The sequence below is a fragment of the Pontibacter sp. GD7 genome (assembly GCF_058216375.1).
In genome coordinates this window covers 230,687-288,357 of sequence record NZ_JBYZMP010000002.1, presented here as the reverse complement: position 1 = coordinate 288,357, position 57,671 = coordinate 230,687, and the positions used below count along the sequence as shown (strand labels likewise).

Below are 57,671 nucleotides of genomic sequence, written 5' to 3'. Positions count from 1 at the left end.
GCGTTTGGGATGTGGCGCAGCAGTATAAAGAGAAGGGCTATGTAGTGGCACACATGTACACCATAAACCATATTGCCTTTAGCCCCGATGGCCGCCATTTTGCCACCTGCAGCATGGACAAGTCGATAAAAATATGGGACGCCGCGACTTTTAAGTTGCTGAAAGTGATAGACAAAGTGCGTAATGCTAGCCACGGCACATCGGTTAATAAATTATTTTGGTCGGCTCACAAGAATCAGTTAGTTTCGTGTAGCGATGACCGCACCATTTCGGTTTGGGATATTAATTTAGGAAGTTATGAAGATTACACCATTAGAGATCAGGCAAAAAACGTTTGAGAAGGCATTTAGAGGATTAGACAAGGATGATGTAAATGCGTTTTTGCTAACCCTGTCGCAGCAGTGGGAGAAGCTGATGGATGAGAACAAGGATCTGCGCATGAAACTGGACGCGTCGCACCGCGAAACCCAGAAACTGCGTGAGGTGGAGTCATCGCTGTACAAAACCCTGAAAACTGCAGAAGACACCGGTAATAACATTTTGGAGCAGGCTAATAAATCTGCCGAACTGAAAATGCGTGAGGCCGAGCTTAAGGCTAACGAATTGCTAAACCAGGCTCGTAACGAGGCACGCCAGATGCTGGAGAAAGCCAAGAGTGAGTCTGAGAAGCTGGTGGCGGAAATGCAACAGGAGGTAAAAGACCTGGAGCTGGACTACCTGCGCATGGAAGACCACCTGGATTCGATGGTGCGTGAGCTGCGAAACCTCGCAAACGAGGCACTTGAGAAAGCAGAACGCACTAAATCTAAACCTAAGACTGGTACAAACAGTATTCTTTCAAGAGCTACAGCAGTTCGCGTAGAAAACACCGAGCTGTTAAAAAAACTGAATGAAATGAATACTACAAACGAAACATATACTTTGCCTGAGACTACGGCCTCTAATGCGCCTGTAGCAGTAACCAACAGCAATGGCCAAGAGTACGAGCCATTCGGCGACCCGGCTCCGGATGTAACGCAGCCAAACGAGGTACCTACACCAACAACCCCTGTTCCTAATATCCCGGCACCGGAGGTTGAGCCGATCGAGCCTGACTATCCTGGCCGTGTGCCTGCGCCTGACATTGAGCAACCGGTTCCGGAAATTCAGCCGGTGCAGCCGGACAAGCCTGAAATTCAGCCACCAAACACAGAGCCTTCGCGCCAGGCATACACAGCAAACGGCGCAACGGTTAAGCCTGTTAGTGGCGGTTCTTTCTTCGATGAGATAGGCTAAGCTAAAAGCATGGGGCAGATTGCGCTGGAAGGCATGGAGTTCTTTGCCTTCCATGGGTTTTACGACGAGGAGCAGAAGATCGGTAATAAGTATGGCATCGACCTGATCATAAACACCGACCTTCGTCGCGCCGCAGAAAGCGATAACCTTGACGAGACAGTGAACTACGAAATACTGTACAAGCTGGTGCTGGAAGAGATGAAAATCCCCGCCCGCCTGTTAGAGCACCTTGGCCACCGCATCATCGATATAGTGTATGAGCAATTTCCGTTTGTACAGTCGGTAAAGGTGAACGTGTACAAGTTTAACCCGCCGCTTGGAGGCATTTGCAAATGGGCAAAGGTTAGTCTGGAAGAAGTGAGATAGTTTATACTTTAGATGATATCTGAAAGCAGCTGGTTTAGGCCAGCTGCTTTTGTTTTATAGCTGCCGTGCTCCACCACCCCTACAGGTTTACCTCACCCCAACCCTCTCCTAAGAACAGGAGAGGGAGCTAGTACTTACTGCCTCAACTGTCATCATAATAATTTTATCTATGTTCTCTTTTGTCATCCTGAAAGGATCTTATGAGATGGGAGGTTAAACAGCATCTACAACTTGTAAAGTTGGCATGAGTAACAACAGAACTCCCTCTCCTGTTCTTAGGAGAGGGTTGGGGTGAGGTAAATCTTAGATAATCTACACCAACCGCAACAACTCAGCGGCAGCGGCAAAGGCAGACTTTTGGCCGTTCTTAACCTGGTCTGCTATACTTTGCAATTGCTCTTTAACCTGCTGATGGCCGTAGAAATTATCTTCTAAACCCTGACGGATGGCTTCGTACATCCACTGCAGGTTCTGGTCGCGGCGCTTTTTTTCAAAGTAGCCATTAGCTTGTGTAAGATTCAGGTATTCAGAGATAGTTTGCCAGATGGTATCCAGGCCGGTGTTTTCTACTGCGGAGCAGGTGCTAACCTTAGGCAGCCAACCCGACGCCCCAATAGGGTAGAGGTGTAAGGCACTCTGGTACTCGGCTTGGGCTGAGGTGGCTTTACCCACATTGCCGCCATCGGCTTTGGTAATGGCAATGGCGTCGGCCATTTCCATAATGCCACGCTTAATCCCTTGCAACTCATCGCCGGCACCGGCCAGCATCAGCAGCAAAAAGAAATCGACCATGGCATGCACCGCCGTTTCAGATTGGCCAACACCTACAGTCTCCACAATAATGGTATCAAAGCCTGCAGCCTCGCAAAGTATAATGGTTTCGCGGGTATTTTTGGCTACCCCACCCAGCGACTTGCCAGCCGGTGAAGGCCGGATGTAAGCCTGTGGGTTCATGGACAGAGCCTCCATACGCGTTTTATCGCCAAGTATACTTCCGCCGGATCGCTGGCTTGTCGGGTCTATGGCAAGTACAGCCAGTTTCTTGTCCTGCTCCTTAATAAGGTAGCTTCCAAAAGCCTCAATAAAAGTACTTTTGCCCACCCCCGGTACCCCCGTAATGCCTATTCTTACAGAATTGCCCGCATGCGGCAGCACAGCATTGATAACCTGCTGAGCCAGTTCCTGGTCGCTAGCCAGTCTGCTCTCCACCAACGTAATGGCACGGCTAAGCATTACCCTATCCCCGGCAAGTATGCCATTTACATAAGTATCGGTGCTGAATCGTTTTGCCAATTGTGTTGAGGTTGTGATGCCGTGCTGGTTACAAATTTAAGATTTATAAGCGGAATCACTCATGCAGCAGTCAAGAATATAGATTTTGCTATATAACATAACAAATATTTTTGTGGATATATATGGATTTGCCATTTAAAAGCCTGAAATTGCACTCGAATTGACATTTGTGTAACGTGCTGATGCAGAAATTCTTTCACGTGTCTGCACAGGAGCAATGTCAGCTTAATCTAACCAAACAAAAGTATAAAGTACATCTACCAACCTTTATGAAAAAATTGTTGATGCTGGCAGCGGCCTTTGCGGGGGTACAAGCAAGTGCGCTGGCGCAAACAGAACTTAACAGCTTCTCGGTAGTAGGCCGTGGGGGCGTAATGAACACCTTTGTAACCGACTTTCAGGCCATAGGCGTAAACCCTGGCAACCTGGGCCGCAGCACTTCCATTGTTTCTTTTACCATCGGTGAGGGTGGGGTAGGAGCCAGTTCGCAGGCACTGACCAGAACAACAGTTAATCGCTTTATCGAGGCTGCGCAAAGCAACGAACTCACGCTGGCAGCACGCCGTGACCTGGCAAAAGCATTTACAAATGACAATGTGCTTAACGCTGGTGCCGACTTTAACACTTTTGCCCTTTCCATCAGTCTGCCAAAGTTCGGTGGCCTGGCGATCAGCAACCGTCAGCGTGCCCTTAGCCATGTGGCTTTCAACAAGAACTTTTCGGAGTTGGTATTTTTAGGACAGGATGCAGAGCTGTATCAGCAGTTTAGCCCGGGGCAGACGGTATATGTTTCGCAACTGTTTGAAGGCACAGAGCTAAAGGCATCGTGGGTAAATGAGTGGAATGTTGCCTATGGCCGCAAAATCATTGATCTACCTTTGCTAAATATTTATGCTGGTGCAGGATACCGCTATATCCAGGGCATGGCACTTTATGAGTTCAGCTCAAAAGGCGGAGAGGTGAAGGCGTATAGCGCTGCCTCGCCTATACTTGATATAGATTACGGCGATTACCTGAACGACCCGAAGTTTACTTACAACGATGCTGACAAATTGTTAAGCCCCGTTGGCCGTGGACATGGCGTAGACGTAGGTTTGTCAGCAGAGATCGTTAAGATCGTGAAAGTGAGCGCCTCGGTAACAGATATTGGCAAGATGACCTGGACAGAAAACCTGCTGCAGGCACAGGACAAGGGCTTTAAATTGCCAAAACACGATGGTTCTGAAGAGTATAGCTTTGAGAGTGCCGCCGAGATGGCTAAAACGATCATCGATAGCGCATTGGTATTTAATCCGGTAAGTGAGCTTAGTACCGATCTCCCAACCCGATTCAGAGCCGGTGTAGGCGTGAAACTGGGGCAGCGCGTAGAAGTTGGAGTTGATTATGTGCGTGCGCTTAATAATGCTCCGGGAAATATTTCTGAAGATTTTGTTGGTCTGGGTATCGATCTGAAGCCATTCTCGATGTTTCGTTTAAGCACAGGCGTTACTACAGGTGCCGGCGACAAGCTGAATGTTCCAGTGGGCTTTGCCATTGTTACGCCGGTGTATGAGTTCGGCATCAGTACCCGCGACATCACAGCGCCTTTCTCAGAAAATAACCCGGGTGGCTCTTTTGCCATGGGTTTCCTGAGGTTTAAGATCGGAAAGCCTAAAGTGCTTTAATCAAATAATTGTTTAATGGCTTAATTGCTAAATTGTCGATCAGGTCATTATATCTAAAAGCAGCAGCGGCAGCCTTTACTGAGGCTGCCGCTGCTGCTTTTTTATCTTAATACACTCTGGATCCTGATAAACCCTGAGGAAAGTTTGGTAAACCCAGGTCGCTTTTTTGCTTGCCCAGATGGAAGCCATTATCTACGTAATCGCTGGCTTTGCCTTTCGTATTCGGGTTATTGATCACGCCCAGGTAATAGTTGTCTTTTCGGGCTACATATACCTTGCCGTCGGGGCCCAACTGCAAAGCGCCTATACTTGGGCTGCCTGAGGTGCCGATCACCTCAGCGGATTTTGCAATGGCAGCCGCACTGCCTGCACTCAGGTCAAACTGCACGATCTGCGCCTTTTTCATCTGACCATTGTTTGTAGTACCGTATACTTTGGTGCCATCCGGGGAGAAAACCACCCCATAAGCCTCAGAGTATCCTTTCAAGTGGATCGGGTCTGATACTTTGCCGGTGCTGCGGTCAAAACGTAAGATCTCGAAGCTGCTGTCGTCGTTCCAGAGTGCTGCAGCCAGTCGGGTGCCGTCCGGTGATGGCACCAGGTAGCCGATTGCCTTACGGTTAGGTCCGCCGTGCACCATGCCCACCATGCTCATTACCGGTTTGGTAGTAACGCCCTCTTCGTTTATGAGGTAGGCCATGTAGCCATTGCTGTTCCAGCGGTGCGCCAAAACCCACCAGTCGCGTCCGTTGCTGTGGCGCACAGCGGTCAGCTTTTCGGTGGCTGGGGCAATTACAAAATTGTTGCGCGTTACAATATCGCCGTTGCCGTTGTCTTTGCTCATGTCCACGACGCTGTAGCGCAACCCATTAGACTGTGCCTGTATATCTGTGGTAAAGATGTAGTAGATGGTTTGGCTGCCTGGCTTAGGAAGTATAAGTGCCGACTGTGTAGAAGAACTTCCTCCCATCAGGCCATTGCCATTGGGCATAACCTTATGGTTTCGGTTCCAGACGGTAATGCCGTTGGTATACAGGAGCAGGTTCCCGTCATTATCAGATAAAGTTGCGCTTCCTTCTTCGGTAAACAACCTGCTGGAGGTGGCGGTAGGTGCACCGTCTTTAAAAATGATGCCTGCGCCTTTGCCAAAATACCAGTTGTTCTTCTCGCCCTGGGCCAATGCAGTCAAGCTGCTAAAAGTGAGGATGGCAGCAGCTACCACGTATTTTAATCTATTCATAGCAATTGTTTAACGTCTGATATTACCAGAAAGTACAAATGCAATGCCAAGTATAAATACCACATGTGTTTTTATACTTTGAATAGAAAGCATGAAGGGTGTGGCGTTTAGTTTTCGTGTAGCGCGGCTTCTTTTTCCGTTAGCTTGTACAGAGCAGGGTTCTGGGACAGCAGCTTGAGCAATACGCCATTTGTCCACCCAAAGCCGTCCTGGTTTGGGTACTCTCCACCGCCTGCCTCCAGGCCGATCTGCTCTACATTATACTTCTCCATCAGTTTTCCGGTAGCCAGGTATACTTTATTGTTCAGCTTTACCCAATTTCCAGCGATATTTTCGGCCAGCATGTCAAAGCCATAGTTCTGAAGGGCAGTTATGGTCATCCATTGCATCGGTGCCCAGCCATTAGGTGCGTCCCATTGCTGTCCGGTTTGGTTTAGGGTGGTTACCAGCCCACCTGGCTTTAAAAACGACCGCTGTATTTTCTGGGCTACAGCAGCGGCTTGCTTCCGTTTCACCATGTTAAAGTATAGCGGGTAAACAGCCGCCAGCGTGGGAATATCAGTGGTAGTGCCAGTTTTGAAGTTATAGTCGTAGAAGAAATCGTCTTTTTCGCTCCAGTTATACTTTTGGAGAGCGTCGCGGCGGGCCTTTGCCAGCTTTTCATACTTACGCGCTTCTTCGCGGTTGTTGGCCAATACAGCCATCTCCTGTAAGGTAAGCTCCATGTGGTAGAGCAATGCGTTCAGGTCAACGGGGATGATGCTGGTGGTCTGAATGGTGCTGATATCTTTGCCATCGGCGAACCAGCGGCTGCTAAAGTCCCAGCCGGATTCTGCGGCAGCCCTTATATCGCGGTAAATCTCTTCCGGTACTCTCCCTGACTGGTGAGCAAGTTCCACATCCTCAACGTAAGACTCTGGGCGTGGCGAAGGGTTGTCATCCCAGTATCGGTTCAGTATACTTCCATCGGGCATTTGCACCACGCGGCGGTAAGCAGGGTTGGCAGCAGAAAGTATTTCTTTGCCATCCATCCAGAAAGCGTATTCCTTTTTTAGGGCGGGCGCGTATTGTAGCAATACTTCGCGGCCTTTCTGTTGTGCCAGCACCCGTAGCATAAGTGCACAAAAGGGCGGCTGTGAGCGGCTCAGGTAATACGTGCGGTTGCCATTAGGTATGTGGCCCACCGTATTTATCAGGTGCGTAAAGTTATCTGCCATGCTCTGGATCAACGCTGTTTTGCCACTGACCTGCAAGCCCAGCATGGTAAAAAAGCTATCCCAGTAATAGATCTCCCTGAACCGTCCTCCCGGAACAACATAAGCATGCGGCAAAGGTATAAGAGAGCCGCCATCGGCCCCGGGCTGGCGTGTAAGCACGGGCCAGAGGCGCTCTATGTGCTGTGTTACAGAGTGGCTGGCATCGGTAGTGAAACCAGTGGCCGGTTGTGGCGGCAACTCGAAATGCTGCAGCACAAAGGCTTCCAGGTTAAAATCTGGCTGGTGCCTCTGTTGCTGGTAATCTTCTAAAATATATTCGGGTTTATTAAGCGGGATGCAGTCGGTAAATGTTTTGGAGTCCGGGAATACGCGTTGCATCTGAACCTGCTCAAATAGCTCGCCTAAGTCTTTGGCAGGGTGGTAATACTGCTGGGCCAGCGAAGGCTGCAAGGAAAGGGTAAAGGGCAAAACTAGCAGAATGTAAAGTCTCTGAGCGTTATAAATATACTTCATACTTCGCTTGGTTTGGCATAAGAGAAATCGTCAGCCTTCTATTACGCAAACCGGCAGCAAAGCGACAAGTATACTAACGGTAAGGGTATTGCACAAATGTTACCTGACCCATAGCGTCTTTTTCATATTTGCCTACAGTAAATTCTTTGAATCGTGCTTCAAAGTTCTCACTGCCAGGCTTTAACTCCTCAGGTACAGGGCTGTCGTTCAGAAAGAAGTATACTTTGGTAGTGCCATACTTGGTGTGGGGCATGTAGTCACCGTAAGCCTGCATTTGCTGCCAGAGTGTGTCGTTTACAGATACTGCGTAAATCCTTGTGATAGGGCCGGTGTTGTTCTCGTTTCGGTACATGGCAATCTCTTTAAAGTCTCCCTCCAGGTCATCGACACCAGGTATGGATAGGGTATCATAAATAAACCAGCCGATTAGAGCAAGCGATACAAGTATAAGGATGTGCTTTAGTTTCATGGAATGCTAATTAAGCCTTTGTTTTTTGTTTTTGAGAAAGCTTACAGCTGCAAAGTACGCCAAAGTCGGCAAACCCACCCATACCAGCTCACTTTTTACCACACGCCAACCCCATTCGCTAAAGAAGTTGCTTACCCCGATCGGGGAAACCTGTATCGGACGCCAGGGCAGAAAGTACCGGGTGTTATCGAAAGGGGCAAACACGGCGACACCCAAGCCACCGTTGGTTAAGGCATCCAGCAAGATGTGAGAAGCTGTGCAGAGGGTGAAGAAAAGTATGAGCACCAACCCCGGTTTACTTGTGAGCTTCGTGCTTCTGTAGAAAGCAGCCGTTACCGCTATCCCTAGTAGCAAGGCAAATACCAATGAGTGCGAAAATCCCCTGTGCCCGAACATGTGCTTATAAGGCACGCCAAACTTAAACATAACCACATCGGCATCCGGAATAATGGTGCAGAGGATGCCCAGTATCCAGAATTTAGCGGAAGTATACTTTCCGGGGAGGGTTTTGCCGAGTGCTACTGCCGCTAAGGCATGGGCGAATGCTGAGGCCATGGTTGAGTGGGTGGTTTGTTTGATTCAAGATAAGAATAAATATTGTCTTATGTGAATGGTCTAGCGCGGAGCTCAGCTCCGTGACAAGCTATAGATGCGAATCTCAGATTCGCTTTTATAACAAGGCACGGAAGTAACTTCCGCGCCAGCGGGATTGTAAGCGTGCAACCAAAGTTATTAGATCCACGTGCTGCTTTTCATGAGCGAAAAGTATAAGGCAAAAGATACGGAAGGTATATACTTTGTAACTATATCTGTTGTGCAATGGGCGGATGTGTTTACCCGCCGTGACTATTGTGAAGTTGTCTGTGAAAGCCTTGCTTATTGCCAAAAAGAAAAGAAACTGACACTCTATGCCTGGTGTATCATGACCAACCACGTACACCTTATTTGTTCATCTCCTACGTTGGCCAGCACTATTAGAGATTTCAAGAAGTATACCTCAAAAGAGCTGTATAGGTCGATTAAGCAAAATCCACAGGAGAGCAGAAAAGGGTGGTTATTATGGTTGATTAATTCAGTAGGAGAGTTTAGCATCAAACATGAAGAATATAAATTTTGGCAACCGGGTTACCACCCTGTTTTATTGAATAGTAATCAAATGCTGGATCAGCGACTTGAATACCTGCATCAGAATCCTGTAAAAGCTGGTTTTGTAGAGGAACCGGAACAATGGTATTACAGCAGCGCCAGAGATTATGCGGGGGAGAAGGGGCGGTTGGATGTAGTGTTGATTGAATAGCAAATAATGTCTGGCGCGGAAGTTACTTCCGTGCCTTGTAATAAAAGCGAATCTGAGATTCGCATCTATAGCTTGTCACGGAGCTGAGCTCCGCGCCAGAGAATAGCAAAAAAAACGCCGCAGCTGATGATTTCAACTACGGCGTTTCTTGAATTAAGACGCAAAATATTGCGTCTCTACTAACTCCCTAACTCTTTAACTCCCTTAATCAGCTTCTCCAGAATATTCTGCGCGGCCACAGAGATAATAGTACCCGGACCAAACACACCCTCAGCGCCGGCTTTGAACAGGAAGTCGTAATCCTGCGCCGGGATCACACCACCTACGATTACCATGATATCCTCGCGGTCTAGCTTGCGGAGTTCTTCAATCAACTGCGGAACCAGCGTTTTATGGCCGGCTGCCAAACTGCTCACGCCTACCACGTGCACGTCGTTTTCGGCGGCTTGCATAGCAACTTCGGCCGGGGTCTGAAACAGTGGGCCAATGTCCACGTCGAAGCCAAGGTCGGCGAAGGAGGTGGCGATTACTTTGGAGCCGCGGTCGTGGCCGTCCTGGCCCATTTTGGCAACCATGATTCTTGGCCTGCGGCCTTCCAGTTCTTCAAACTGATCGGCTAATACTTTAGCGCGGTCAAAGTTTTCGTCGTCGGTTAATTCTGCGGAATACACTCCTGAAATGGCTCTGATTACTGCTTTATGTCTGCCGTATACTTTTTCCAAAGCATCGGAAATTTCCCCCAACGTGGCCCTGCGTCTGGCTGCCTCAACAGCCAGGTCAAGCAGGTTGCCTTCTCCGGATTCAGCTGCATTGGTTAAAGCCTGCAAAGCGTTTAAAACGCTTGCCTCGTCACGGCTCTCTTTTATACTTGCCAGGCGGCGCAGCTGCGACTCACGCACAGCGGTATTGTCGATGTCGAGAATCTCGATTTCCTGCTCCTGCTCTGGTTTATACTTGTTAACGCCAACAATGATGTCCTTGCCGGAGTCGATGCGGGCCTGCTTGCGCGCTGCGGCCTCTTCGATTCGCATTTTCGGCAGACCGGTTTCAATGGCTTTTGCCATACCACCCAGTTCCTCTACCTCCTGCATCAGTGCCCAGGCTTTATGTGCGATCTCATGTGTAAGTGCTTCCACATAATATGATCCGCCCCAAGGGTCTACCACATTGGTGATGTGTGTTTCCTGTTGCAAGTAAATCTGTGTGTTACGGGCAATCCGTGCTGAGAAGTCAGTTGGCAGGGCTATGGCCTCGTCCAATGCGTTGGTGTGCAAGCTTTGCGTGCCACCTAGGGCAGCAGCAAGAGCTTCCACACAGGTACGGGTCACGTTGTTAAACGGATCCTGCTCGGTTAAGCTCCAGCCAGAGGTCTGGCAATGGGTGCGTAGTGCCAGCGATTTTGGGTTCTTTGGGTTGAACTGTTTCAGCAATTTAGCCCACAGCATACGTGCGGCGCGCATCTTGGCAATCTCCATAAAATGGTTCATACCAATAGCCCAGAAGAACGACAAACGTGGTGCGAAGTCATCAATGTCCATCCCTGCCTTCAAACCGGTGCGCACATACTCTAAACCATCCGCTAAAGTATAAGCCAGTTCTATGTCGGCGGTGGCTCCGGCTTCCTGCATGTGGTAACCCGAGATGGAGATGGAGTTAAAGCGCGGCATCTTCTTGGAAGTATACTCAAAGATGTCGGCGATGATCTTCATACTTGGCTCCGGCGGGTAGATGTAGGTGTTGCGCACCATGAATTCCTTCAGGATATCGTTTTGGATGGTACCGCTCAGTTGCTCCGGCTTCACGCCCTGCTCTTCGGCAGCTACAATGTAAAAGGCCATGATCGGCAGTACGGCACCGTTCATCGTCATGGAAACCGACATCTGGTCCAGCGGAATCTGGTCGAAGAGAATTTTCATATCCTCAACCGAGTCGATCGCCACACCGGCTTTGCCCACGTCGCCTACTACACGCGGGTGGTCGGAGTCATAGCCGCGGTGCGTGGCCAGGTCAAACGCTACCGAAAGGCCTTTCTGCCCCCCAGCCAAGTTGCGGCGGTAGAAGGCGTTGCTTTCCTCTGCTGTAGAGAAACCGGCGTACTGGCGGATGGTCCATGGCTTTTGCACATACATGGTGCTGTACGGCCCGCGCAGGTATGGCGGCAAACCGGCAGCAAAGTCCAGGTGCTCAAAGTGCGCGGCATCCTCCGAAGTATAAAAGCTTTTCACCTCTATCTGCTCCGGCGTTTTCCAGGGCTTTGGCGAAGTGTGGCTTTTTGAGCCCTGCTCAGCCGAGGCGATCTTATTTATGTCAACTTTAGAAAAGTCAGGTTTCATCTAACTAGAGGTTAAATTGCTTAATTGTTAAATTGTTGAGAGTTGATTGCGCGGTTTGGAGAACAACAATTTAGCCATCCAACCATTTAGCAATTCAATTCTAACTCGCATGCTCTGAGGTTATTACCCAGCGGCCGTCTTTCTTTTTCCAGAGCTGTGACGATACGCCACCCATCAGGCGCTTGCCATCCAACTCTATCTTCCAGCGGAAAACAAAGTATACAGCTTCTTTAGATACTTGCTCCAGGTGCAGCGGCTCGTAAGTATAAATGCCCATCTTGCTGCGGTCAGTAAAATCCTGCAAAAACATGTCGTATACTTCCTGATAGCCTTTTTCGGTACCGTTCTTACTGATCCAGAGCATTTCAGGAGAATTCCAGTAAAAGCGCATGGCAGTTTCCAGGTCGCCTTTGTTCCAGGCGGCTATCTGGCCTTCAAGCGCTTTTACTACCTCCTGTTCTGCCTTACTTTTAGGAGTCACAAACGATGAAAGTGCAGTTGCCAGAGCCATAGTTAGTATACTTATGATGATGTGCTTCATTACTCTTTATCGCCTTCGCCGTGCAGTTTCCTGTTTATCACATTCATGATAGCCGACATATCGCAGTCTTCGAAGATAAACTCATCGTAGCCATTATCGAGCATCTCATCTTTCATATGCTCCGGGTTATCGGCAAGTATAACAGTTGGCCTGGCATGGTGGTTACGGATTCTCGGACCAAACTCACGCACATAAGCCGTTTCCGAAGATGATACAACCAGCACTTCGATGTCTGTATTTGTCAGTTTATCTGATGCTTCCTCAACTGTTGCATACTGCTGTACTTCTGTATCGAAGCCGGCGCAGGTAAAGAATTCCTGGGCAAAGCTGGCGTTCACGTGGCGCTGTACTCTCCCCCCGATAACAGCGATTATCGCTCTCGGACGTCGCTGCATTTTACGCTTGTGCAGTTCGGTGGCCATGCGCATCACCTCGGTTGGGTATGCGGCGCGTGTCGTGTCAAAATCCGGGCTTTGTATCAGTTCCTCAGGGTCGAAGGTCAGCTGCTCTTTCGGGTTCGGATACTTGTTCGTGCCCACCAATACATCACGGCCAGTGGCCACATTGCGGAATTTCCGACGGCTTACCTCTGTAATGGTGCCAAGTATAAATCCTTCCTTATAAGCCTCTTCAAAGCCGCCGCGTTCTTCTACCTCCTTAAATAATTTCCAGGCCTTTTGGGCCAGTGCATTCGTCAGCGACTCCAGGTAGTAAGAGCCAGCCGCTGGGTCAATGGCCTTATCCAGGTAAGCTTCCTCTTTAAGTATAATGGATACGTTGCGGGCAATGCGCTCCGAAAACTCATCCGATGCCCTGAAAGTGCTGTCGAAAGGAGTAACCGTTAAGGAGTCGCAGCCAGAGATAACCGCAGCCATGGCCTCGGTGGTGGTGCGCAGCATGTTCACGTATGGGTCCAGGGTGGTTTGGTACCAGCTGGAAGTTGAACTATGGATACGCAGGCTGGCAGCCAGTTCCGGGTCAGCCCCATATGCCTCAACCACAGTTGCCCACAACAGGCGCAATGCACGCAGCTTGGCAATCTCGAAGAAATAGTTTGTACCCGAGGCTACATGGAACTGCATGTTGCGCAACACCGAATCCAGGGGTTCGCCGGCATCTGTCAGCCTGTCTATGTAAGCCACGGCAGCGCTCAGGGTGTAGGCAACCTCTTGCGTTATAGAGGCTCCGATATTACTGAAGCTGGTTCCGTTTACAGTAATGCCATACAAACCCATGCTGTTTTTGGTAAGCTCCAGCACCTGGATTATGGCTTTTTTCTCTTCATGGGTAATGGTGCTTTTTATCGTGATCGGGTCGAAGCTGACAAAGCCTTTCAGATCAGTATGTGCCAGGCCACAGTTTTTCAGCTCGTCGTACAGGTGCTGCAGAAACGTATCGGGCTGCTCTTGTAAAGTATAGGATACTGTCTGGCTGGTCAGGTCTATCTTCCGGACTAAATAAGCCAGGTCAAACAACTCCGGGTTGTGGACAACAAAATGTACACCATCCGCGCCTCGCTGCAACGCATCTGCGGCCTTCTCTATGTCATGTCTTCCGTTGCCCTTTGCCTCGATCTGCTGTATGTTCTGCCAGCTGTTGTCGCTGGTTTTATGGCCACGCAGGTACGGGAACTGGCCCGGCTCATGTTTTGTAAAGGGCAGGCCGGCAATTTCCTCCTTGGCGTAGTATGGCTTTACGTCGATATTCTCGTAGGTGTGCCAGGTCAGGCTTTCGAGGGGCGTTTCGCGAAGGTCTTTCTGTGCTTTATGCTCCCAGTCAGCCAGGCTGGCCGTATTAAATTCTGAAAATAGCTTCTGCTCTTCCGTCATCATGCTGTTTTTGTAATTTGATGTAAAGATAAACTTTTCTGCTTAAGGTTGTAGAGAGGCTGCAGCTGTATATCTGCAAAATGCTATGCTTTAACTGATCCGGGCCATGTATGCCTGGTAGAACCAATAGCCTATAAGCAACCAGATAATAACGATAACGCCAGCCATTATGTAATTTGGCTTTCGTTCCATCAGCTGCTCTTTTGCCCTTTGGCGATAGAGTGCAATGATCTCATCGGGCACAAGTTTGATGGAAAGCCAGATGCCAAGCGGAAGTATAAGAAGGTCGTCGAGGTAGCCGAGTATGGGTATAAAATCCGGGATCAGGTCGATGGGGCTGAAGGCATAGGCCACTGTTATTACCAGCACTACTTTTGCCATAAACGGGATGCGTGGGTCTCGGGAGGCCAGGTATAAAGTATAGATGTCCTCTTTCAGTTTTCGTACAGTTTCTTTCCATTTCCGAAGCATGGTTTTTTGTACGGAAGATTTTGGGTTTTGGAGAAGGTGATAGGGAATAGCGACTTTATACTTTCGCCTTTTGTTGTAGCTGTTACGCAGGCTTACGTTATTCTGCCTTTTTATCTAGCTAACTGTAATCCTCAGTCTTACTTGCATATCGTTTCACCTCTGGCCTTGGTTCCCTCAAGGCCGGGAGGCCTCGCCTTTGGGCATCGCGCTATCTATTGAAGCTGCTCCTCGCTCCGCTGCGGGCTGCTGAGCAAGCTCAGCACCGCAACAATAGAAGGCGCTCAACCCAAAGGCTGGGATGGACACTTCTTGGTAAACGGCTGATGTAATTTGCAAGCAATTATAAAATAAGTAGTTGCAGAAATTCCCCGCCTTAGATAAGGAGGGGATAAAGGGGTGGTTTGACCCGGTATTAATGAATTTCATACTTGCGGAACATATTTCACATATCTCCTACAAAGCAAAGTACCCTAACCATGTGCACCAATGACGATTTTTTGTTTGAGCGTTCACCGAGTGGGGGAAGGGGCCCTCGACAAACAAAATTGTCTTGATTCTTTTGCTTACTTTTCTCATCAAGGAGAAAAGTAAGGGCCAGCCGGCGAGGCGAAAAGCTGGCAACGAGCAAAAAGCTTCATCAAGTAATAGAATGAAATAAGAACAGCATTACCACAAATAATCCACGCTCACACTTCCATACTAAGCCCCAAGTCCTTATCTTCATACTTCCACCGTAAAACCAGACATGAAAAAGCATAATATCATACTTACAGCCTTGGGCTTGGGCTTGCTGGCAGCACCTGCCGTGGCGCAGGAAAGCAAGCTGCTTGCTAAAGCCAATGCCATGGCCGACAAAATAGAGCCTAAAGTTATTGAGTGCCGCCGCTACTACCACGAAAACCCCGAACTCAGCAACCGCGAAACAGAAACGGCAAAACGCATAGCCCAGGATCTGAAAAAGCTGGGCATAGAAGTCGAAACCGGAATCGCCAAAACCGGGGTGGTAGGTATACTTAAAGGAGGCAAGCCAGGGCCAGTGGTTGCCCTCAGGGCCGACATCGACGCGCTGCCGGTTACGGAACGCGCCGACGTGCCGTTTGCCTCTAAAGCAAAAGGTGAGTACAATAAGCAGGAGGTAGGCGTAATGCATGCCTGTGGCCACGACACGCACATTGCCATGCTACTGGGTGCTGCCGAAGTATTGGCAAGTATGAAAAATGAGATACCGGGCACTGTGAAATTTATCTTTCAGCCGGCAGAGGAAGGTGCACCGGCAGGAGAGGAGGGAGGCGCCTCGCTGATGGTAAAAGAAGGTGTGCTGGAGAAAGGGCCAAAGCCAGAAGTGATCTTCGGATTGCACATCAACTCACAGACAGAGGTAGGCACGCTGAAGTATAGACCGGGAGGTATCATGGCTGCTGCGGATGTGTTCAAGATAAAAGTGAAAGGCAAGCAGGTACACGGCGCAAGCCCCTGGAATGGTATAGACCCGATCGTGGTGTCGTCGCAGATCATTTACGGCTTGCAAACAATCATCAGCCGCCAGACAGAGCTTACCAAAGATGGGGCTGTGATTACAGTAGGCATGATACAAGGTGGCGTGCGCAACAACATTATTCCGGAGGAAGTGGAGATGGAAGGCACTATCCGTACGTTGGATAAGGATATGCAGAAAAAGATCCACGAAAAAATTAAGCTCACAGCAACCAAGATCGCCGAAAGCGCTGGTGCTACTGCTGAGGTAGAGATAAGAGAAGCTGCTGCTTTAACGTACAATGACCCAGCTTTAACTGCTAAAATGCTTCCTACGCTGCAAGCCGTAGCCGGCAAGGACAAGGTTGTATTGATGAACGCCATGACAGGCGCCGAAGATTTCTCATACTTTCAACAGAAGATCCCGGGTTTATACTTGTTTGTAGGCGGCATGCCCAAAGGCCAGGACCCGGCCACAGCTCCTGCCCATCATACTCCGGATTTCTTTATAGATGAAAGCGGCATGAAACTAGGCGTGAAAACCCTGACAAACCTTACACTGAACTACATGAGCAGTAAGGGCAAGAAATAAAAGCCATAAAAAAAGCGGAACCTCAACAGTTCCGCTTTTTTATTGCATTTAACTCGCTTTAAAGAGAGTTGTAGTATGCTATAATTTGAGGGAGATCTTTTCCGGGCTTGAATTTTAGCTTATTCTCCTTCATGTACGCTTTTACTTTGTCCTGGTGGTTGCCGAGTGCAGCAAGGTTTTTATTTTGGTTCTTGCTAACCTCTGTCAGTTCTTTGCTGTCGGCCTTTTTTATGTAGTATACTTCCTTCTTTACGATTTTGTCCTGCTTGCTGCCCACGTCCAGGGCAACGTTGTAGCCAGCCTTTATAACCTCAATTCTATACTTTTTCAGTAAGGCCAGTTTGCCATCTTTTATTACCTCAACAAAACCCAGTAAGGGTACTCCGTTTACCTTAAAACCGTGGTTCTGGCTGTTTAAAAACTCACGCTTGCCGCCCAATTTATTGTCCATCACAAAGGCCATCACGTTGACGCCATTCACTACACGGGCATCAGACAGTTCTTTCAGCTCTTCCTCGCCTTTCAGCAGGAACTGGTTCATTTCAATGTCAAACTGAAACTGCTGCTCTTCGAGCTTTCTGTTAAGTGTAAAGAAAAGCGTGCCTTTGTTCCAGTCGTCCGTCAGGAAGGTTGTACCTATTGGCGCATTGGCTGAGTAGTCAACATCGTCTGGTGAGATGGCCTTGTGCTGTCCGAATCCCTCTCCAACGTAAGTGGTCATTTGGCCAATGTGGGTGGGCATGGCCTTTGCCGTTTTGCCGCTTATCACCTGCTGGGCATTGGCGGCAGTTACGCTAAAAACCGTGAAAGCGGCAATGGTAAATAACTTTGTAGTTTTTTTCATGCTAGTGTTAGGTATTGTTGGTGTAACACTAATTTAGCTAATACAAGTATAATTTGCCAGCCTTTATTTTCTTGCCATTGCCTGTGATCTGATAAGTATATGTGCCTGCCGCCAGGTGCGATGGACGTTTAATCATATTTTTGCCGGGAGTAAGGGGTATTGTGGCTACTTGCTGCCCCATAACATTCCATAACTGCAGTTCGGCGTTTTTGTGCTCAATTCCCTCAATAAAAATTTTGTCGGATGCCGGGTTAGGGTAAACAGCTACATCATTTTCCTCTTTTTGTTTTGAAGTGGAAAGCAAGGGAGAACCAATTTGCACGTATGCAAAATCCCAGGCTGAGTGTTCAGACATATTCTCTGTTACAATTGATTTTGTGCCGATTATATAAGGCTGTTTTCGCGCATGGGCAGCTGTTGGAGTAATGACAACTTCTATAACTTTTCCCCTTAACGAGTCACGTAGTGAAATTATTTGGGAACCAAAATCACGGGTGTGCTCTAGTTGGAGCTCGCTATATAACTCAGGGGTTTTAGGGATCTGTCCACTTTTCTCAGAAACGTAGAATTCCAGTTTGAGTCGCTCATTGGGCTTTGCTATAATCATTCCATCAGTGGTAAATTGATAGCGTTCCTTATTAACAAGTATTGCTTTAGGTTCGATATAAATTTCCTGCACTTTGAGTTGGAAATCGAAAGTTGTTTGAGCTACTAACTTACTGTCCTTATACTCTTCTACTAAAACGGCGAAAACATATTCTCCTTTAACCTGAGGTGATACCCAATTTATCTCGCCAAACTTGTTAATTGATATCCCGTTCGGTAATGTATAGCCAGGTACATTTGCGACAATGCCACCATTTTTATGTAAAGGCGTGACAAACTTATAAACAAGTTCATCTCCGTCGGTTTCATAAGCTCTTAAGTTATGTTTGAAAGGTTTACCAACATAAGCAAAAGCTGCCGCAGGAGCATCAAACCGGACACCATTATTGGGGTTAGCTTCGGAAGAAATTTCCAAGGTTGACTTTACATGAAAAGTAAGTTGGTCTGATGGAGGAGCAAAATTTAAAAGACTGGGATTGCGGTTTATTAATGTACAGCTGATGTTAAAAGTACCCGAATTAGGAAAAGTATAATCCCATTTATAAATCTCCAAATCTATTTGATTTACCAAATTTACAACCGTAGATGAATATTTGGGAACGTCGATAGAGGTGTTCGGCGCAATATTAGTTCCGGAAAAATTGATTGTTACTGAAGGATCATCGGCATTTGAAGCTCTGTCTGTATTCACATGTAGTTCGAAGTGGTATCGTAGAGGATTATCCTTATCAGCTTTGTGTGTGATATATCCGCCTCTGATATGTGTTGCGGAAGCAGTTGAAAAAATGAAAAGGAAGAAAAAAACTGTCAGACAAAGTAAAGTTGTTTTCATATCTACTATTTAGAAATAAGTTCTGCCTTCATACTTTAATGGGTATGAGTGTCTAAAGCTAAATAAATAGATTGATATTTAGTTTATACTATGTTAAAATCGCCTGTTACTTCAGCACCAGTTTGCCAGTTTTTATAGCCTTACCATTGCTATAGACATAGTACACATACACGCCGGCAGGTATTTGCGAAGGACGTGCGATTATATTGTTGCCGGACTTTAAAGTATGGCTAAACACATGCTGACCATTGCTGTTGAATATTTTTAATTGTGCATTGTGCAGGTTATCGCCTTCCACCTTAAACTTATCTGCCGCCGGGTTAGGGTAAACATACAGCTTGATCTGTTCAGGTAAATCCCCTGAAGATGTAGGCTGCTGAGCTCCGATGTATAAGTTTACAAAGTCCCAGCCATACCTCCAGCCAACCTGGTTGTCCATGGATGCGCCTCTTAAACCAATAATGTAAGGCTGGTTGCGTGCTATACTTATTGCTGGGGTTAGCCTTAAGGTTACGGCCAGGCCGTTTGCTGAGTCTCTGGCTGCAAATTCGGGAGTAGCCAGGTCAAGTGTGTCCAGGTCGCTGAACTGCTTTGCATATACAGGATTTATACTATTAGGCGCTTTTGCTACAAAAAACTCAAGTTTCAGTTGCTGTTCAGGCTTTGCATATACAGAGCCGTCATAGTTAATTGTCAACCGATCTTTGTTTAGCAGTTTCACAACAGGCTGGTTTTCTCTGTCTTTCACGAGTAATTGCATATCTACAATTACAAAGCCGATCGGCTGATTTTCTTTATACTCTGTTATTTTCACAGCAATAGTGTATTCACCCTTAACTGAAGGATTTTGCCAATGCAATTCGCCAAATTTATTGATGTGCAACCCTACCGGGAATTGGTAGCCTGGAAGATTTTGGGGTATGAAGTTCTGATCGACATGCTGCGGTACCACCAACTCATAGGTAAGCTTGTCTCCGTCTGCATCGTAGGCAATCAGGTTCGTTTTAAAAGGCTCTCCAGTAAAAGCTTCTAAAGGCGCGGGTACAATTGTTTTAACACTATACCTGTTTAAGGGAATAAGTTTTGGTTGTACCTGAGTGTAAACAAAAAATGATAGTTGATCTGAGGGCTGGGATACATTTAAAATATTAGGATTTCTGTTAACGCCCTTCCAGGAAACAACATAATTGCCGGGCTGTTGGTAAGTATGCTCCCATTTAAACTTGATTATATGGTATAAGTGCGAGTAAACTATTCGTTCGGTTCTAGCTACAGTTACTTGATTTAAGTCCCCCATACTTATTTGCACCGAGATTTCTTCAGCGTTAGAAGGCGCATTCTGAAAAATTGTAAGCGTAAATTCATACTTCAGCGGGTTCTGGGCATCCACTTTGTAGCTTATATATCCACCACTGATATGTGTGGCGAATACATTGTTTGAAGCAAGCAGTATGGTAACCGCTAAGAGGAGTAAAAGTCTGGTTTTCATAGGTCAATAAGTTTATACACAATATACTATGTTAACTCTAAAAAGTAATAGGTTAGTGTATGAATTATGCAAATTTATTTACCTGATTTTGTGTGCATTTAATGTGTAAGAACTTACTTGGTTTGCTTGCTGTTGAGAAGGCTGGTAAATTAGAGCCATACTTTACACAAAAACATGAAACAAAGCACCCGTTCCTACATTGGTGGCTTGCTGTTGGTACTCAGTTTAGGAGCCTGCCAGCGTACCTTTGTAGCCTCTCCAGCGCTAAGCAACACTGACGTTCCGGTTGATAAAAGTATAACCGCCGACCCACAGATGGAAGCGAAGATTGCACCCTACAGGCAGGAAGTGGTTACGAAGATGTCGGAGGTGGTGGGCACTGCGCCAAAGGCCCTGACCAAAGGAAACTATGAAACTCCGCTGGGCAATTTTGTTACAGATTTACAGATTGCGCAAAGCCAGGCTCTGTACGGAAAACCCATTGATATGTCGTTGACTACCGATGGTGGCCTGCGCGTGCCATTGCCCGCTGGCGATATAACCACTGGAAACATATTTGAGCTGATGCCTTTCGAGAATGAACTGGTAGTGCTTACCCTATCCGGCGAAAAAGTTAAAGAGCTGTTCGATTATGCGGCACAGGCCAAGTTTGTGTTCATCAACAACTCCACTTACACTGTTGCAAACGGCAAAGCCACTGACATCAACATAAACGGGAAGCCACTGGATGCGAACCAAAATTATACTTTGGTAACCTCCGATTACCTGGCTGGTGGCGGTGATAAGCTTAACATGCTCAAAAACCCTGTAAAGTATGAGAAAGTGGGCATCCTGTTGCGTGATGCCATACTGCAGCAGATCAGGCAACTAACGGCGGCAGGCAAGCCTGTAACCGCTGAAGTAAAGAATCGTGTTACCACCCTCCCTTAAAGTATAAACCATCATGAAAAGAAGAGATTTTTTAAGAACAACAGCAGTAGGGGCGGCTGGTGTAAGCTTGCTGGGTGTGCCATTTTCGGCTGCCGCAGCGCAAAGTATAAACCTTACCATTTTGCACACCAACGACCAGCACTCCCGTATCGACCCGATTCCGGATGATGGACGTAAGCACGGTGGCATGGGCGGCATGGCCCGCCGCAAAACCCTGATAGAACAGATACGGAAGCAGGAACCCAATGTGCTGTTGCTCGATAGCGGCGACATCTGGCAGGGCACGCCATACTTTAACTTTTTTGGCGGTGAGCTGGAGTATAAACTGATGAGCGAGATGAAGTATGACGCAGCCACCTTAGGTAACCACGACTTCGACAACGGATTGGTGGGGTTGGAGAAGATGCTGCCGCATGCTGCTTTTCCGTTCGTTTCTGCCAATTACGATTTCTCTAAAACCATACTTAAAAACCGCTTCGAACCATACAAGATCTTCGAGAAGCAGGGTGTGCGCATTGGCGTGTTTGGCCTGGGTATAGAACTGGCTGGTTTGGTTAGCAAAAACAACTACGGCGAAACGGTTTACAACGATCCGGTGGCTGTGGCCAGGGAAATGGTGCAGGAGCTGCGTGATAAACAAAAATGTAACCTTGTGGTGTGCCTTTCACATTTAGGTTACAAGTATGATAACGCTATGATAGATGATATAAAGCTGGCAAACCAGGTCAGCGGCATCGACCTTATACTTGGTGGCCATACCCATACTTTCCTGGATGAGCCTACGCTGGTGCGCAACAGCAGTGGCCATGAAACACTTGTGAACCAGGTAGGTTGGTCTGGTATTTACCTGGGCCGGATAGACTTCACATTTAACAAAAATTCTAAGAAAAAGACAGATGTGAGAACGGCTGTGCTGCCGGTAAACATACCTGTAACAACTTCGTGAAAAAATAATTTTTTGTTTACATATATTTAAGCAAATTTGTAACCCCCTGCCGATAAAAGGAGAGGTTTGTTTCACCGAACGAATCTTAGCAAGTTTTGGAAAATTGGATGATTAAAGATTGTACGACTGTATGGAGTAACTGCCTGCAGGTGATTAAGGAAAACATTGGCGAACAGAGCTTTAAGACCTGGTTTGAGCCAATTAAACCATTATCGCTGCGCGACAGTGTACTTACTATACAAGTGCCTAGCCAGTTCTTTTACGAGTGGCTGGAGGAGCACTATGTGCAGTTACTTAAAAAAGTCATTTACCAGGAGCTGGGCAGTGAGGGCAGGTTGGAGTATTCGATTATTGTGGACCGCGGCAACGAGGTGAACAAGCCACAAACTGTTAATATCCCAACCAAAAAAATACCGCAGGCAGTTGTAAACTCTTATAAGCCGGAGCAAAGCTTTATCAAGAGCCCGTTCGAGTCGAAAACGATTGACCGTAACTTCCTGAACTCGCAGCTAAACCCTGCTTATACTTTCGAGAATTACATTGAGGGCGACTGTAACCGCCTGGCACGCTCTGCTGGTTATGCTGTAGCCAACAAGCCCGGTACTACTTCCTTTAACCCCCTGATGGTTTATGGTGGTGTGGGACTTGGCAAAACGCACCTGGTGCAGGCCATCGGTAACCAGATCAAGAATAGCAACCCAGAGAAGTTTGTGCTTTACGTTTCTTCCGAGAAATTCGTGAACCAGTTCATCGAGTCTCTTAAAACGAACAATGTACAGGACTTCGCCAACTTCTACCTGCTCGTGGATGTGCTGATCATCGACGACGTGCAGTTCTTGAGCGGCAAGGAGAAAACGCAGGAGATGTTCTTCCACATCTTTAACCACCTGCATCAGTCCGGCAAGCAGATCGTGATGACTTCTGACTGTCCGCCACGCGACCTGAAAGGCCTGGAAGAGCGTTTGTTGTCCCGCTTTAAGTGGGGCTTGACCGCCGACCTGCAAAGCCCGGATTTCGAAACGCGTATGGCCATCATCCAGAAAAAGATGCAGGGCGACGGCATTTACATTCCGGATAACGTGGTAGAGTACCTTGCCTACAGCGTGGATACCAACGTGCGTGAACTGGAAGGCGTACTGATTTCGCTTATCGCGCAGTCGTCGCTTAACCGCAAAGAAATTGACCTGGAGCTTGCAAAGCAGGCCCTGAAGCATATCATCGAGGATGTGGAGACAGAGGTTAACCTCGACTTCATCCAGAAAACCGTAGCCGAGTACTTCCAGGTAAGCCTGGATTCTCTGAAAGCCAAAACACGCAAAAAGGAGATCGTGACGGCACGCCAGGTGGCCATGTACTTTGCCAAGGAGTTTACCAGTCACTCACTCAAGTCAATCGGTTACCATTTCGGTGGCCGCGACCACAGTACGGTAATCCACTCGGTGCAAACAGTATCCGATTTAATCGATACAGACAAGAAATTTAAAGCTAGCATTCAGGAGCTTCAGAAGAAGTTCAAGTCTAAAGCTGGTTAAGAAGTATAAAGTATAAAAACAGAAGGGCCATACTTGCTGAAAGTATGGCCCTTCTGTTTTATCGGTTGGTGGATATCTGTCAAAATCAGATTAATCTTCTGCTGCATTGGCCTTATACTACATCGCTGTCCGGAACTGTACCTGCTGTGGACTTCTTAGTCCACGCAGTTGGGGCCGATCTATGGGGACTAGGAAGTCCCCGGCAGAATGCTTTCGGACCTGGAAGTCCGAAAGAGCATTAAGCACAGGTAAGAGAAAATAAGATTCATGTATAAAGAGGAAGCATCAGCAATGGCACAATACCTAAATCAGCCGAAGTATAAAAAAGAGCGGGGCTATACTTTGCAAAGTATAGCCCCGCTCTTTTTTCATGCTGGAGTTAGCTTATGGCCGGTTTGCCGTAGACTCTGATAATGCAAAGCCGCTTTCAGCTGCTATTTCCTTTATTTTATTCTTGATCTTTTCGAGGTCGCGTTTCTTTCGCACCTGCTTCAGGTCCATGTATACTTTGGAGTTGTCTTTTAAGGTTATGCGCAAAGCATACGGCGACATGTGCACGGCTGCAATATCCGGTATAGCAATTATATGCTTGGTGCGGAACACGCCATACTTCTGCACAATATACTGCTGTGTAACCTCTATGTAAGACTGCACCCCGAAGATAGAGGTATTTTGCAGCACCACATAAACAAAAAAGCTTAGGGCAAGACCAAAGAAAACATAGTACAGGTAGTTGGCGCCATCTGCAGCCTCATCGGTTACAATCATCATAACGGACCAGGCCAGCCAGAAAATTGTAAGTATGATTTGTACAGTAAAAGAGAGTTTAGCACTTTTTGTTGGGCTTAGCTGCACAATCAATGATGATCGCGCATTACTACTACCGGATACGGCCATGTTCTGATTATTTGGTGAAACACTTGATGTTAACTTGTAACATACCTGATGCAATATAATAATTTATTCAATTAAAGTTACCTGTAAACTAAAGCATCACACTATAGTTAAGTTTACGGCACTGCCTTCGCCTACTAAAGGTTTAATTGCTTACGATGCGCTCCGGGAGCTGCTGTTCCGCCATAAATTAAAATCAGCTTCCGGAGCAGCTTAAAATAGTGTAAGTTATGGCAATGCTAGTTAATCTGGCTATATTTACCGGCAGACAAAAGCAGAATGTATGGGTGTAAAAGCATTGTTGAGTAAACTACTTGCTGCTTATGTGCACAAGAAGCACCAGCGCTGGATCGAGAATCCGGTGGAGGCACAGCAAGCCGTTTTTCAGAAGATCGTAAGCAAAGCACAGAACACCCAGTTTGGCCGCGACCATGGTTTCAGCAATATTAAAACGCACGCTGATTTTGTGAAGGCTGTTCCTGTTCGCGATTACGAAGGGCTGAGTTTATACTTTTATAAAATGAAGGATGGCGAAAGAGATGTGCTTTGGCCTGGCAAACCTATTTATCTTGCTAAAACATCCGGAACTACCTCTGGAACCAAGTATATCCCCATCACAAAAGACTCCATCTCAAACCATATTACCAGTGCGCGGGATGCCCTGTTGGCCTATATCCGGGAAACAGGCAATGCGTCTTTCCTGAACGGAAAGATGATCTTCCTGTCGGGTAGCCCAGAGCTGGATGAGGTTGCCGGAATAAAAACAGGCCGCTTGTCGGGTATTGTAAACCACCATGTGCCCGGTTACCTGCGCACCAACCAGTTGCCAAGCTACCAAACCAACTGCATCGAGGACTGGGAGACAAAGCTGGACGAGATCATTGAGGAAACCATTGACCAGGACATGACCCTGATCTCGGGTATTCCGCCATGGGTACAGATGTACTTCGATAAGCTTATCCGGCAGACGGGTAAGAAGGTAAAAGACATTTTCCCGAACTTCAGTCTGTTTGTATACGGTGGAGTAAACTTTAACCCGTACCGCAAAAAGCTGTTCGAGTCAATCGGCAAGGAGGTGGACTCGATCGAAACATTTCCGGCCTCGGAGGGTTTCTTCGCCTACCAGAATTCGCAAAAAGACAACAGCCTGCTACTGCTGCTGGATACGGGCATCTTCTATGAGTTTATACCTGTGTCGGAGTACTTCGACGATAACCCTACCCGCCTGACTATTGGCGAAGTGGAGGTTGGTGTAAATTACGCCCTGGTTATCAGCAGCAATGCCGGCCTTTGGGCATACTCTATCGGGGATACCGTGAAATTTACTTCTGTTAAGCCATACAAAATTATAGTAAGCGGCCGCATAAAGCATTTCATTTCTGCGTTTGGTGAGCATGTGATCGGTGAGGAAGTGGAGAAGGCCATGAACGCTACCGTAGGCATGTTTCCGGAGGTTGAGTTGACAGAGTTTACCGTAGCGCCATTCGTTAGCCAGGATCAGGGCAGCTCATACCACGAGTGGATGGTAGAATTTACAAGACCACCCCTGAACCCCGAAGCCTTTGCCGATGAACTGGACAACCAGCTTTGTAAGCTTAACTCATACTATAACGACTTGATAATCGGGAATATACTTCAGAAATTAAAACTGACACAGCTGCCAAGAGGTACTTTCAGGAACTACATGAAGTCGCAGGGTAAGCTTGGAGGCCAGAACAAAGTGCCGCGTTTGAGCAACGACCGTAAATTGGCCGAAGGACTGTTAACGATTACAAATTCATGATAACAAATCATGGATGAGAGAAAGTATGATGGTTCCTAAGTCACATTCCTTTGCGGTCAGTATAGAAAGACTTTATCAGTACTTAAAATCTGCGAAGTATTGCAAGAAAAGAAGCGCGCGAAAGTAGCTTTTGGCTAAGATTACTACATGATACAGGCTATTTAAAACCAGAGCAGTTTGAAAGTATACATTCGGATTGTTTAGAGTTGATAAAAATATTAAACAGCATCATCATTACGAACAAGAAGAAATTGGGAAGTAAGTCCAATTCGTAATTCGTAATCAGGAATTCGTAATTAAATGAAAAGAATTGCCATACTTGGCTCCACCGGTTCTATTGGTACACAAGCCCTTGATGTAATTAAGGCAAATCCGGAAAGTTTTGAACTGGAGGTGCTTACTGCCCACAACAACGCCGACCTGCTTATACAGCAGGCGCTGGAATTTAATCCGAATACTGTTGTGATCGCCAATGAAAGCCACTATGAAAAGGTACAGGATGCGCTGCAGCACACCGATATAAAAGTATACGCCGGCACGAACGCCCTGTGCTCGGTAGTGGAAATGGGTACGGTGGATATGGTGCTTACCGCCATGGTAGGCTACGCCGGTTTAAAGCCGACTATCCATGCCATTAAAGCCGGTAAGCAGATCGCACTGGCTAATAAAGAAACGCTGGTAGTGGCCGGCCAACTGATCACGGATCTGGCCAAAGAGCATGCCGTAAACATTTACCCCGTAGACTCGGAGCACAGCGCCATATTTCAGTGCCTGGCCGGTGAGTTCCATAACCCGATAGAGAAGATCATACTTACTGCCTCAGGTGGGCCATTCAGGGGCCGTACGGCAGCAGAGTTGGCCACTGTAACCAAGGAGCAGGCACTCAAGCACCCGAACTGGGACATGGGAGCCAAGATTACTATCGACTCTGCTTCGCTGATGAACAAAGGCCTGGAGGTAATTGAGGCAAAGTGGCTTTTCGGTTTGAAGAACGAGCAGATAGAGGTGGTGGTGCACCCGCAATCCATTATACACTCGTTGGTGCAGTTCGAAGACGGCTCTATAAAGGCGCAGCTTGGCTTGCCCGATATGAAGCTGCCCATACAGTATGCCATGGGTTACCCTAACCGCCTGAAATCAGATTTCCCGAGGTTTAATTTCATGGATTACCCGCAACTTACTTTTGAGCAGCCGGATACCGAAACATTCCGTAACCTGGCCCTGGCTTACACAGCAATGGAGCAGGGCGGAAATATGCCGTGTATATTAAACGCTGCCAATGAAGTTGCCGTAAGCGCTTTCCTGCGCGATGAGGTTGGTTTCCTGCAGATGTCGGATATCATCGAAAGTTGTATGGCAAAAGTTACGTATATTGCGAATCCTTCTTTCGATGACTATGTTAATACTGACAGAGAAGCACGCGAGAAAGCATCAGAACTGATAATTAACTAAAAACCGGTGCCTTAATGGTACCAATCTGGACAAGAATAAGCTTAGTTTAATGGATATTTTAATAATGGTTGGTCAGCTCATTCTGGGGCTGACAATTTTGGTAGGGTTGCACGAACTGGGCCATATGCTGGCAGCCAAGTGGTTTGGCATGCGCGTAGAGAAGTATGCGATTGGTTTTCCGCCAAAGGTTTTTGGTAAGAAGATAGGCGAGACAGAGTATATGCTGGGCCTGATACCGCTTGGTGGCTTTGTGAAGATCTCTGGTATGGTGGATGAGTCGATGGACACAGAGGCCCTGAAAGAAGAGCCAAAGCCATGGGAATTCCGTTCTAAGCCAGCCTGGCAGCGCCTGATCGTGATGATGGGCGGCATCATCGTGAACGTGATCACGGGTATTGTGATCTACATTGCCCTGACCTATCATTATGGCGAACAGTACATCCCGGCCAAGGAAGTAAAGTATGGCGTAGTGCCAAACGAGCTTGGTAAGGACATTGGTTTCCAGACCGGCGACAGAATTGTGGCGGTAAACGGCAAAGAGCTAGAGCGGTTCGAGGATGTATACTCGATGGAGGCGCTATTGGGCCGCAATGCCTACTATACAGTAGAGCGTAACGGCGAGCGTGTAGATATTAAAGTGCCTGTTAATTTGATGGATCGTGTGGCTGATGACAAGGACCGTATGTTCTTTGTGCAACCACGGCAGCCGTTTAAAGTTGGGCAGGTAATGGCAGGTAGTGCGGCTGCGAAAGCCGGTTTGCAAGAAGGCGACTATATCACGCAGATAAATGGCGAGAGCGTTAAGTTCTTCCACGAACTGCAGCAGACGCTGCATACCAATGCCGGTAAAACCATTACCATGATGGTAGAGCGTGAAGGGAAGCCGATAAAGCTGCAGGCAACCGTAAGCGAAGAAGGCACACTTGGGTTTATGCAGGTGCCGCTTCTGACTTATGCTACCAAAGATTATAGCCTTGGCGAGTCTATTCCGATGGGTACAAACCAGGCTTTTGGCGTAATTACGGCCAATTTGAAAGGCTTCGGCAAGATTTTCAGAGGCGAGGTGTCTGCTTCAAAATCGTTGAGTGGGCCTATTGGCATTGCCCAGATCTTTGGCGATACGTTTAGCTGGTATAAGTTCTGGAGCATTACGGCCATGTTGTCTATGGTGCTGGCTTTTATGAACTTCCTGCCGATTCCGGCGCTGGATGGCGGCCATGTGGTATTCCTTACCTATGAGATGATCAGCGGACGCAAGCCATCGGATAATTTTTTAGAGAATGCCCAGAAAGTGGGTATGGTTTTATTGTTAGGCTTAATGGCATTTGCTATATTTAATGATGTGTTCAAGATAATCTTCTAACCAAAGATCCTCTTATGAAGTCCATCATTACCTGTACCCTGACAAACTTATTTTTACTATTTGCACTGATCACAGCCAAGGCTGCCCCGGTTGCCGAATGGCCACTTGATATAAACCCGCACGCTGTCGCCGCACCAGGCGATAGCGTGTATGTGGTGCAAAAAGGCGATACCTACTACAGCCTTTCCCGCCGTTTCAGTATCCCACTGGATTCCCTACAAAAATGGAACGACAATAGACTACAGATCGGCCAGACGCTTTACCTGAGCCGCCAAGGGCAGGCAAGTATAACTACTCCCAAATCCAAGCCACAACCTGCCGGCAAAGCCGCAAAAACTGCCGCAGCCACCACAAGGCCAACTGGCAGTACTTCTGCCGCAATAGCGGCTGCACCAAGCACTGCAGCCCATAAAACCAAAAGCCGTGTGCTTGTCATTCCATTCGATCCGTACCTGTACTTTTCAGATGCTGATGAGGAGATTGCACAGAAATCCAACATACCCCGCCAGAATGTGCGACACGTTTTCCGGAATCGCCTGAATGCCATGCTGGCACCAGAGGGCTACGAAACCATACATTTGCTGGGGGGCGTGTACCGCGACAGTGTGAGTGAACTGAGTCGCCTGTATAAGTCGCTGAGCTATGGCTACCAGGACAACAAGCAGTCGAAGTATAACAGGCAGCCAGTTGAGAAAGAAGAGAGTGGAGGTGCCCTGGATTGGGTGCAGCGACAAAAGGAAAAACTGGGTTTAGAAAAAGAGGAACAACCCTTGCCCGTTTCGCAGGACCCCACCAAGCACTTTGGCGTTACAGTAAAAGACCCCGAGTTCTATAGTTACTTTAACAGGCAATACGGCATTGATTACTACGTCTTCATTAACCAGTTTGAAGTGAAGACGGTGTATGAGAATTGTCTGGACCGTGCCGCCCTGAACTATGAGCGCGATTTTCTGGTTCATTATTCCATCTACAACAACAAAGGAGAACTGGTGTCGGGCAACAAGGTTAAGATCGAGTACATGTCTAACATGAACGATGTGCAGCGCATTGTAAGCGATAACATGCCTACAATGGCCAAGCGTGTGCTCTCCGACCTGCCTCCATCCGGAAAATAAGTATGAAGTATAAATTCCTGTTTTTGATGTTTGCCTTTGTGGCGGCAACTGTCTCGCCTGCCTTTGCACATGATTTCCATACCAGCATCACCGACATCAAGTATAACCCACGCACGCAGGCGCTGGAAGTCTCGCTTAAAGTGTTTACCGACGACCTGGAGGATGCTGTATCGAAGTTTACCAAGAGCAAAGTGGTGTATAACAGCAAATCTGCAGCACAGCAGGAGCAACTCTTCGCTTACCTGCAAAGCCGCTTAAGCTTTTCAATTGCCAAAGGCAAGCCACTAAAGTATAAGTTAATCGGCTCAGAGACTGAAACAGATGCCGTTTGGATGTATGTGGAGGTACCGGTAAAAGCATCTGCTTTGGCAAACTTGTATGTTAAAAACGCAGTGCTGACAGAGCTTTTCAGCGATCAGATGAACATCGTAAACCTGAGCTATAAGGGAAAAACCGAAAGCGCCTTGCTGCAGCGCGGTGATGATGAGAAGAAGTTTTCCCTATAATTTTTTGTCCTGATAACTGGCTTGCTGCACTTCTCTTAAACGCAAGCAATCCAACCACCCCTGGCTCCTCCTTGTCTAAGGCGGGGCTAGGGGTGGTTGGACCCAGTATTACAGAAAGTTCCCCTTTGAAGTTGCAGATCCTGGACTTGATTCGGGATGGGCGAGGGGGATTTTTACACCTGCAGAAAATCCCCCTCTTGCAGACTAGCCAAAACGAGAACTTTGAGCTAGCGCGCGTAGCTCTAGGAGTGTAATTACACCTTCGTAGGGGCAGGTCGTGACCCAATGCCGTCAACTTAAGGAAAATGCTCTTTCGGACTTCTTAGTCCGAAAGTTTTCTGCCGGGGATTTCCTAATCCCCAAATTACTGTAATGTGCGGACTAGGAAGTCCGCAGCAGAAAAAGATCCGGACAAGGATGTCCGAATCAGCTGTACAAAATCCTTAAATTGATGGCATTGAGCCGTAACCTGTCCGAGGTACAGCCTTAGCAATAAAACTTAATTAGCAGTTGAGCAATGGCAGATACACCCCTCCTGTTTTTAGGAGGGGCCGGGGGAGGTAATTCCCCTCTCGAGAAGGGGCCGGGGGTGGTTGGAAAAGTATTGCTTCAAACCTACTCACCAACACGAAGCATCCTCTGCCGAAGCTTAAAAAATGCGGTAAGCAAAATCACTGCAATCAAACAGCCGCTTAAAAAACGCACTACCCATTGTTCTACCTGGGCCACACTGTGGATTTCCGGGGTCTTGAGCAAAAACAGGAGCAAGCCCGATGCTACTACAGTGGTCCAGAAAAACAGCCAGCTATACTTTCTGCCTGTCGCATAAGTATAAACCGGTAATTGGTACACGTAGATGCTGATCGCAGTTAAACCTGCCACCGTGCTAAAATGCTGCACCCAGCGGCAAAGCGGTAAGGCATATCCGAAGAAATCTACCGGCTTCCTAAGCAGTGCAATATGGCGTACAAAAAAGCCAGAATAATGTGTGAAGCTGTCCCAGAGCAAGTGCGAAAGTATACCAAGTATAGCAGAACCCAGGAAAATGAGCCAGTGTTTGCGCAGGTAGGCAAACCACCTGGCATGTGTGGCCACGGCTGCTCTGCAGGCCAAAGAAGGCGGTAGAAAGCGAATGATTTGCTCCCTTACAATGGCATGGAATACAATGGCAAGTATAAACGTGACAGGCAGGTTAAACAGCACAACGCCTTTCAAAGTATGGCTAACCCTGGTCGTGATGATGGGGCTCAGAAAGTATGCGAAGTCCGGGGCGATACTGCCAATCACCAGGCCAGTGGTTGAGAACAAGCGGCCAAATTTATACTTCAGCGGAAGTACAATAGCAGGATGGGCAGCAGTAAAAGGCATGTTTTCTAGTTAAAACCACGCTCGGGCTTCGAGGGCTTTATTAACCTGAATTCTACGCGGCGGTTGATCTTACGGTCTTCGGCTGTTTTTTCCTCTTTTATCGGTTTGGTGCTGCCATAGCCAATGGCATCAATACGGCCTTTCACCATGTTTACGCGTTGCTCAATGTAACTCCTGATGGCATCTGCCCTGTCCTGCGACAGCACCAGGTTAAACTCAGGGTCACCGGCACCGTCGGTGTGGCCGGCAATCTCCAGCCTGAAGGTAGGGTGATCGATCAGGAAAAGCGCTACTTCATCCAGGATAGGCTTCATGTTCTCCTTAATCTCCGACATGTTCGGGTCAAACTCAATGTTCTCAAACACCATCGGGATGCTGTAGTCTATAAGTGTGGTCATCAACTGGAAAGAGGTGTCCTGCTGCAAGGCAATCTCTCGCTCGATGGTAAAGAAGTCAGGCCCCTGTATCATCAGCATGTAGCGAGAATTATCTATCAGCTCAAACTCAAAAGAACCATCAGGGCGCAGGTACTTTGAGGATACCTCTATGCCATTGTCCAGGTCGATGATGGACACGATACCAGCCAGCGGTTTATTTGTCAGGGAGTCGGTTAGTGTGCCCTGTACTTTTGTTACAGCAAGGGGGTGGGCTTCCATGGGCAGCGGGAAAGAGAATAGGTCTAGGTTTTGGATATCCTTTGCCTCGGAGCGGGCATAGTACAGGTTCTTTGACTCAGCATCAATGGTAAAGTAATACTCGCTACCCTTGCCGTTTACCAGTGGCCCAATGTTACGCGGCTCCTGCCAATGGCCTTGCACTTTGTATGTTTTATAAATGTCAAAATCTCCGAAGTTGTAAAGCTGCCCCCTGGAGCTAAAGTATAGCACCTGGTACTTAGGGTGGAAGAAGGGGCTAACCTCGCTTTCACGGGTATTTATGGTAGGGCCAAGGTTTTTTGCAGGTGCCCAGCCGCCGTTTTTGGTCTTGTAAGTATAATAGATGTCCGACAGGCCAAAGCCGCCCAGGCGGTCAGAGGCAAAGTATAAGGTGTCTTCGTTGCGTGAGAGGGTAGGCTGTGAGTCCCAGGCATTTGAGTTTACGTTGGGCCCCAGGTTGGTGATTTCTCCCCAGGTGCCGTCGGGCTGCATTTTAGCGATGTACAGGTCGCAGTTGCCATAGCCGTCAGGGGCCTCGCATCGTGCAAAGTATAAAGTCTTGCCATCGCGGCTAAGGCGGCCGGAGCCCTCGTTGTAAATGCTGTTAATAGGCTTGCCAAAAGACTGTGCTTCCTGCCAGTAACCGTTTACCTGTTTCGAGAAGTATAGATCCTCGTTGGCACGTCCGTTCAGGCCTTGGTGGTTTCGCTTTGAGGTAAAGATAAAAACCTCATCCTCGGCATTCAATGTAGGGCCGTAATCCTCGTAAGGTGAGTTGATGGCGTTGCCCATGTTCAGGTAAACACCCTTTGGCGGCTTAAACGTGGCGATTGATTTTCTGTACTCTACCAGTTCGTAGTAATAATCCAGCGGCACGTAATAGTTTTTGGTATTTTGCTCCAGGGAGTCGTAGTAGGAGTAAACGCCGCGCGCATCGGTGCGGTGGTGCTTCAGAACCATCCTGTACAGCTCCTTGGCTTCTTCTTTTCTGCCGGTGCGCTCAAACAGTTGCCCCAGTCGCCACAAGAGGTAAGTGTCTTTGTAGAAGTTCTCTATACCAAAGTTCGTAACATATGCCTCCAGCAGCGGAAGCACTTGGGTATACTGCTTCTTTTTTTCGAGCCTTTGGATAGCGGAAAGCTTCTTTTCATCGCGATAGTACGCGATTTTGTTTATATTAGGGAAGTTAAGATGAACCTCGGGGCTTGGAGCTTGTTTTGTGATTTTAAGTCCCTGGGCACTATCCAGAGGGATATGATGTAACTGTGCCTGGCTTCGTTGCGGAAGTAGCAAGAGCATTACAGGAAGCAGTACAAGCAGGTGTTTTAGCTGCATAAATATGATATAGCTCGTGCCCAAAGATATTATTTTTGTGTTATATTTTTGTGATTATTGCACCTGCCGTTAGCTTTTTTAACCGTAGTTTTGCAGTTCAATCACACCTGTGCCAGACAAAACAGCAGTGTGCACCAGTATGGCACAGGTCTTGTCAACTATAGAACAACACTGAAATAGAGCTAAAAGTGCTTTGTTTCTGTCATTATGGCATTGATCACTATATGAATTATACGTTAAAGAACTTTTTACAGAACCTTTTGCTGAGCAATATATCCGACGAAGACGAAGTAGAGTTGATCCCGATTGTAACGGCCGAAGCAGAAGACGACCTTCCCACTGATACATTACCTGACGAGCTCCCTATCCTGGCGGTGCGTAACACTGTGCTTTTTCCTGGGGTGGTGCTGCCCATTACAGTTAGCCGCAAAAAATCGGTAAAGCTGGTGCGCAAAGCACATAAGGGCGACAAAGTGATCGGTGTTGTTGCCCAGAAGAACTCAAACAGCGATGACCCCACATCGGAAGACCTGTTTGAAGTTGGCACCATGGCCAAGATCCTGAAAATGCTTGTGTTGCCGGATGGTAATACCACCATAATCATACAAGGTCACAGCCGTTTTAAGGTGGATGAGATCACCTCCGAAGACCCTTACTTAACAGCGAAGGTATCGGCTTGTGAAGAAATACCGCTGGATAAGAAAGATAAGAATGTAAAGGCATTGGTGCACTCGCTGAAAGATGCGGCTGGCAAAATGCTGAAGCTGAACCCTGAGATACCGCAGGAGGCGCAGGTGGCACTGGATAACATCGATAACCCTGGCTTCCTGACACATTTCCTGTCGAGTAACCTGAACGTGGAGGTGGCTCAGAAACAAAAGCTGCTGGAGGTAAACGACGGCATGGAGCGTGGCACACAGTTGCTGGAGCTTATGCTGCGCGAAATTCAGTTGCTGGAGCTAAAGCAGGAGATCCACACCAAAGTGCACACAGACCTGGACCAGCAGCAGCGCGACTACTTCCTGCGTCAGCAGATAAAGGTGCTTCAGGACGAGCTGGGGCAGGAGGGGCCTGACCAGGAGATCGAGCGTTTCAGAGAGCGTGCCGCCAAGAAAAAGTGGCCGGAGCCTGTTGCGCAGCACTTCAAGAAAGAGATTGACAAATTGGCCCGTTTAAATCCGCAGGCTGCAGAGTATCCGGTGGCAGTTAACTACCTGGAGTTTTTGCTGGACCTGCCCTGGAACGAGTACACCAAGGATAACTTTAACCTGAAGCGCACCAAAAAAATACTTGACGCAGACCACTATGGCCTGGAAAAAGTAAAGGAGCGTATTCTGGAGTACCTGGCAGTGCTAAAGCTGAAGAACGACATGAAAGCGCCTATACTTTGCCTTTACGGGCCTCCGGGGGTTGGTAAAACATCCCTGGGCAGGTCTATTGCAGAGTCATTGGGCCGTAAGTATGTCAGGATGTCGTTGGGTGGCGTGCGCGACGAGGCTGAGATTCGTGGCCATCGCCGTACCTACGTTGGGGCAATGCCAGGCAAAATCATCAACCAGATCAAAAAAGTTGGCTCATCTAACCCGGTTATTATTCTGGATGAGGTAGATAAGATCGCTTCTGATTTCCGTGGCGACCCTTCTTCGGCCTTGCTGGAGGTGCTGGATCCGGAGCAGAACAGCACGTTCATGGACAACTATCTGGATGTGGAGTACGACCTGTCCAAGGTGCTGTTCATTGCCACTGCCAATTCACTGGATACCATTCAGCCTGCTCTACGTGACCGTATGGAGATCATTGAGCTGACCGGTTATACTTTAGAGGAGAAAACCGAGATTGCCAAACGCCATCTGTTGCCAAAGCAGGTTGCGGAGCACGGCCTTGCAGAGGAAGATGTAAAAGTAACCAAACCGGTTATCCAGAAGATCATTGAGGACTATACCCGTGAGTCGGGGGTGCGTAACCTGGAGCGTAAGATCGGGCAGCTGGTGCGGCATACAGCCAAGTTAAAGGCCATGGAAGAAGAGTATGCCAAGAGCCTGAAGCCAGAGGATGTGGTAAAACGCCTTGGACCGGAAATCTTCGACAAAGAGATTTACCAGGATATTGACACAGCTGGTGTTGTAACGGGTTTGGCCTGGACATCAGTAGGCGGTGATATCCTTTTCATAGAAAGTATACTTAGCAAAGGCAAAGGAAAACTTACCCTGTCCGGGCAGCTGGGAGATGTGATGAAAGAGTCGGCGATGACGGCCATATCCTACTTAAAAGCCCACGCTGAGTTGCTGGATATTGATTACCGCCTGTTCGACCAGTATGACCTGCACATTCACTTCCCGGAGGGAGCTGTGCCGAAAGATGGTCCTTCTGCCGGTATTGCCATCTTTACGTCTATTGCCTCTGTATTTACGCAGCGCAAAGTAAGGGCGCGCCTGGCCATGACCGGCGAGATCACGCTTCGTGGTAAAGTGTTGCCGGTAGGTGGCATTAAAGAAAAGATATTAGCGGCAAAACGTGCCGGCGTTACCGATATCATACTTTGCCAGAAAAATAAAAAGGACATCAACGAGATTCCGGAGCAGTATATCAAAGGCCTTCACATCCATTATGTTGATCGTGTGGACGAGGTGGTTAAAATTGCGCTTCTGAAGGAAAAAGTGAAAAACCCACTGAAACTGGTGGTTACGGAAGAGAAAGTTGTGAATGAGTAGTTATTGATTGTTAAATTGTTGAATGGCTTAAAGTTTTCGGGGATTGTAGAGACGCAATACTTTGCGTCTTTTACACTGAGTAATATCAATCCAACAATCAGCAATTAACAATCAACAATTATTGACTCATTCAAAATTAAGAGCCCATGCTTAAATCCCCTGCTCTTATACTTTGCATCTTGCTGGGCATTGCACTTTCGGTGCAGGCGCAGATAGGGGGGCAGCGTGGGTTTACGTTCCTGGAACTGCCAGCCAGTGCCAAGCAGGCTGCTTTAGGCGGGGTTAACGTGACTGCCGGCGGCCACGATGTGAACATGGTAGCGGCTAACCCGGGATTACTCAACCCTGAGATGGACAACCAGATTAGCCTGAGCTATGTCGGGTACCTGGCGGATATAAGGCAAAGCCACCTAGCCTATGCTTTTAATACAAGCAAGTATGGCCGTTGGGCGGCAACGCTTAACTATATCAATTACGGCAACTTTATACAGCGCGACCCAACAGGTTTGGAGGAAGGCACCTTTAACGTGAATGATTATACGTTAGGTATAACACATGCGCGGCAGGCAGATGCCTTTACGATTGGTGCAACAGCCAAAGTAGCTGTCTCAAGTATGGCCGGTAACAAAGCTGTGGGTTTGCTGGCCGATGCGGGGGTAGCATTCAAGCATCCTGAAAAAGATTTTACTGTCGGCCTGGCTTTTAAGAATGTTGGTTACCAGGTAAAACCCTACGATGACGGCGAACGCCAGCCCATGCCATGGGATGCACAGCTGGGGGTAAGCTACAAGCCAGAGCACATGCCCGTACGATTATCCATAACCGCACACCGCCTTTACCAGTTTGATATAGTATACCTTGACCCCAATGCACCCGGACAGTTGGATGAGAATGGGGATGAAGTGAAAGAAGAAAAAAAGCTTGGAGATAAGATTGCGCGGCACTTTGTGGCCGGGGCTGAGTTTGTCTTCAGCAAAAACTTTAACCTGAGGGCAGGCTATAACCACCTGCGTCGTAAAGAGCTTCGACTGGATAATGGTGGGGGCGGAGCAGGTTTCTCAATGGGAGCCATGCTGCGTGTCAAGCGTTTTGAACTGAACTACAGCAGCGCCTTTTTTCACCCTTCCGGTGCCACGCATTATGTAACGGTTAGCACCAACACCAGTACATTTCTTAAAAGTAAAAGCAATTTATAACGTATAAGCTACGGTATTGACAAAATGCCGCGGCGTACATTACAAAATAAGACTAGCATGTTAGAAAATATCGCTTCACTTACGCCAGCACAGATCGTTGAGGAGCTGGATAAATACATTATTGGCCAGAAGGATGCGAAGCGCAATGTGGCAATCGCCCTGCGTAACCGCTGGCGCCGCATGAACGCTGATAAAAGCATACAAAGCGACATTGTGCCGAACAACATCTTGATGATTGGTGCAACGGGTGTGGGTAAAACAGAAATTGCCCGCCGCCTGGCTAAAATTGCCGATGCGCCCTTTACCAAAGTAGAAGCCTCAAAGTTTACCGAGGTAGGTTACGTGGGCCGTGATGTGGAAAGTATGGTGCGCGACCTGGTAGAGCAGTCTGTGAACCTTGTAAAGCAGAAGAAAAAGGAGGAAGTAAAGCAAAAAGCAGCCGAACTGGTAGAAGACATCATTCTGGACGCACTTATCCCACCCATTCAGGGCAGGAATTCATCACCGGTGAACCTGAGCTCCGACCCGAATGTAATGCCTGAAACGGATTATGAACTGAACGAGCGTACCCGCGAGAAATTCCGTGAGAAGATCAGAAACGGGGAGTTGGAAGACCGCAAGATCGAGATTAGGGTGCAGCACAGCGCCATGCCAGGCGTAGGCGTATTAGGTCCGGGTATGGATGAGGCTTCCATGATGAACATACAGGAGATGATCAGCGGCATGATGCCCAAGAAAACCAAGAAGCGCAAAGTAACCATTGCCGAAGCCCGCAAGATCTTGCTGGAAGAAGAAGCCGCCAAATTGATCGACATGGATGAGGTGAAGGAAGAGGCGATCTTCAAGGCGGAGAACTCAGGCATCATCTTTATCGATGAGATTGACAAGGTAGCCAGTTCCAGTAAAAAAGCCGGTGGCCCTGACGTGAGCCGCGAAGGCGTGCAGCGCGACCTGCTGCCAATTGTGGAGGGCTCTACGGTAAACACAAAGTATGGCATCATCAACACCGACCATATCCTGTTTATTGCGGCTGGTGCATTCCACGTGGCCAAACCATCTGACCTAATTCCGGAGTTACAGGGCCGTTTCCCGATCCGTGTGGAGCTGGACAGCCTGACAAAAGACGACTTCTACCAGATCCTGAAGTTCCCTAAAAATGCACTCACCAAGCAGTATGAGGCACTGTTGGCCTCTGAGGGTGTGGAGCTCACGTTTAACGACGAAGCCCTGGATGAGCTTGCCTCTATCTCTTTTGAAGTAAACTCGGAGGTAGAGAACATCGGAGCAAGACGTCTGCAAACCGTTATGAGCCGCCTGCTAAACGATATACTTTATGATGTGCCGGACAAGATAGGCGCCAACGCGCACATCGTTGTAACCCGCGAAATGGTGCAGGAAAAACTATCCGGCATGGTGAAAAACCGTGACCTGAGCCAGTATATTCTGTAATTATGAATTATGAATTAGGAATTAAGAATTATGAATTACAGGTATAAATCTGGCGCGGAAGTTACTTCCGTGCCAAGGTATAAAAGCGAATCTGTGATTCGCATCACATGCACGCCTGGCACCGGTATCTAACCGGTGACTTAGGGTGTGTGCGAGTCTCCAGACTCGCCTGCTGGGTTTATACTTCAAATCATACTTTAAAGCTGGTGTTTCTGCCAAGGCAGGGGCACCAGCTTTTTCTTTTGGAGGATATTTTATACTTTGTTTAGAGCAGGTAAAGCAGTAACCTTTCTGTTAGCTACATCCGTAACTCATAATTCAGCATTCATAATTCTTCACCCATGAATTACTACATCATCACTGGAGCCAGTAAAGGCATAGGTAAGGCAATAGCCGAGGAACTCTTAAAAGACGATAACAACTATGTGGTAGGCGTATCGCGGACTAACAGCATCAAGCACCCAAACTACCGCTATCAGCCACTTGATTTTTCTGATATCGAAGCTGTAGAGCATAACCTGCAAAAAGTGTTTTTGCCATACAAGGATGCCGATAGATTAGTGCTGATAAACAACGCCGGGGTGCTGGGTGATATTGGTTATGTTGGGGAAGGCATGCCGAATGAGCGCTTTGAGTTTGTGTTTGATGTGAACGTGATCGTGCCGGCCATGCTGATGAATACCTTCCTGGAAACCTACCGCAATACTTCCTGCGAAAAAGTGATCGTGAACATTAGCTCTGGGGCAGGTAAGTATCCCATAGATGGCTGGGCTAGCTATTGTGCCTCTAAGGCAGCGTTGGATATGCTTTCTCAAACCATACAGCAGGAGCAGGATGTGCGTGGCTCAGGTGTAAAGGTGTTTGCGCTATCGCCTGGGGTAGTAGACACAGCCATGCAGGAACACATCCGGGAAAGTGATGCCACATGCTTTAGTAATGTAGAGCGTTTCCGGGAGTATAAAAACAAAGGCGAACTGGCCGCACCGGAAGAGGTCGGTAAAAAAATCGTTGATTTTTTGCACAACACCGACAAGTATAACGATGTGATGGTATCTGTGCGGGATATGTAGCCTATAGGTTTAAAACTTTAAGAGTATAAAAATGAGCCTGACTAAACCAATTAGGCTCATTTTTTTTTACGATAATACCACGTTGCTCCGACCAGGAATAATATGTAACTCAAGTTGCGATTAACCCACCCCTTGAGAGCTAGCGAGCGTAGCTCTCAAGGGTGTGTTTACACCTGCCTGGTTGATCATATAGCACAATTTGAGTTACATATTCTTTAAAAGTAATAGTTGCTTATTTGCCAGACATATGTTAATATAGATTGCACTAAGTGAGCGGATTGGCATTGTTGCAAAACAGTGAAACCACTTGTTAGTAGCGCCGCATAAGTGTAGTCCTCCATGAAAACAAACCATCAAAATTTAAGGGTGCTGCTGGTAGACGACGCCCCAAGTATACTGCTGCCACTTGAGCACCTAATGCATAAAAGCGGTTTTCTGGTAATGACTGCCCAAAGCGGTACGGAAGCCATCGAGACCATTAAAGAAGAGTTGCCCCATGTAGTGGTGCTGGATGTAATGCTTCCGGATATGGATGGCTTTGAAGTGTGCAGGTACATCCGGAGCAAAAGCGGATTAGAGGGCATAAAGGTAATATTCCTAAGTGCCAGGTCTAAAGAGGTGGATGTTGAGAAAGGATATGATGCAGGAGCAGATTTATATGTTGTAAAGCCCTTCTCTCCCGGTTACCTGATCGAAAAGATTATGGAGCTGACCGGTACTTAACATACAGGGTGCAGCAAATGCTTACCTTTTTGCCTTGCCTGCACGTTAGCACAGATGAAAAACTAAACTTCTAACATACCTTAACTTAAAACTATGACAAATTTCCAGGTAAAGACTTTCGAGGAGTACCAGCAGGCCTATAAGCGCAGTGTAGAAGATCCGGAAGGGTTCTGGAGCGATATAGCCGATACCTTTACGTGGCGCAAAAAGTGGGATACCACACTGGAGTGGAACTTCGAAGAGCCCGATATAAAGTGGTTTAAAGGCGGAAAGCTGAACATCACCGAGAATTGCCTGGACCGCCACCTGAAAACCCGTGGCAACAAACTGGCCCTGATCTGGGAGCCCAACGACCCCAAAGAACGCTATATCCGCTATACTTACCGCGAACTGCACGAGAAAGTATGCCAGTTTGCCAATGTGCTGAAAAAGAATGGTGTGCAAAAGGGGGACAGGGTATGCATTTACATGCCCATGATACCCGAACTGGCCTTTGCGGTGCTGGCCTGCGCGCGTGTTGGCGCTATCCACTCTGTTGTTTTTGCCGGTTTCTCGGCCGTAAGTATGGCTGATAGAATAAACGATGCCGGTGCTAAAATGGTGCTTACTTCCGATGGTCTTAACCGCGGTGCAAAGCAGATTCCGGTAAAGCGTGTTGTGGATGAGGCCCTGGAAAGCTGCCCTACCGTAGAAAAAGTAATTGTGGTGGAGCGTTTGGGCTGGGCCGTGAACATGGTGGAGGGACGCGACGTGTGGTACCACGACGAGGTAAAAGACGTGAGCAAAGAGTGCCCCGCCGAAGAAATGGACGCCGAAGACATGCTGTTCATACTTTATACTTCAGGCTCTACGGGCAAGCCCAAAGGGGTGGTGCATACCTGTGGCGGCTACATGGTTTATGCGCAGTACAGTTTCTGCAACGTGTTCCAGTACGAAGAAAGCGATGTATACTGGTGCACGGCTGATATTGGCTGGATAACAGGACATACTTACCTGCTCTATGGGCCACTACTGGCAGGTGCCACCACGCTTATGTTCGAGGGCGTGCCAACCTACCCCGACATGGGCCGCTTCTGGCAAGTATGCGATAAGTTTGGCGTTACCATTTTCTACACAGCCCCAACGGCTATCCGCTCCTTAATGGGCGGCGACATTGACGAGGTGCTCTCCTACAGCCTGGACTCACTGCGTGTGCTGGGTTCTGTTGGCGAACCAATAAACGAGGAGGCCTGGCATTGGTACCACATACACGTAGGCAAAGAACGCTGCCCAGTAGTAGATACCTGGTGGCAGACAGAAACCGGTGGCATCATGATCTCCACATTAGCAAACGTTACACCCATGAAGCCGAGCCATGCTGGCTTGCCGCTGCCAGGTGTACAACCCATACTTTTGGATAGCGAGGGCAATGAGATCAAAGAGAACGGGGTGGAGGGTTACCTGTGCATCAAGCACCCGTGGCCAAGTATGATCCGGACCACTTACGGCGACCACGAACGCTGCCGCCTGAGCTACTTCTCCACTTACAAGAACTTATACTTTACCGGTGATGGTGCAAAGCGTGATGAAAATGGCTTATACCGCATCATTGGCCGCGTTGACGATGTGATCAACGTATCGGGGCACCGCTTTGGCACTGCTGAGATCGAGGAAGCTATCAACCACAACAACCATGTCATTGAGTCGGCGGTGGTAGGTTACCCACATGATGTGAAGGGCCAAGGCATTTACGCTTTCGTAATCTGCAAAGACACGCCAGAAAACCAGGAGAGGCTACGTGCCGAGATCATCGAAACAGTAGTAGAGAAAATCGGTAAGATTGCCAAGCCAGACAAGATTCAGATTGTAAGCGGGCTGCCAAAGACACGCTCCGGCAAGATCATGCGCCGCATCCTGCGTAAAGTGGCCGAAGGCGACGTGACTAATCTAGGCGATACATCTACTTTGCTAGACCCTGCTGTAGTAGACGAGATTGTGGAAGGCTCTTTGAGTAAGGCGAAGGCATGAAAGAATAAAATTCCTGCCACATATAAAGCAGGGCCATTTCTTTTTAGCAAACTAAAAAGTCATGGCGCGAGCGTCCTCGCTCGTGATTGGCTATAGCTGGGCCTTCCCGTGACTGCGCCCGGGACAGGCTGGCCCAGTTGGATTGCAAATCCAACAGTATAAAAAGTCACGGATCACAGATCCGCGCCAGCAAAAGGATAGAGTAAATTAGAAGAAACAAGAGCCCTGCTACGCTTGTCGCAGGGCTTTTATTTTACCTAAACTCTAGCTATACTTTGTAGCCATTATTTAAAGCTGATTTCCTATTTTTGATACCACAATTTAAGCCTACTTGGCAGATTAAAAAGTATAAGTCATAACCCATGAACCCACAGGTAACCGAATACATCGAAAATGCTGGAAAGCAAAAAGAAATAATGGAGGCTATCCGGAAGCTGATACACGAGACAGTACCAGGTGTGGTAGAGGAGTATAAATGGAGCCGACCTATTTTTAAGGCTACAAAAGACTTTGCCTACTTGAAAACGGCTAAAGCCTACGTAACCCTGGGCTTCTTTAAATACGATAAGCTTAACGACCCAAACAACCTGCTGCAAGGCACCGGAAAAGACATGCGCCACATCAAGCTGAAGTCTACCGCAGACATAGACAGTAGCCTGCTAAAAGAATGGTTTGCTGCAGCTTATGTATAACAAATCAGTATTCACCTTAAGTTGAGGTCTTCTAAAGGCCAAGTAGGTGTAAACCCACCCCTAGCCCCTCCTTGAAGGGGTCAGGGGTGGGTAAGTTTCCACCTGACTTATTTAAAAAAGTGCGGCTAGATAAACCACAAACACTAATCTCCTATCTTTGCCCAAGTATAAATTACAAGCCATGATCGACGAAACCCACAACCCCTGGACCACCCTTTCCAGCCGTGATATTTACCAGAACCCCTGGATCAGATTGCGCGAGGATAAAGTGCTTAACCCGAAAGGCGGCGAAGGAATTTACGGTGTGGTGAGCTTTAAGAACAAGGCTATCGGCATCATCCCGATAGACGACGAAGGCTATACTTACCTGGTGGGGCAATACCGCTATGCACTAAACGAGTATAGCTGGGAAATACCAATGGGTGGCGGACTGGTGGAAAACGATATTCTTGAATCTGCCAAACGGGAGCTACAGGAAGAGACAGGCTTTACGGCCGCCAAATGGACCAATATCTGCCGTTTGCATACTTCCAACTCAGTTACCGACGAGGAAGGGTTTGTGTTTTTAGCCCAGGAACTTACAGCCGGCGAAACAGCCTTCGAGGAAACAGAGGAACTGCACATCAAAAAAGTGCCGTTTGCCGAAGCGGTGCGCATGGCGCTGAACAACGAGATAACAGATGCGATCAGTGTGGCTGGTATTCTTAAAGCACATTTTATACTTCAGCAGGAAAAATAAGGGTAGCTCTGGACTATAAAAGGATGGGTAAGGCAAAGCATGGCTTGAGTTTGATCGTTTGCCGGTTTTAAAAAGTAGCTCACCACTCCTGAATTTATACCACCCTACGGCAAGGCACGTTATTGAATTATTATGTAGCCGCGTTGGTTCTTGAAGAGTTGAACACAAAGGGAATATTCTTACATTTGAGTGCATGAAACCGATAATTTACCTCTCGCGCCGTCTGTACACCACCTGGTGCTGCACCTGGTTCATAGTGCCTTTTGTGGTTACCTATCCGTTGCAGGCATTCCTGATCCGGAAAGAGAGTTGGTACAGGCATGTTCATAATATCAACAGGGTATGGTCTACTGTGTTCCTGCGTATGTTCCTGGCCCCTCTTATAGTGGAGTGGCGATTTAGGCTAAACCCAAAAGAGCAGTATATCTTTACGCCAAACCACAGCTCATACCTCGATATCCCGATGATGCTGCATTCCATCCCCGGATTTCTTAACTTTGTGGGCAAAAGCTCGCTTACAAAGGTGCCGCTCTGGGGAAAAGTGTACGAGAAGCTATACATCTCCGTGGACCGTAAAAGCGCTGTAAGTAGTGCCAAGAGTTATATAAAATCGGTGAGATCGCTGGAGCAGGGGCGTAACCTGGTTATTTTTCCGGAGGGTACGATACCGCCAACAGCAGGGGAGAAGCTACTTGCTTTTAAAGATGGTCCGTTTAAACTGGCCATTGAGAAACAGCTGCCGATAGTGCCGGTAACCATGCCTTACAACCAACATTTTCTGCCCGACCTGGATGGGAAATTAAAGGTGAGGTGGCATCCGCTTAAGGTCATTTTCCACGAGCCGATCGAAACCAAAGGCATGACGCTGGCAGATTTGCCGCTGCTAAAAGAGCGGGTTTTTAATATTATTCAAACAGAAGTAACGAAACATATAAAGACAGATGTCAACAGATATTCAGACTATCAGGAAATTAGCGCACTTAGCAAGGCTTGAGTTTAACGAGGAAAAAGAGCAGGAGGTATTGCAGGACCTTAACAAGATCCTGAACTGGGTAGACCAGCTGCGTGAACTGGACACAGAGAATGTAGAGCCGCTTACGCATATGTCTGAAGAGTTGAACGTGCTGCGCGAAGATGTGGCACAGAATACCATCACACACGAACAGGCGTTACTGAATGCCCCTAAAAAAGACTCGGATTATTTCAGGGTACCAAAAGTGCTTGAATAACCAACAGGCATAAGTATAAAGACGAAACTTGGGAGCCGGGTTTTGCCTGTGCAAATGCAGGCAGCGGACCGCGAAAGTATAAAGTCTTATGCCTTATGTCTTGATACTTGTGTCTAGAAAAGTATGAGCAAAATCAAATTCTGGAAAGGCTGGGATACTGACACCAAGTATCCCTATCTTTTTTTATTGACCTTGTGCCTGCTGGCACTTGCACTGGGCGGGTTCTACTACTTCGCCGGCGAAGACTATGTGTATGGCTGGGACAAGGTAACCGACCTGCAGGTAGTGCCTGTGCCGATAAACGAGGTAACGCGCCTGCTGGAGGATTTTACACTTACGGCAGACGGCTATCTGCTCTTTGAGCAGTACGATGTAACGCTCCCGGTTATTAACACAACGGCGGCCACTTTATTCATTGGCATTATTGCCATCTGCATTGCCTTTTATGCCGCAGCCATCAGTACCATGCGCCGTATTCCATACTTTGTGGGCATGCTGCTGCTTATGCTGTTCCTGGCAAGCTTCAACTTCGATCTGTTAAGCATATTTGGTTCGGGTGCCAGCCAGACAGCCCTGCTGATAAGTATTGTATTCCTGGCGCTGGGCAGCTACGCATTCCAGGCTTTCTTTCCGCAAACAATGTTCTCGCTGCGTTTGCTGGCCATGTTCGGGATTGTGGCATTGCTGGGCGTGCTGTTCTATACAGAGGCTGAGTTTTCTGCTGAACTGGTTACATTGCACTTGGTAAACTACAGCAGTATTGGTACCCTTATCATTGCGCTCTTGTTCATGGTGTGGGTTTCTGCTGAAAACATACATGCATTGCTCTGGGTAAACACGCAGGCCAAAACACCTGAGCGCCGCTTTAGTGTGTGGCAGTTTGTGCTGGTGGCAGGCTTATACCTGATCAACCTGGTGCTGCTATATTTGCGCCACATTGGCTATCTGCACGCAGATTTACTGTACATCAACGCCTACGTTATCCTGATCTTGTCGGCAATATCGGGTTTCTGGGGTATGCGCCAGCGGGAGGTTATCTACAAAAAGCTTTTCCCCTTCAGGCCAACCGGTGCAGTGCTGTACCTGGTTTTTGCCACTTTGGCTTTGGCAAGTATAGGCTACGCCTTCGCCACCGCCAACGACACCTACACTGCCCTGTACCGCGACCTGGTCATGTACACGCATCTTGCTTTTGGCTTTGCGTTCTTTATTTACATCATGATAAACTTTGGCAGGCTAATAGAAAAGAGGCTGCCGGTTTACAAGGTCGTGTATGAGCCAAAAAGCTTTTCGCTGCTCTCCATGTTGATCATGGGAGTTATCATCTGTGCCATACTTGTGGTGCGCACCCAGTACCGTTCTTACATGTATGCCAAGGCAGGCTATTACAGTTACCTCGGAGATCTATACTTTGCCTCTGGCAACGACATTCTGGCAGAGCGTTTCTACCAGGAAAGCGATGTGTACGATGTGAACAACGTGAAGGCTAACTATGGCCTTGCTGCCTTGTACCGCAAAACAAACCAGCGCAATAACGAGATACTTCGCCTGAAAGATGCCCTCAGTAAACGGCCAAACCCAAAACTGTATGTGCGCCTGGCTAACCTCTACGACGACAAGCAATATTTTTTTGAAAAGCTGTACGTGCTGCAGGAGGGAGTAAAAGCTTTTCCGGAGAGTGCTGAGCTTTACAATAACCTGGCCCTGATGTATGCCCAAACCAGTGTGCAGGACAGCACGGAATATTACTTTAACCTGGCGCAGGAGCATACTTCAGACAAAGACTTTATCTACAGCAACAGGCTGGCATACTATACCCGCCAGGCCATGCTGGAACCAGCCCGCGACCTGCTGGATAAATCCATCAAAGGAAAGTATGTAACGCTGCGCAGCAATGCTGCAGTGCTAAGACAGTTGTTAGGCCTTGACCCTCGGGACAAAGAAGCCTATGCCCCCGATTCGCTGGAAAGCGTGGAGGACATGACACTGTTTTACAACCAGACCATCAGCAGGCTTCATGCCGGTGACACTGCCCGGTTAGAACCCATAAACCGCTACCTTTCCTCTCCGGGCAACCAATTGTTCTTCGAGGACCTGTTGTACCTGAAAGGCCTTGTGCACCACTACAATGGCCGGCCACGGGAAGGCAGGAGACTGGTAGAGAGTCTGGCGTTGCAGGCAGAGGCCAAGAGCGGTTACTACAACTATGCTATTGGCGTCTGGATGCTGGAAGAACGCAACTACAAGGCGGCAGCGGCATACTTTAGAAACGCCAAGGACCAGGGTTACCCTTATGCTTACCTGGCACACGGCTATGCGCTGGCACTCGCAAACCAACCACAGCAGGCTGTGGAGGCGCTGCAAGAGGTAGGTTTTACAGAGAACCAGGACATGATTGCAGTTGCCCAGGACCTGAAAGCTGTGCTGCAGCAGGACGTCCAGCGGATTGTGGCAGAGTCGCCGGATAAAGACAAGGTGCAGCTTCTGGTTACTTTTCTGCCGCAGTTAAGCCCAGCCGAGGTAAATACACTGGTACAGGCGGTGCAGGATAAGGACATGAAACGCCGTGCCCTCATTGCCAGAGTGGACTACCTGATGGGTAAGAAGCGCTGGAAAGAAGCCTATGATGCCATTCAGGATGCCTCCTCTAAGCTGCAGCCGGAAGGTGAGCTGCGGTCGAGGCTGAATCTGCAACAGCTGCGGCTTTGGTTACAAACTGGTAAGTATGATATGCTATTGTCTAAGATGGACAAACTTTACCTCACAGACCGCGACAAGCGCCAGCATTTATACTTTAAGGCTAGGGTAGCAGAGGCTAAAGGGCGTAATGAAGAGGCTGCGGCCAAGTATGGGCAGGCCCTTAAAATGCTGCTCTACGATGAAGAAGTGGTGTTGGCAGCAGCAAACTTCTATAATAAGTATGAGCCTAAAACAGAGAAAGCCTACAATGTGCTGCTGAGCGGTATCACCTATAACCCGTATGCTGTGGAGCTTTATAAAGCCTATGCCCTGGAAAGTATAGACCAGGGGTTGTACAGCTATGCAGAGCAGGCAAAGGAGGCGCTGCAAGGCTTGCTTCCTGCATCAGAATATAGTACATTTATACAGAAATTAGACGAAAAGCGCCAGCAGGCAGAAGCAAGGGCCGACGAATGGCAACTATAAGATTAGCTATATGGGTGTTATTATAGAAACGCACGATATTTCCAAGGTGTACAGAATGGGTGCCGAAACCATCCATGCCCTTAAGTCTGTGTCTATCAAGATAAACAAAGGCGAATATGTTGCGTTTATGGGGCCTTCCGGTTCTGGTAAATCCACGCTCATGAACATTATCGGCTGCCTGGATACGCCAACCGGTGGGCAGTACATCCTTAACGGACAGGACGTAAGCAACATGACCGATAATGAACTGGCTGAAGTGCGTAACAAGGAGATCGGCTTCGTGTTCCAGACATTTAACCTGTTGCCGCGCCAGTCTTCTCTGGAGAACGTGGCCCTGCCACTGATCTATGCCGGCTACAGCAAAAGTCAGCGCGAAGAAAAGGCGCAGCAGGCACTGGAAAGCGTAGGCCTGGGAAACCGTGGCAAGCACAAGCCCAATGAGCTGTCGGGTGGTCAGCGTCAGCGTGTGGCTATTGCACGCGCTTTGATCAACGACCCAAGTATTATACTTGCCGATGAGCCAACCGGTAACCTCGATACCAAAACATCTTACGAGATCATGGAACTGTTCGAGAACCTGCACTCCAAAGGCAATACCATCATCATGGTTACTCACGAAGAGGATATTGCCCGTTATGCACACCGCATCGTGCGTCTGCGCGATGGTCTGGTAGAATCGGATGTGCTGAACGATAACATTGTAACTGCCGCAAAGCTTCAGGCTGAACACTCAAGTTAAATGAAGATATACACTAAAACAGGCGACAAGGGTACTACTGCACTCATTGGCGGCACCCGTGTGTCTAAAGCAGATTTGCGCATAGAGGCCTATGGCACCGTGGATGAGCTGAACTCTTATATTGGCCTGGTGCGTGACCAGGAAGTGAACCATAGCCGCCTGGATATCCTTAAAGAAATACAGGACAGACTTTTTACTATTGGTGCGTTGCTGGCAACAGACCCCGATAAGTCCAGAATGAAAACCCCGGACCTGCACGAGGAAGACATTGCGCTGCTGGAGCAGGAAATTGACAAGTATACGGCCGAGGTACCGCCTTTACGGGCCTTTGTGCTGCCTGGGGGGCACCAGTCGGTGTCGTTCTGCCATGTGGCCCGTTGCGTTTGCCGTCGTGCGGAAAGGCTTGCCATTAGCCTGCAGGAGGTGGCGGAAGTGGATAACCTCATCATAAAATATTTGAACAGATTATCTGACTACCTGTTTGCCCTATGTCGTAAAATGACGCAGGAGCTCAATGCAGAAGAAATAACCTGGAAACCCCGCGTCTGACATTCCATGAAAGAATCAAATAAATCTACTATGTCATTAGACCTATTATCGATACCAGCCGAGTGCGTAACTAACTCCCGCATTTCGGAACTGGACTACAATAACATTGAGTTCGGAAAGATCTTTTCAGACCATATGCTGGTGGCTGATTACAAAGACGGAGCCTGGCAAACGCCGCAGATCATGCCGTATGGCAACATGTCGCTGAGCCCGGCCACCTCCGCGTTGCACTATGGGCAGTCTATCTTTGAGGGAATGAAAGCCTATAAGGCCGCTGATGGCGATATTCTCCTTTTCAGGCCATTGGATAACTTCAGGCGCCTGAACATCTCTGCTGAACGCATGTGCATGCCAGAGTTGCCAGAGGATATCTTTATGCAAGGGCTTGAGCAGCTACTGCGTCTCGATGCCGCCTGGGTGCCACCTACTGCTGGCTGTGCGCTTTATATCCGTCCGTTTATGTTTGCTACCGACGATTTCATCGGGGTTAGGCCATCCTCTAACTACAGGTTCACCATCTTCTCGTGCCCGGTGGGTGCATACTATGGTCAGCCATTAAAAGTAGCCGTCGAGCCGCATTATGTGCGTTCTGCCGAGGGTGGCGCTGGCTATGCAAAAGCAGCCGGCAATTATGGCGCAGCATTGCTGCCAGCACGCAAAATGCAGGAAAAAGGCTATCACCAACTTATCTGGACCGATGCTAAAGAGCACAAGTATATCGAGGAGTCTGGCACCATGAACCTGATGTTCGTGATTGATGGCAAACTGGTGACCCCTGCCGTGAGCACAACTATTCTGAGTGGCATTACCCGAGACAGCGTGTTGCAGTTGGCCCGTGACTTTGGCTATACCGTGGAAGAGCGCAGGGTGTCTGTGGATGAGCTGGTGGAGGCGCACAAAGCCGGCAAATTACAGGAGGCTTTCGGTACCGGCACTGCCGCTACTATTGCCCAGATCGCCACAATCCACTACAGTGGCCAGGACATGGACCTGCCGGCAGTGGAAGGACGTGAAGTGTCTAACAGGATTTCTGAAGAACTCGATAAGATCAAAACCGGCCAGGCGCCTGACCCGCATAATTGGGTGTACCGCATCAGCCTGTAAAGTATAAAGTATAGATTAAAATGCTGAAGTATGACAATGAGCTTATACTTCAGCATTTTGCTGTTTAAAATAAAGTATAACCGCATAGCTAATGACAACCGAGCAAATAAAAGAGTTGAAGGCCAGAGTAGAGGCCTTGAGGAGGTACCTTTGACTACGATGCCAAGAAAAAGCAGGTAGAAGAAACCGAGGCACGCACAACTGCCCCAAACTTCTGGGATGACCCCAAGGAGGCAGAGAAAGTGCTGAAAGAGGTGAAGGCCATAAAAGTATGGACAGACCACTACGATGAAGTGGAGAAAGCCGTGTCAGACTTCGATGTGCTGTTCGATTTCTATAAAGAAGGGGACGTATCTGAAGAGGATATCCAGAAAGAGTATAAGCAGGCAGTAGAGGCAGTTGAAGGGCTGGAGTTTAAACGCATGCTAAGCGGAGAGGAAGACCAGCTGAGTGCCATATTGGAAATAAACCCCGGTGCGGGCGGTACCGAAAGCCAGGACTGGGCGGAGATGCTTATGCGCATGTACATCATGTGGGCCGAATCGCATAACTTTGGTGTAAAGCAAATAAACTATAATGCTGGCGAAGGCGCCGGCATAAAGTCAGCCACATTGGAGATAACCGGCGATTTTGCTTACGGTTATCTGAAATCAGAGATCGGGGTACACCGCTTGGTGCGTATTTCTCCATTCGATTCCGGTGGTCGCCGCCATACTTCCTTTGCATCTGTTTTTGCCTACCCGGTCGTGGACGATACCATCAACATTGAAGTGAACCCCAGCGATATCGAGTGGGACACATTCAGGTCGGGTGGTGCCGGTGGGCAGAACGTGAACAAAGTAGAAACGGCTGTTCGCCTGAAGCACAAGCCAACCGGAATCGTTATCGAGTGCCAGATTGAACGCTCGCAACTCATGAACAAAGAGCATGCGATCCGGATGCTGAAGTCCCGTCTTTACCAGATCGAAATGGAAAAGCGCAACGAAGAACGCGACAGGATTGAAAGCACCAAAAAACGCATTGATTTTGGCTCGCAAATACGAAACTATGTGCTGCACCCCTATAAGCTAGTGAAAGACATACGCACAGGCGTTGAGCGATCTGATGTACAAAATGTGCTGGATGGTGATCTGGATGAGTATATTAAAGCTTACTTGATGCAGGCGTAAGTATAAATAAAGCCAACTATAGAATAGCAGGCTCCCTTTCTTTAAAGGGAGCCTGTTGTGTTTATAGCATTCCTTTATTGATAATAAGAAATAGTTTTTAAATTCTTAATAAAGAGCCTGTTTAGAGTTTATTAAAATCCATACTGCCTGCCCTTGCTGCATGTTCTCACCAGCAAGTATAATAGCCAGTGCCTTATAATTGTTGGTGAAAAACTCCAACAATGGCGGGTTCGATTTCTTTTAGCCAATACCCTAAACAGCTTCAACATTAAGATACATATTGAAAAAATAATGACAAAAAAACCGTTTCAATTGGATTGGTTAATTGTAGTATTTTGAGGTAAATAATAGTATGTGTATTTTTAAAGTGTTGATAAATAAATATATGTGTCTATAAATATTATCCAATAAATATTTGTTATTGTACTCATTAAGTAACCTTTTTTTGTTGTAATGCCGTAAAATTATTTGGTATGTTGTATTATCTAAAAAAAATATGGTATGAAAAAAGGTTTACTATTAACCTTTATATTGGCAATACTAGTGTCAATAGAAGGTTTTTCGCAGGGCAGATCAGTTACAGGCAAAGTAGTAACTGCGGCTGACGCAATGCCGTTACCGGGGGTTTCCGTTGTAGTAAAAGGGACCACAATTGGCACAACTACTGACGCAAATGGCGTTTATACACTTAATGTGCCAGCAGGTAATAATGTGTTGGTTTTCAGGTTTATAGGTTATAGGCCTATGGAGCGCTCAATTGGGGCTGATAATGTTGTTAATGTAGCAATGCAGGAAGACACTAAACGCCTAGAAGAGGTTGTGGTAACAGCTATTGGTATTGAGCGTGAAACAAAGGCCTTGGGTTATTCAGTGCAAGAAATAAGCACTGACCAAATTGCAAGAAGCACGCAACCTAGTTTAGCAAACGCAATAAACGGTAAGGTTGCTGGTGTAAATATAACAAGTGCTTCTGGTGCTCCGGGTGCAGGATCCAGAATAGTTATACGTGGTGCAACGTCTATCACTGGCAATAATCAGCCACTATTTGTTGTTGATGGTGTTCCTATTGATAACAGTACCGTCGCGGCTGGTAATCCAACTACAGGTGCAAATGCATTATTATCAGGTGTTGCGAACTCAAATAGAGCAATAGATTTAAATCCAGAAGATATTGAGTCTGTAACTGTGCTGAAGGGGCCTGCTGCTACAGCACTTTATGGCATTCGAGCAGGTAATGGTGCGATAGTTATTACCACTAAGAAAGGAAAAGAAGGAAGAGCGGTAATAAATTATAGTACTACTTATACTCTAGACTATGTAAATAAACTACCTGAATTACAACAAAGGTACTCGCAAGGTGTAGATGGAGAATTTACAGGTACTTTTTCAGGGTTTAATAGCACACTTTCATGGGGTGCACCTTTAGACCAACTACGTTTCAATGGACAACCATATAAGTATGATGTTAATGGCTTTTTAGTGCCCGTAGGATCTCCACAAGCAACTGAGAAACGCGCAATCGCTTATGATAATCTTGATAATTTCTTCGAAACAGGTAAAACCTGGAATAACACCCTAAGTATATCTGGCGGAACAGATAAAGCAGAATATTACGTTTCGCTGGGTAGAACTGATCAGGAAGGTATTGTGCCTAACAGTACCTTTGAGCGTACTTCTATCAGAGTAACGGGTTCAACAAATCTTAATGAGAAGTTCAGAACTTTCGGTTCAGCCAATTATATCAAATCAGGTGGTAGCCGAATTCAACAAGGCTCTAATACTTCTGGTGTTATGTTGGGCTTGCTCCGTGCTCCGATCACTTTTGACTTGTCGGGTGGTTTTGGCGAAGGTGGAGATAAAAATCCTGGCGCCTACGTCTTCCCAGATGGTACACAACGTACTTATCGGGAAGGTGCAGGATACGATAATCCGTTCTGGACAGTAAATAGAAACCCTTTTAATGATGACGTTAATAGGTTAATTGGTTATGTTGGGGGAGACTATAAGTTTAATGATTGGATAAGCGCTACTGCTAGATTGGGTGCTGACTGGTACTCAGACAGACGTTCAGGTGGTTTTGATATTTTCTCAAGAACAGCTCCTGCAGGTCGGGTCGTTGAAGATCAAATTTTTAACAGAGATATAAATTCAGACATCTTAGTAACATTTGATCGGGAAATATCAACTGATTTTGGAGCTAAATTAATTGTAGGTCATAACTACTTCAATACCAAATTTCAGCGTTTATATGCAGAAGGTAATAATATGGCTATCCCGACATTTTATGACCTATCAAACACTTCAAGCCTAGTAACAATTGAAAATACTACGCAAATAGAGCGAACAGCTGTTTATGCGGACCTGTCATTGTCATACAAAGATTATCTTTTCTTAGGCTTTACAGGACGTAATGAGTGGTCTTCTACACTTCCTCCTAATAATCAGTCTTTCTTTTATCCATCTGTTAATTTAGGTTTTGTTTTTTCAGATGCCTTTGATTTAAGAAGTGATGTATTTGACTTTGGTAAAATAAGAGCATCTTATGCTGTTGCTGGTAACGATGCACCGGCTTATGTCTTACAGACTCCATTTGTAAGAACTGATTGGGGCGATGGATGGACCTCAGGGATTCAATTTCCTTTCAGGGGTGTCACAGGTTTTGATTTAACCACACAAGCTGGTAACCCTACGATTAGGCCTGAAAAGAACAAATCTTACGAAGCTGGGGTTGATCTTAGGTTTTTTGATAATAGGTTAGGTTTAGATGCTACCTATTATTATAACAAATCAGAAGATCAAATTATACCTGTTTCAATTTCCGCCGCATCAGGTTTCCTGTCAAGTGTGCTAAATGCAGGAGAAATTGAGAATAAAGGTATTGAAGCAGTCTTACGAGGTACCCCTATAAGAGCAACTGACTTTAACTGGGATGTTATCATAAACTTTACCAGAAACCGAAGCGAGGTTGTATCTCTTTTTCCGGGTGTAGAGACAATTACATTAAATGGATTCACAGGTGTAAGTTCAAGAGCTGTAGTAGGCCAACCATATGGAGTACTTTACGGCGGTACATTTGCTAGAAATGATCAAGGTCAAGTAATTATAGGGGATGATGGCTTTCCACTGGCTTCTGGACGTCAGGAAGTTATTGGTGATCCTAATCCAGACTGGACTGCTGGTATAACAAACTCCTTGACCTGGAAGGGCCTGACACTCTCTGCTTTGTTAGATATTCGTGAAGGTGGTGATATTTGGAATGGTACAGTAGGGGTTATGAACTTTTTTGGTACAAGTAAGAGAACTGAAAGTAGAGGAGAAAGGTTTGTTTTTGAAGGGGTAAGACGTGATGGTACACCAAATACGCAAGAGGTCGTTCTTGATCAAAACTGGTATACAGCTAATGGTGGCGGATTCGGTATTATTGATGAACAATTCATTGAAGACGGTTCTTGGGTAAGACTTAGGGAGTTAACACTTTCATACAACTTGCCTGGACTTTGGTTAAAAAACTCACCAGTAAAAGCAGCAAGTATTGCTTTCAATGCCAGAAACTTATGGCTTAATACTGATTATAGTGGAATAGACCCAGAAAATAACTTAACTGGGCAAAGCAACGGTTTAGGACTTGATTACTTTTCAATGCCTAATACAGAAGGTTATGGATTAACCTTGCGTGTAACATTTTAATAAAGGACTTTAATAGATAGAAATATGAAACTTATCAGTATAACAAAATATATTCTAAGCGGATTTTTGCTGCTCGGCGTAGCATCTTGTGACTTAGAAGAGACTAATATTGATCCGGATGTACCAACAGATGTTCCTGCTCGTTTTATTATTCCGGCTGCTGAAGCTGGATTAGCTTATACCTTAGGCGGAGACTTAGGTCGATATTCCAACGTACTGACACAGCATTTGGCTGGGGTAGGACGTCAGCATCTGGTTATAGGTAGAAATCAAATTACACAAACGGATGTAAATAATGCTTGGCGCTTCAATTTGTATCCGGTAATGCAAAATTTGAGAATTGTAATTGAGAAGGCTCAGGAGACAAACTCACCTCATCAATCAGGAGCGGCTAAAGTTTTACTAGCAAATGCATTGGGAGTTACTACTGATGCATGGGGATCTGTGCCTTTTTCTCAAGCATTTCAGGGTACAGAAAATTTTAAGCCGGCTTATGATCCACAGGAGCAAATATATCAAACTATTCAAAGACTTTTAGATGAAGCTATAAATGAACTAAACGCTGCGCAAAGTACCAATCCAATCGGTACTACAGATTTAATTTATAATGGCGATAGATCTAAATGGATCAAAGCGGCATGGACATTAAAAGCCAGATATCATAATCATTTAAGTGAAGTTAATCCACAACAGTCTGCACAGCAAGCTTTAGCAGCCTTGACCAATGGATTTACAAGTAATGATGATAATATGATTCTTAGATTTGCAGATAGCCAGACAGAAGCTAACCCTTATTACCAATTTAATCAACAAAGAGGTGACGTAGTGATGGCTAAGTATTTTACTGATTTATTAATAAATACTAATGACCCAAGATTAGATAGGTATGTTAAACCGCTGAATGGTAGCTTCCAAGGTGCTAGAGCTGGAGTTGCTGAAACCGGTGCAGATATGGGACCATTCAGGGCTGCGATTGACGCCCCTGTGCCTTTTATTACTTACCCAGAAGCTTTATTTATTAAAGCTGAGGCTCACTTAAGATTAGGAGAAAGAGCACAAGCAGCAGATGCTTATAATATGGCTGTAAAAGCCTCGTTGAGAAACGTAACAGGCACGGATGTTTACCCAGTGTATGTCGCACAAAATGCGAGTGCAACAGCAGCCACAATTAGTTTACAACAAATAATGACCCAAAAGTATATTACGATGTTTGCAACA

Annotated in this window: 47 protein-coding genes (2 of these 47 running past the window's edge); 32 read left to right on the top strand and 15 right to left on the bottom strand. The window is 47.2% G+C overall.

From position 1 onward, the window contains the following. The 3 genes in view from AC4BAP_RS04275 to folB are tightly spaced (at most 9 nt apart) and all read left to right on the top strand, a layout consistent with a single transcriptional unit that may run on beyond the window. Positions 1 to 338, top strand: partial view of a WD40 repeat domain-containing protein gene (locus tag AC4BAP_RS04275; RefSeq protein WP_490581385.1) — the 3' end only. It extends 622 nt beyond the left edge of the window; only the last 338 of its 960 coding nucleotides appear in the window; its start codon lies beyond the left edge, outside the window; its stop codon occupies positions 336 to 338. Continuing rightward, positions 298 to 1,275, top strand: coding sequence for a DivIVA domain-containing protein (locus tag AC4BAP_RS04270; protein ID WP_490581384.1), 978 nt, complete (start codon positions 298 to 300; stop codon positions 1,273 to 1,275). Before AC4BAP_RS04275 ends, AC4BAP_RS04270 begins: the two co-directional genes overlap by 41 nt. A gap of 9 nt (positions 1,276 to 1,284) precedes the next feature. Continuing rightward, on the top strand, positions 1,285 to 1,641 hold the full coding sequence (gene folB, locus AC4BAP_RS04265; RefSeq protein ID WP_490581383.1) for a dihydroneopterin aldolase: 357 nt from the start codon (positions 1,285 to 1,287) through the stop codon (positions 1,639 to 1,641). 312 nt (positions 1,642 to 1,953) lie between these two features. Here the strand turns inward: folB and meaB are convergent, their stop codons facing one another. After that, entirely contained in the window at positions 1,954 to 2,934 is a 981-nt protein-coding gene (meaB, locus tag AC4BAP_RS04260) for a methylmalonyl Co-A mutase-associated GTPase MeaB (RefSeq protein ID WP_490581382.1), read from the bottom strand. A gap of 269 nt (positions 2,935 to 3,203) precedes the next feature. Here meaB and AC4BAP_RS04255 point away from each other — a divergent pair, with 269 nt between their 5' ends. Beyond that, positions 3,204 to 4,598: a DUF5723 family protein gene (locus tag AC4BAP_RS04255; RefSeq protein WP_490581381.1), complete on the top strand. Its 1,395-nt coding sequence runs from the start codon at positions 3,204 to 3,206 to the stop codon at positions 4,596 to 4,598. Positions 4,599 to 4,704: 106 nt separating this feature from the next. Here AC4BAP_RS04255 and AC4BAP_RS04250 read toward each other — a convergent pair whose 3' ends face one another. From AC4BAP_RS04250 to AC4BAP_RS04235, 4 genes are all read right to left on the bottom strand, one after another. After that, on the bottom strand, positions 4,705 to 5,838 hold the full coding sequence (locus tag AC4BAP_RS04250) for a YncE family protein (RefSeq protein WP_490581380.1): 1,134 nt from the start codon (positions 5,836 to 5,838) through the stop codon (positions 4,705 to 4,707). A gap of 107 nt (positions 5,839 to 5,945) precedes the next feature. Then, positions 5,946 to 7,568, bottom strand: coding sequence for an alpha,alpha-trehalase TreF (gene treF, locus AC4BAP_RS04245; RefSeq protein WP_490581379.1), 1,623 nt, complete (start codon positions 7,566 to 7,568; stop codon positions 5,946 to 5,948). A 73-nt stretch (positions 7,569 to 7,641) separates the two neighbouring features. After that, entirely contained in the window at positions 7,642 to 8,037 is a 396-nt protein-coding gene (locus AC4BAP_RS04240) for a hypothetical protein (RefSeq protein WP_490581378.1), read from the bottom strand. Between the two features lie 6 nt (positions 8,038 to 8,043). Next, positions 8,044 to 8,592: a metal-dependent hydrolase gene (locus AC4BAP_RS04235; RefSeq protein ID WP_490581377.1), complete on the bottom strand. Its 549-nt coding sequence runs from the start codon at positions 8,590 to 8,592 to the stop codon at positions 8,044 to 8,046. A 199-nt stretch (positions 8,593 to 8,791) separates the two neighbouring features. Here AC4BAP_RS04235 and AC4BAP_RS04230 point away from each other — a divergent pair, with 199 nt between their 5' ends. Continuing rightward, on the top strand, positions 8,792 to 9,334 hold the full coding sequence (locus AC4BAP_RS04230; RefSeq protein ID WP_490581376.1) for an REP-associated tyrosine transposase: 543 nt from the start codon (positions 8,792 to 8,794) through the stop codon (positions 9,332 to 9,334). Between the two features lie 179 nt (positions 9,335 to 9,513). Here AC4BAP_RS04230 and scpA read toward each other — a convergent pair whose 3' ends face one another. The 4 genes from scpA to AC4BAP_RS04210 form a co-directional block, all read right to left on the bottom strand. Beyond that, positions 9,514 to 11,667, bottom strand: coding sequence for a methylmalonyl-CoA mutase (gene scpA, locus AC4BAP_RS04225; RefSeq protein WP_490581375.1), 2,154 nt, complete (start codon positions 11,665 to 11,667; stop codon positions 9,514 to 9,516). A 100-nt stretch (positions 11,668 to 11,767) separates the two neighbouring features. Continuing rightward, complete coding sequence (locus AC4BAP_RS04220) at positions 11,768 to 12,208, bottom strand: YybH family protein (protein ID WP_490581374.1); 441 nt, start codon at positions 12,206 to 12,208, stop codon at positions 11,768 to 11,770. Continuing rightward, on the bottom strand, positions 12,208 to 14,040 hold the full coding sequence (locus AC4BAP_RS04215; RefSeq protein WP_490581373.1) for a methylmalonyl-CoA mutase family protein: 1,833 nt from the start codon (positions 14,038 to 14,040) through the stop codon (positions 12,208 to 12,210). Before AC4BAP_RS04215 ends, AC4BAP_RS04220 begins: the two co-directional genes overlap by 1 nt. Positions 14,041 to 14,127: 87 nt before the next feature. Then, complete coding sequence (locus AC4BAP_RS04210) at positions 14,128 to 14,508, bottom strand: YkvA family protein (RefSeq protein ID WP_490581372.1); 381 nt, start codon at positions 14,506 to 14,508, stop codon at positions 14,128 to 14,130. Positions 14,509 to 15,253: 745 nt separating this feature from the next. Between AC4BAP_RS04210 and AC4BAP_RS04205 the strand changes: the two genes are divergently transcribed. Continuing rightward, complete coding sequence (locus AC4BAP_RS04205; RefSeq protein ID WP_490581371.1) at positions 15,254 to 16,573, top strand: amidohydrolase; 1,320 nt, start codon at positions 15,254 to 15,256, stop codon at positions 16,571 to 16,573. A 58-nt stretch (positions 16,574 to 16,631) separates the two neighbouring features. On the opposite strand, the gene AC4BAP_RS04200 is transcribed toward AC4BAP_RS04205, so the two are convergent. The 3 genes from AC4BAP_RS04200 to AC4BAP_RS04190 form a co-directional block, all read right to left on the bottom strand. Beyond that, positions 16,632 to 17,417 carry a hypothetical protein gene (locus AC4BAP_RS04200; RefSeq protein ID WP_490581370.1) on the bottom strand — a complete coding sequence of 262 codons (786 nt, stop codon included), beginning with the start codon at positions 17,415 to 17,417 and terminating at the stop codon, positions 16,632 to 16,634. Between the two features lie 37 nt (positions 17,418 to 17,454). Beyond that, complete coding sequence (locus tag AC4BAP_RS04195) at positions 17,455 to 18,855, bottom strand: T9SS type A sorting domain-containing protein (RefSeq protein WP_490581369.1); 1,401 nt, start codon at positions 18,853 to 18,855, stop codon at positions 17,455 to 17,457. Positions 18,856 to 18,961: 106 nt separating this feature from the next. After that, a complete protein-coding gene (locus tag AC4BAP_RS04190; RefSeq protein ID WP_490581368.1) occupies positions 18,962 to 20,344 on the bottom strand; it encodes a T9SS type A sorting domain-containing protein in 1,383 nt (460 codons plus the stop codon). A gap of 174 nt (positions 20,345 to 20,518) precedes the next feature. On the opposite strand from AC4BAP_RS04190, the gene AC4BAP_RS04185 reads away from it, so the two are divergent. From AC4BAP_RS04185 to dnaA, 3 genes are all read left to right on the top strand, one after another. Further along, positions 20,519 to 21,274: a 5'-nucleotidase C-terminal domain-containing protein gene (locus tag AC4BAP_RS04185; RefSeq protein ID WP_490581367.1), complete on the top strand. Its 756-nt coding sequence runs from the start codon at positions 20,519 to 20,521 to the stop codon at positions 21,272 to 21,274. 13 nt (positions 21,275 to 21,287) lie between these two features. Further along, the gene (locus AC4BAP_RS04180; protein WP_490581366.1) at positions 21,288 to 22,220 is read left to right on the top strand and encodes a bifunctional metallophosphatase/5'-nucleotidase; all 933 of its coding nucleotides are present in this window, start codon (positions 21,288 to 21,290) and stop codon (positions 22,218 to 22,220) included. Between the two features lie 107 nt (positions 22,221 to 22,327). Beyond that, positions 22,328 to 23,752 (top strand): chromosomal replication initiator protein DnaA, encoded by a 1,425-nt coding sequence (gene dnaA / locus AC4BAP_RS04175; RefSeq protein ID WP_490581365.1) that lies wholly within the window; start codon positions 22,328 to 22,330, stop codon positions 23,750 to 23,752. Positions 23,753 to 24,136: 384 nt separating this feature from the next. Here the strand turns inward: dnaA and AC4BAP_RS04170 are convergent, their stop codons facing one another. After that, positions 24,137 to 24,523: a hypothetical protein gene (locus AC4BAP_RS04170; RefSeq protein WP_490581364.1), complete on the bottom strand. Its 387-nt coding sequence runs from the start codon at positions 24,521 to 24,523 to the stop codon at positions 24,137 to 24,139. Positions 24,524 to 24,929: 406 nt separating this feature from the next. Here AC4BAP_RS04170 and AC4BAP_RS04165 point away from each other — a divergent pair, with 406 nt between their 5' ends. The 6 genes from AC4BAP_RS04165 (at position 24,930) to AC4BAP_RS04140 (ending at position 30,865) form a co-directional block, all read left to right on the top strand. Beyond that, positions 24,930 to 26,429 (top strand): GH3 auxin-responsive promoter family protein, encoded by a 1,500-nt coding sequence (locus AC4BAP_RS04165; RefSeq protein ID WP_490581363.1) that lies wholly within the window; start codon positions 24,930 to 24,932, stop codon positions 26,427 to 26,429. Between the two features lie 89 nt (positions 26,430 to 26,518). After that, the gene (locus AC4BAP_RS04160) at positions 26,519 to 26,704 is read left to right on the top strand and encodes a four helix bundle protein (protein WP_490581624.1); all 186 of its coding nucleotides are present in this window, start codon (positions 26,519 to 26,521) and stop codon (positions 26,702 to 26,704) included. A gap of 25 nt (positions 26,705 to 26,729) precedes the next feature. Further along, complete coding sequence (locus tag AC4BAP_RS04155) at positions 26,730 to 27,881, top strand: 1-deoxy-D-xylulose-5-phosphate reductoisomerase (protein ID WP_490581362.1); 1,152 nt, start codon at positions 26,730 to 26,732, stop codon at positions 27,879 to 27,881. Positions 27,882 to 27,930: 49 nt separating this feature from the next. Beyond that, on the top strand, positions 27,931 to 29,244 hold the full coding sequence (gene rseP / locus AC4BAP_RS04150) for an RIP metalloprotease RseP (protein WP_490581361.1): 1,314 nt from the start codon (positions 27,931 to 27,933) through the stop codon (positions 29,242 to 29,244). Between the two features lie 14 nt (positions 29,245 to 29,258). After that, a complete protein-coding gene (locus AC4BAP_RS04145; RefSeq protein ID WP_490581360.1) occupies positions 29,259 to 30,359 on the top strand; it encodes a LysM peptidoglycan-binding domain-containing protein in 1,101 nt (366 codons plus the stop codon). Between the two features lie 2 nt (positions 30,360 to 30,361). Next, positions 30,362 to 30,865 (top strand): DUF6702 family protein, encoded by a 504-nt coding sequence (locus AC4BAP_RS04140; protein WP_490581359.1) that lies wholly within the window; start codon positions 30,362 to 30,364, stop codon positions 30,863 to 30,865. 615 nt (positions 30,866 to 31,480) lie between these two features. On the opposite strand, the gene AC4BAP_RS04135 is transcribed toward AC4BAP_RS04140, so the two are convergent. Beyond that, complete coding sequence (locus tag AC4BAP_RS04135; RefSeq protein ID WP_490581358.1) at positions 31,481 to 32,233, bottom strand: DUF4184 family protein; 753 nt, start codon at positions 32,231 to 32,233, stop codon at positions 31,481 to 31,483. A 5-nt stretch (positions 32,234 to 32,238) separates the two neighbouring features. Beyond that, complete coding sequence (locus AC4BAP_RS04130) at positions 32,239 to 34,224, bottom strand: OmpA family protein (RefSeq protein WP_490581357.1); 1,986 nt, start codon at positions 34,222 to 34,224, stop codon at positions 32,239 to 32,241. 224 nt (positions 34,225 to 34,448) lie between these two features. Between AC4BAP_RS04130 and lon the strand changes: the two genes are divergently transcribed. The 17 genes from lon to AC4BAP_RS04045 form a co-directional block, all read left to right on the top strand. Further along, positions 34,449 to 36,935, top strand: a complete 2,487-nt coding sequence (gene lon / locus AC4BAP_RS04125) for an endopeptidase La (protein ID WP_490581356.1) — start codon at positions 34,449 to 34,451, stop codon at positions 36,933 to 36,935. A gap of 146 nt (positions 36,936 to 37,081) precedes the next feature. Further along, positions 37,082 to 38,131, top strand: coding sequence for a type IX secretion system protein PorQ (gene porQ, locus AC4BAP_RS04120; RefSeq protein WP_490581355.1), 1,050 nt, complete (start codon positions 37,082 to 37,084; stop codon positions 38,129 to 38,131). A gap of 57 nt (positions 38,132 to 38,188) precedes the next feature. Further along, positions 38,189 to 39,580, top strand: a complete 1,392-nt coding sequence (hslU, locus tag AC4BAP_RS04115; protein ID WP_490581354.1) for an ATP-dependent protease ATPase subunit HslU — start codon at positions 38,189 to 38,191, stop codon at positions 39,578 to 39,580. A gap of 341 nt (positions 39,581 to 39,921) precedes the next feature. Then, positions 39,922 to 40,650 carry an SDR family NAD(P)-dependent oxidoreductase gene (locus AC4BAP_RS04110; protein WP_490581353.1) on the top strand — a complete coding sequence of 243 codons (729 nt, stop codon included), beginning with the start codon at positions 39,922 to 39,924 and terminating at the stop codon, positions 40,648 to 40,650. A 339-nt stretch (positions 40,651 to 40,989) separates the two neighbouring features. Then, the gene (locus AC4BAP_RS04105) at positions 40,990 to 41,373 is read left to right on the top strand and encodes a response regulator transcription factor (RefSeq protein WP_490581352.1); all 384 of its coding nucleotides are present in this window, start codon (positions 40,990 to 40,992) and stop codon (positions 41,371 to 41,373) included. Between the two features lie 93 nt (positions 41,374 to 41,466). Then, complete coding sequence (gene acs, locus AC4BAP_RS04100; RefSeq protein ID WP_490581351.1) at positions 41,467 to 43,380, top strand: acetate--CoA ligase; 1,914 nt, start codon at positions 41,467 to 41,469, stop codon at positions 43,378 to 43,380. Between the two features lie 362 nt (positions 43,381 to 43,742). Continuing rightward, positions 43,743 to 44,072: a DUF1801 domain-containing protein gene (locus AC4BAP_RS04095; RefSeq protein WP_490581350.1), complete on the top strand. Its 330-nt coding sequence runs from the start codon at positions 43,743 to 43,745 to the stop codon at positions 44,070 to 44,072. Positions 44,073 to 44,253: 181 nt separating this feature from the next. Beyond that, a complete protein-coding gene (locus tag AC4BAP_RS04090; protein WP_490581349.1) occupies positions 44,254 to 44,811 on the top strand; it encodes an NUDIX domain-containing protein in 558 nt (185 codons plus the stop codon). A 193-nt stretch (positions 44,812 to 45,004) separates the two neighbouring features. Then, a complete protein-coding gene (locus tag AC4BAP_RS04085; protein ID WP_490581348.1) occupies positions 45,005 to 45,805 on the top strand; it encodes a lysophospholipid acyltransferase family protein in 801 nt (266 codons plus the stop codon). Then, positions 45,753 to 46,040 (top strand): Asp-tRNA(Asn)/Glu-tRNA(Gln) amidotransferase subunit GatC, encoded by a 288-nt coding sequence (gatC, locus tag AC4BAP_RS04080; RefSeq protein WP_490581347.1) that lies wholly within the window; start codon positions 45,753 to 45,755, stop codon positions 46,038 to 46,040. The genes AC4BAP_RS04085 and gatC overlap by 53 nt, the downstream gene beginning before the upstream one ends. A gap of 123 nt (positions 46,041 to 46,163) precedes the next feature. Continuing rightward, positions 46,164 to 49,205: a tetratricopeptide repeat protein gene (locus tag AC4BAP_RS04075; protein WP_490581346.1), complete on the top strand. Its 3,042-nt coding sequence runs from the start codon at positions 46,164 to 46,166 to the stop codon at positions 49,203 to 49,205. Positions 49,206 to 49,215: 10 nt separating this feature from the next. Beyond that, positions 49,216 to 49,944, top strand: coding sequence for an ABC transporter ATP-binding protein (locus tag AC4BAP_RS04070; protein WP_490581345.1), 729 nt, complete (start codon positions 49,216 to 49,218; stop codon positions 49,942 to 49,944). Beyond that, positions 49,945 to 50,493, top strand: coding sequence for a cob(I)yrinic acid a,c-diamide adenosyltransferase (locus AC4BAP_RS04065; RefSeq protein ID WP_490581344.1), 549 nt, complete (start codon positions 49,945 to 49,947; stop codon positions 50,491 to 50,493). Positions 50,494 to 50,523: 30 nt separating this feature from the next. Continuing rightward, positions 50,524 to 51,597 (top strand): branched-chain amino acid aminotransferase, encoded by a 1,074-nt coding sequence (locus AC4BAP_RS04060; protein WP_490581343.1) that lies wholly within the window; start codon positions 50,524 to 50,526, stop codon positions 51,595 to 51,597. A 91-nt stretch (positions 51,598 to 51,688) separates the two neighbouring features. Beyond that, positions 51,689 to 52,766 (top strand): peptide chain release factor 2 gene (prfB, locus tag AC4BAP_RS04055; RefSeq protein ID WP_490581342.1). Its coding sequence is split into 2 segments (ribosomal slippage): positions 51,689 to 51,748 and positions 51,750 to 52,766, totalling 1,077 coding nucleotides; the frame shifts between segments, so codons are not numbered across the junction. A gap of 501 nt (positions 52,767 to 53,267) precedes the next feature. Next, positions 53,268 to 56,453 (top strand): SusC/RagA family TonB-linked outer membrane protein, encoded by a 3,186-nt coding sequence (locus tag AC4BAP_RS04050; protein ID WP_490581341.1) that lies wholly within the window; start codon positions 53,268 to 53,270, stop codon positions 56,451 to 56,453. Positions 56,454 to 56,477: 24 nt separating this feature from the next. Continuing rightward, positions 56,478 to 57,671: the 5' portion of a SusD/RagB family nutrient-binding outer membrane lipoprotein gene (locus AC4BAP_RS04045; RefSeq protein WP_490581340.1), read on the top strand. The gene runs 171 nt beyond the window's last position; 1,194 of the gene's 1,365 nt are visible here — the first part of the coding sequence; it begins with the start codon at positions 56,478 to 56,480; its stop codon lies off the right edge, out of view.

What these genes read in the sequence shown, in the direction of transcription:
- AC4BAP_RS04270 (WP_490581384.1), top strand. Translation starts at nt 298, where the DNA reads ATGAAGATTACACCATTAGAGATCAGGCAAAAAACGTTTGAGAAGGCA.
- folB (WP_490581383.1), top strand. Translation starts at nt 1,285, where the DNA reads ATGGGGCAGATTGCGCTGGAAGGCATGGAGTTCTTTGCCTTCCATGGG.
- AC4BAP_RS04255 (WP_490581381.1), top strand. Translation starts at nt 3,204, where the DNA reads ATGAAAAAATTGTTGATGCTGGCAGCGGCCTTTGCGGGGGTACAAGCA.
- AC4BAP_RS04250 (WP_490581380.1), bottom strand. Translation starts at nt 5,838, where the DNA reads ATGAATAGATTAAAATACGTGGTAGCTGCTGCCATCCTCACTTTTAGC.
- treF (WP_490581379.1), bottom strand. Translation starts at nt 7,568, where the DNA reads ATGAAGTATATTTATAACGCTCAGAGACTTTACATTCTGCTAGTTTTG.
- AC4BAP_RS04240 (WP_490581378.1), bottom strand. Translation starts at nt 8,037, where the DNA reads ATGAAACTAAAGCACATCCTTATACTTGTATCGCTTGCTCTAATCGGC.
- AC4BAP_RS04235 (WP_490581377.1), bottom strand. Translation starts at nt 8,592, where the DNA reads ATGGCCTCAGCATTCGCCCATGCCTTAGCGGCAGTAGCACTCGGCAAA.
- AC4BAP_RS04230 (WP_490581376.1), top strand. Translation starts at nt 8,792, where the DNA reads ATGAGCGAAAAGTATAAGGCAAAAGATACGGAAGGTATATACTTTGTA.
- scpA (WP_490581375.1), bottom strand. Translation starts at nt 11,667, where the DNA reads ATGAAACCTGACTTTTCTAAAGTTGACATAAATAAGATCGCCTCGGCT.
- AC4BAP_RS04220 (WP_490581374.1), bottom strand. Translation starts at nt 12,208, where the DNA reads ATGAAGCACATCATCATAAGTATACTAACTATGGCTCTGGCAACTGCA.
- AC4BAP_RS04215 (WP_490581373.1), bottom strand. Translation starts at nt 14,040, where the DNA reads ATGATGACGGAAGAGCAGAAGCTATTTTCAGAATTTAATACGGCCAGC.
- AC4BAP_RS04210 (WP_490581372.1), bottom strand. Translation starts at nt 14,508, where the DNA reads ATGCTTCGGAAATGGAAAGAAACTGTACGAAAACTGAAAGAGGACATC.
- AC4BAP_RS04205 (WP_490581371.1), top strand. Translation starts at nt 15,254, where the DNA reads ATGAAAAAGCATAATATCATACTTACAGCCTTGGGCTTGGGCTTGCTG.
- AC4BAP_RS04200 (WP_490581370.1), bottom strand. Translation starts at nt 17,417, where the DNA reads ATGAAAAAAACTACAAAGTTATTTACCATTGCCGCTTTCACGGTTTTT.
- AC4BAP_RS04195 (WP_490581369.1), bottom strand. Translation starts at nt 18,855, where the DNA reads ATGAAAACAACTTTACTTTGTCTGACAGTTTTTTTCTTCCTTTTCATT.
- AC4BAP_RS04190 (WP_490581368.1), bottom strand. Translation starts at nt 20,344, where the DNA reads ATGAAAACCAGACTTTTACTCCTCTTAGCGGTTACCATACTGCTTGCT.
- AC4BAP_RS04185 (WP_490581367.1), top strand. Translation starts at nt 20,519, where the DNA reads ATGAAACAAAGCACCCGTTCCTACATTGGTGGCTTGCTGTTGGTACTC.
- AC4BAP_RS04180 (WP_490581366.1), top strand. Translation starts at nt 21,288, where the DNA reads ATGAAAAGAAGAGATTTTTTAAGAACAACAGCAGTAGGGGCGGCTGGT.
- dnaA (WP_490581365.1), top strand. Translation starts at nt 22,328, where the DNA reads ATGATTAAAGATTGTACGACTGTATGGAGTAACTGCCTGCAGGTGATT.
- AC4BAP_RS04170 (WP_490581364.1), bottom strand. Translation starts at nt 24,523, where the DNA reads ATGATGATTGTAACCGATGAGGCTGCAGATGGCGCCAACTACCTGTAC.
- AC4BAP_RS04165 (WP_490581363.1), top strand. Translation starts at nt 24,930, where the DNA reads ATGGGTGTAAAAGCATTGTTGAGTAAACTACTTGCTGCTTATGTGCAC.
- AC4BAP_RS04155 (WP_490581362.1), top strand. Translation starts at nt 26,730, where the DNA reads ATGAAAAGAATTGCCATACTTGGCTCCACCGGTTCTATTGGTACACAA.
- rseP (WP_490581361.1), top strand. Translation starts at nt 27,931, where the DNA reads ATGGATATTTTAATAATGGTTGGTCAGCTCATTCTGGGGCTGACAATT.
- AC4BAP_RS04145 (WP_490581360.1), top strand. Translation starts at nt 29,259, where the DNA reads ATGAAGTCCATCATTACCTGTACCCTGACAAACTTATTTTTACTATTT.
- AC4BAP_RS04140 (WP_490581359.1), top strand. Translation starts at nt 30,362, where the DNA reads ATGAAGTATAAATTCCTGTTTTTGATGTTTGCCTTTGTGGCGGCAACT.
- AC4BAP_RS04135 (WP_490581358.1), bottom strand. Translation starts at nt 32,233, where the DNA reads ATGCCTTTTACTGCTGCCCATCCTGCTATTGTACTTCCGCTGAAGTAT.
- AC4BAP_RS04130 (WP_490581357.1), bottom strand. Translation starts at nt 34,224, where the DNA reads ATGCAGCTAAAACACCTGCTTGTACTGCTTCCTGTAATGCTCTTGCTA.
- lon (WP_490581356.1), top strand. Translation starts at nt 34,449, where the DNA reads ATGAATTATACGTTAAAGAACTTTTTACAGAACCTTTTGCTGAGCAAT.
- porQ (WP_490581355.1), top strand. Translation starts at nt 37,082, where the DNA reads ATGCTTAAATCCCCTGCTCTTATACTTTGCATCTTGCTGGGCATTGCA.
- hslU (WP_490581354.1), top strand. Translation starts at nt 38,189, where the DNA reads ATGTTAGAAAATATCGCTTCACTTACGCCAGCACAGATCGTTGAGGAG.
- AC4BAP_RS04110 (WP_490581353.1), top strand. Translation starts at nt 39,922, where the DNA reads ATGAATTACTACATCATCACTGGAGCCAGTAAAGGCATAGGTAAGGCA.
- AC4BAP_RS04105 (WP_490581352.1), top strand. Translation starts at nt 40,990, where the DNA reads ATGAAAACAAACCATCAAAATTTAAGGGTGCTGCTGGTAGACGACGCC.
- acs (WP_490581351.1), top strand. Translation starts at nt 41,467, where the DNA reads ATGACAAATTTCCAGGTAAAGACTTTCGAGGAGTACCAGCAGGCCTAT.
- AC4BAP_RS04095 (WP_490581350.1), top strand. Translation starts at nt 43,743, where the DNA reads ATGAACCCACAGGTAACCGAATACATCGAAAATGCTGGAAAGCAAAAA.
- AC4BAP_RS04090 (WP_490581349.1), top strand. Translation starts at nt 44,254, where the DNA reads ATGATCGACGAAACCCACAACCCCTGGACCACCCTTTCCAGCCGTGAT.
- AC4BAP_RS04085 (WP_490581348.1), top strand. Translation starts at nt 45,005, where the DNA reads ATGAAACCGATAATTTACCTCTCGCGCCGTCTGTACACCACCTGGTGC.
- gatC (WP_490581347.1), top strand. Translation starts at nt 45,753, where the DNA reads ATGTCAACAGATATTCAGACTATCAGGAAATTAGCGCACTTAGCAAGG.
- AC4BAP_RS04075 (WP_490581346.1), top strand. Translation starts at nt 46,164, where the DNA reads ATGAGCAAAATCAAATTCTGGAAAGGCTGGGATACTGACACCAAGTAT.
- AC4BAP_RS04070 (WP_490581345.1), top strand. Translation starts at nt 49,216, where the DNA reads ATGGGTGTTATTATAGAAACGCACGATATTTCCAAGGTGTACAGAATG.
- AC4BAP_RS04065 (WP_490581344.1), top strand. Translation starts at nt 49,945, where the DNA reads ATGAAGATATACACTAAAACAGGCGACAAGGGTACTACTGCACTCATT.
- AC4BAP_RS04060 (WP_490581343.1), top strand. Translation starts at nt 50,524, where the DNA reads ATGTCATTAGACCTATTATCGATACCAGCCGAGTGCGTAACTAACTCC.
- AC4BAP_RS04050 (WP_490581341.1), top strand. Translation starts at nt 53,268, where the DNA reads ATGAAAAAAGGTTTACTATTAACCTTTATATTGGCAATACTAGTGTCA.